The organism is Salinifilum ghardaiensis (assembly GCF_054491345.1).
In genome coordinates this window covers 3,372,684-3,428,712 of sequence record NZ_CM137101.1, presented here as the reverse complement: position 1 = coordinate 3,428,712, position 56,029 = coordinate 3,372,684, and the positions used below count along the sequence as shown (strand labels likewise).

Annotated in this window: 55 protein-coding genes and 1 pseudogene (2 of these 56 only partly in view); 30 read left to right on the top strand and 26 right to left on the bottom strand. The window is 72.7% G+C overall.

The genetic code is table 11. The features are described from left to right. Positions 1-530 carry the 3' portion of an FAD-binding and (Fe-S)-binding domain-containing protein gene (locus ACVGV0_RS15575; RefSeq protein WP_459156415.1) on the top strand. It extends 2,431 nt beyond the left edge of the window, so only the last 530 of its 2,961 coding nucleotides appear in the window; its start codon lies off the left edge, out of view; its stop codon occupies positions 528-530. A gap of 105 nt (positions 531-635) precedes the next feature. On the opposite strand, the gene ACVGV0_RS15570 is transcribed toward ACVGV0_RS15575, so the two are convergent. Together ACVGV0_RS15570 and ACVGV0_RS15565 are read right to left on the bottom strand one after the other, a co-directional pair. After that, positions 636-1,760 carry an acetate kinase gene (locus ACVGV0_RS15570; protein WP_459156414.1) on the bottom strand — a complete coding sequence of 375 codons (1,125 nt, stop codon included), beginning with the start codon at positions 1,758-1,760 and terminating at the stop codon, positions 636-638. 85 nt (positions 1,761-1,845) lie between these two features. After that, positions 1,846-4,212 (bottom strand): phosphoketolase family protein, encoded by a 2,367-nt coding sequence (locus ACVGV0_RS15565; RefSeq protein WP_459156413.1) that lies wholly within the window; start codon positions 4,210-4,212, stop codon positions 1,846-1,848. A 403-nt stretch (positions 4,213-4,615) separates the two neighbouring features. On the opposite strand from ACVGV0_RS15565, the gene ACVGV0_RS15560 reads away from it, so the two are divergent. Continuing rightward, entirely contained in the window at positions 4,616-5,620 is a 1,005-nt protein-coding gene (locus tag ACVGV0_RS15560; protein WP_459156412.1) for a DUF3500 domain-containing protein, read from the top strand. Between the two features lie 14 nt (positions 5,621-5,634). Here the strand turns inward: ACVGV0_RS15560 and ACVGV0_RS15555 are convergent, their stop codons facing one another. The 3 genes from ACVGV0_RS15555 to ACVGV0_RS15545 all read right to left on the bottom strand — a co-directional run bounded on the left by ACVGV0_RS15555 (position 5,635) and on the right by ACVGV0_RS15545 (position 8,675). After that, complete coding sequence (locus ACVGV0_RS15555) at positions 5,635-7,032, bottom strand: hypothetical protein (RefSeq protein WP_459156411.1); 1,398 nt, start codon at positions 7,030-7,032, stop codon at positions 5,635-5,637. Continuing rightward, a complete protein-coding gene (locus tag ACVGV0_RS15550) occupies positions 7,029-7,757 on the bottom strand; it encodes an alpha/beta fold hydrolase (protein WP_459156410.1) in 729 nt (242 codons plus the stop codon). Before ACVGV0_RS15550 ends, ACVGV0_RS15555 begins: the two co-directional genes overlap by 4 nt. Before the next feature lie 390 nt (positions 7,758-8,147). Then, on the bottom strand, positions 8,148-8,675 hold the full coding sequence (locus tag ACVGV0_RS15545) for an NUDIX hydrolase (RefSeq protein WP_459156409.1): 528 nt from the start codon (positions 8,673-8,675) through the stop codon (positions 8,148-8,150). 78 nt (positions 8,676-8,753) lie between these two features. Here ACVGV0_RS15545 and dop point away from each other — a divergent pair, with 78 nt between their 5' ends. The 6 genes from dop to ACVGV0_RS15515 all read left to right on the top strand — a co-directional run bounded on the left by dop (position 8,754) and on the right by ACVGV0_RS15515 (position 14,516). Then, positions 8,754-10,253: a depupylase/deamidase Dop gene (dop, locus tag ACVGV0_RS15540; RefSeq protein ID WP_459156408.1), complete on the top strand. Its 1,500-nt coding sequence runs from the start codon at positions 8,754-8,756 to the stop codon at positions 10,251-10,253. Between the two features lie 135 nt (positions 10,254-10,388). Further along, positions 10,389-10,580 (top strand): ubiquitin-like protein Pup, encoded by a 192-nt coding sequence (locus ACVGV0_RS15535; protein ID WP_459156407.1) that lies wholly within the window; start codon positions 10,389-10,391, stop codon positions 10,578-10,580. Positions 10,581-10,727: 147 nt separating this feature from the next. Further along, the gene (prcB, locus tag ACVGV0_RS15530; RefSeq protein ID WP_459156406.1) at positions 10,728-11,582 is read left to right on the top strand and encodes a proteasome subunit beta; all 855 of its coding nucleotides are present in this window, start codon (positions 10,728-10,730) and stop codon (positions 11,580-11,582) included. A 77-nt stretch (positions 11,583-11,659) separates the two neighbouring features. Further along, positions 11,660-12,454, top strand: coding sequence for a proteasome subunit alpha (gene prcA / locus ACVGV0_RS15525; protein WP_459156405.1), 795 nt, complete (start codon positions 11,660-11,662; stop codon positions 12,452-12,454). Between the two features lie 299 nt (positions 12,455-12,753). Beyond that, positions 12,754-14,112 carry a Pup--protein ligase gene (gene pafA / locus ACVGV0_RS15520; protein WP_459156404.1) on the top strand — a complete coding sequence of 453 codons (1,359 nt, stop codon included), beginning with the start codon at positions 12,754-12,756 and terminating at the stop codon, positions 14,110-14,112. A gap of 17 nt (positions 14,113-14,129) precedes the next feature. Further along, positions 14,130-14,516, top strand: coding sequence for a DUF6247 family protein (locus tag ACVGV0_RS15515; RefSeq protein WP_459156403.1), 387 nt, complete (start codon positions 14,130-14,132; stop codon positions 14,514-14,516). Between the two features lie 240 nt (positions 14,517-14,756). Here the strand turns inward: ACVGV0_RS15515 and ACVGV0_RS15510 are convergent, their stop codons facing one another. Next, positions 14,757-14,909: a hypothetical protein gene (locus tag ACVGV0_RS15510; RefSeq protein WP_459156402.1), complete on the bottom strand. Its 153-nt coding sequence runs from the start codon at positions 14,907-14,909 to the stop codon at positions 14,757-14,759. Between the two features lie 213 nt (positions 14,910-15,122). On the opposite strand from ACVGV0_RS15510, the gene ACVGV0_RS15505 reads away from it, so the two are divergent. The 3 genes from ACVGV0_RS15505 to ACVGV0_RS15495 all read left to right on the top strand — a co-directional run bounded on the left by ACVGV0_RS15505 (position 15,123) and on the right by ACVGV0_RS15495 (position 17,417). Continuing rightward, positions 15,123-15,770, top strand: coding sequence for a helix-turn-helix domain-containing protein (locus ACVGV0_RS15505; protein ID WP_459156401.1), 648 nt, complete (start codon positions 15,123-15,125; stop codon positions 15,768-15,770). A gap of 36 nt (positions 15,771-15,806) precedes the next feature. After that, positions 15,807-16,481: an enoyl-CoA hydratase/isomerase family protein gene (locus ACVGV0_RS15500; protein WP_459156400.1), complete on the top strand. Its 675-nt coding sequence runs from the start codon at positions 15,807-15,809 to the stop codon at positions 16,479-16,481. Positions 16,482-16,667: 186 nt separating this feature from the next. Then, positions 16,668-17,417: a GNAT family N-acetyltransferase gene (locus ACVGV0_RS15495; protein WP_459156399.1), complete on the top strand. Its 750-nt coding sequence runs from the start codon at positions 16,668-16,670 to the stop codon at positions 17,415-17,417. Positions 17,418-17,731: 314 nt separating this feature from the next. Here the strand turns inward: ACVGV0_RS15495 and ACVGV0_RS15490 are convergent, their stop codons facing one another. The 5 genes from ACVGV0_RS15490 to ACVGV0_RS15470 all read right to left on the bottom strand — a co-directional run bounded on the left by ACVGV0_RS15490 (position 17,732) and on the right by ACVGV0_RS15470 (position 20,616). Next, a complete protein-coding gene (locus ACVGV0_RS15490; RefSeq protein ID WP_459156398.1) occupies positions 17,732-18,028 on the bottom strand; it encodes a hypothetical protein in 297 nt (98 codons plus the stop codon). 78 nt (positions 18,029-18,106) lie between these two features. Next, positions 18,107-19,036: a hypothetical protein gene (locus tag ACVGV0_RS15485; RefSeq protein WP_459156397.1), complete on the bottom strand. Its 930-nt coding sequence runs from the start codon at positions 19,034-19,036 to the stop codon at positions 18,107-18,109. Positions 19,037-19,050: 14 nt separating this feature from the next. Beyond that, entirely contained in the window at positions 19,051-19,329 is a 279-nt protein-coding gene (locus ACVGV0_RS15480) for a hypothetical protein (RefSeq protein ID WP_459156396.1), read from the bottom strand. Between the two features lie 56 nt (positions 19,330-19,385). Beyond that, a complete protein-coding gene (locus ACVGV0_RS15475) occupies positions 19,386-19,613 on the bottom strand; it encodes a hypothetical protein (RefSeq protein ID WP_459156395.1) in 228 nt (75 codons plus the stop codon). A gap of 301 nt (positions 19,614-19,914) precedes the next feature. Further along, positions 19,915-20,616, bottom strand: coding sequence for an SDR family oxidoreductase (locus ACVGV0_RS15470; RefSeq protein WP_459156394.1), 702 nt, complete (start codon positions 20,614-20,616; stop codon positions 19,915-19,917). A gap of 393 nt (positions 20,617-21,009) precedes the next feature. Between ACVGV0_RS15470 and ACVGV0_RS15465 the strand changes: the two genes are divergently transcribed. Further along, entirely contained in the window at positions 21,010-21,597 is a 588-nt protein-coding gene (locus ACVGV0_RS15465; RefSeq protein ID WP_459156393.1) for a GrpB family protein, read from the top strand. 43 nt (positions 21,598-21,640) lie between these two features. On the opposite strand, the gene ACVGV0_RS15460 is transcribed toward ACVGV0_RS15465, so the two are convergent. Further along, positions 21,641-22,234, bottom strand: coding sequence for a TetR/AcrR family transcriptional regulator (locus tag ACVGV0_RS15460; protein ID WP_459156392.1), 594 nt, complete (start codon positions 22,232-22,234; stop codon positions 21,641-21,643). After that, complete coding sequence (locus ACVGV0_RS15455) at positions 22,231-23,685, bottom strand: FAD-dependent monooxygenase (RefSeq protein WP_459156391.1); 1,455 nt, start codon at positions 23,683-23,685, stop codon at positions 22,231-22,233. The genes ACVGV0_RS15460 and ACVGV0_RS15455 overlap by 4 nt, the downstream gene beginning before the upstream one ends. A 239-nt stretch (positions 23,686-23,924) precedes the next feature. Between ACVGV0_RS15455 and ACVGV0_RS15450 the strand changes: the two genes are divergently transcribed. The 9 genes from ACVGV0_RS15450 (at position 23,925) to ACVGV0_RS15410 (ending at position 33,045) form a co-directional block, all read left to right on the top strand. Next, complete coding sequence (locus ACVGV0_RS15450) at positions 23,925-24,905, top strand: helix-turn-helix transcriptional regulator (protein ID WP_459156390.1); 981 nt, start codon at positions 23,925-23,927, stop codon at positions 24,903-24,905. Then, entirely contained in the window at positions 24,902-25,873 is a 972-nt protein-coding gene (locus tag ACVGV0_RS15445; protein WP_459156389.1) for a helix-turn-helix transcriptional regulator, read from the top strand. Before ACVGV0_RS15450 ends, ACVGV0_RS15445 begins: the two co-directional genes overlap by 4 nt. Before the next feature lie 18 nt (positions 25,874-25,891). Then, entirely contained in the window at positions 25,892-26,092 is a 201-nt protein-coding gene (locus ACVGV0_RS15440) for a bacteriophage holin (protein ID WP_459156388.1), read from the top strand. A gap of 74 nt (positions 26,093-26,166) precedes the next feature. Continuing rightward, the gene (gene tatA, locus ACVGV0_RS15435; protein WP_459156387.1) at positions 26,167-26,448 is read left to right on the top strand and encodes a Sec-independent protein translocase subunit TatA; all 282 of its coding nucleotides are present in this window, start codon (positions 26,167-26,169) and stop codon (positions 26,446-26,448) included. Between the two features lie 102 nt (positions 26,449-26,550). Then, positions 26,551-27,411, top strand: a complete 861-nt coding sequence (gene tatC, locus ACVGV0_RS15430; protein ID WP_459156386.1) for a twin-arginine translocase subunit TatC — start codon at positions 26,551-26,553, stop codon at positions 27,409-27,411. Between the two features lie 131 nt (positions 27,412-27,542). Continuing rightward, on the top strand, positions 27,543-30,311 hold the full coding sequence (locus tag ACVGV0_RS15425) for a DEAD/DEAH box helicase (protein ID WP_459156385.1): 2,769 nt from the start codon (positions 27,543-27,545) through the stop codon (positions 30,309-30,311). A gap of 163 nt (positions 30,312-30,474) precedes the next feature. Continuing rightward, the gene (locus tag ACVGV0_RS15420) at positions 30,475-30,864 is read left to right on the top strand and encodes a PPOX class F420-dependent oxidoreductase (protein WP_459156384.1); all 390 of its coding nucleotides are present in this window, start codon (positions 30,475-30,477) and stop codon (positions 30,862-30,864) included. Positions 30,865-31,016: 152 nt separating this feature from the next. After that, on the top strand, positions 31,017-31,787 hold the full coding sequence (locus ACVGV0_RS15415; protein WP_459156383.1) for a DUF4333 domain-containing protein: 771 nt from the start codon (positions 31,017-31,019) through the stop codon (positions 31,785-31,787). Positions 31,788-31,839: 52 nt separating this feature from the next. Next, positions 31,840-33,045, top strand: coding sequence for a GNAT family N-acetyltransferase (locus ACVGV0_RS15410; RefSeq protein ID WP_459156382.1), 1,206 nt, complete (start codon positions 31,840-31,842; stop codon positions 33,043-33,045). A gap of 151 nt (positions 33,046-33,196) precedes the next feature. Here ACVGV0_RS15410 and ACVGV0_RS15405 read toward each other — a convergent pair whose 3' ends face one another. Together ACVGV0_RS15405 and ACVGV0_RS15400 are read right to left on the bottom strand one after the other, a co-directional pair. After that, positions 33,197-34,018, bottom strand: a complete 822-nt coding sequence (locus ACVGV0_RS15405; protein WP_459156381.1) for a hypothetical protein — start codon at positions 34,016-34,018, stop codon at positions 33,197-33,199. Positions 34,019-34,207: 189 nt separating this feature from the next. Then, positions 34,208-35,149 carry a 5'-3' exonuclease gene (locus ACVGV0_RS15400; RefSeq protein WP_459160022.1) on the bottom strand — a complete coding sequence of 314 codons (942 nt, stop codon included), beginning with the start codon at positions 35,147-35,149 and terminating at the stop codon, positions 34,208-34,210. Between the two features lie 99 nt (positions 35,150-35,248). Between ACVGV0_RS15400 and ACVGV0_RS15395 the strand changes: the two genes are divergently transcribed. Both ACVGV0_RS15395 and ACVGV0_RS15390 read left to right on the top strand, forming a co-directional pair. Then, a complete protein-coding gene (locus ACVGV0_RS15395) occupies positions 35,249-36,406 on the top strand; it encodes a M24 family metallopeptidase (protein ID WP_459156380.1) in 1,158 nt (385 codons plus the stop codon). Then, on the top strand, positions 36,403-36,876 hold the full coding sequence (locus ACVGV0_RS15390) for an Lrp/AsnC family transcriptional regulator (protein ID WP_459156379.1): 474 nt from the start codon (positions 36,403-36,405) through the stop codon (positions 36,874-36,876). Before ACVGV0_RS15395 ends, ACVGV0_RS15390 begins: the two co-directional genes overlap by 4 nt. A 96-nt stretch (positions 36,877-36,972) precedes the next feature. On the opposite strand, the gene ACVGV0_RS15385 is transcribed toward ACVGV0_RS15390, so the two are convergent. From ACVGV0_RS15385 to ACVGV0_RS15370, 4 genes are read right to left on the bottom strand one after another with little or no spacing between them, the layout of a single operon-like run. After that, entirely contained in the window at positions 36,973-37,971 is a 999-nt protein-coding gene (locus tag ACVGV0_RS15385) for an MBL fold metallo-hydrolase (protein WP_459156378.1), read from the bottom strand. Between the two features lie 19 nt (positions 37,972-37,990). Then, positions 37,991-38,467: a MaoC family dehydratase gene (locus ACVGV0_RS15380; protein WP_459156377.1), complete on the bottom strand. Its 477-nt coding sequence runs from the start codon at positions 38,465-38,467 to the stop codon at positions 37,991-37,993. A gap of 45 nt (positions 38,468-38,512) precedes the next feature. After that, positions 38,513-39,400, bottom strand: coding sequence for an amidohydrolase family protein (locus ACVGV0_RS15375; protein WP_459156376.1), 888 nt, complete (start codon positions 39,398-39,400; stop codon positions 38,513-38,515). Further along, positions 39,397-40,308, bottom strand: a complete 912-nt coding sequence (locus ACVGV0_RS15370; RefSeq protein ID WP_459156375.1) for an SDR family NAD(P)-dependent oxidoreductase — start codon at positions 40,306-40,308, stop codon at positions 39,397-39,399. Before ACVGV0_RS15370 ends, ACVGV0_RS15375 begins: the two co-directional genes overlap by 4 nt. A gap of 115 nt (positions 40,309-40,423) precedes the next feature. Between ACVGV0_RS15370 and ACVGV0_RS15365 the strand changes: the two genes are divergently transcribed. After that, positions 40,424-40,900: a MarR family winged helix-turn-helix transcriptional regulator gene (locus ACVGV0_RS15365; RefSeq protein ID WP_459156374.1), complete on the top strand. Its 477-nt coding sequence runs from the start codon at positions 40,424-40,426 to the stop codon at positions 40,898-40,900. Positions 40,901-40,980: 80 nt separating this feature from the next. On the opposite strand, the gene ACVGV0_RS15360 is transcribed toward ACVGV0_RS15365, so the two are convergent. The 4 genes from ACVGV0_RS15360 to ACVGV0_RS15345 form a co-directional block, all read right to left on the bottom strand. After that, on the bottom strand, positions 40,981-42,300 hold the full coding sequence (locus ACVGV0_RS15360) for an MFS transporter (protein WP_459156373.1): 1,320 nt from the start codon (positions 42,298-42,300) through the stop codon (positions 40,981-40,983). Positions 42,301-42,412: 112 nt separating this feature from the next. Next, a complete protein-coding gene (locus ACVGV0_RS15355; protein ID WP_459156372.1) occupies positions 42,413-43,936 on the bottom strand; it encodes an acyl-CoA synthetase in 1,524 nt (507 codons plus the stop codon). A 603-nt stretch (positions 43,937-44,539) separates the two neighbouring features. Next, a complete protein-coding gene (locus ACVGV0_RS15350) occupies positions 44,540-45,439 on the bottom strand; it encodes an NADP-dependent oxidoreductase (protein WP_459156371.1) in 900 nt (299 codons plus the stop codon). A gap of 283 nt (positions 45,440-45,722) precedes the next feature. After that, positions 45,723-46,772 (bottom strand): GDSL-type esterase/lipase family protein, encoded by a 1,050-nt coding sequence (locus ACVGV0_RS15345; protein WP_459160021.1) that lies wholly within the window; start codon positions 46,770-46,772, stop codon positions 45,723-45,725. 186 nt (positions 46,773-46,958) lie between these two features. Between ACVGV0_RS15345 and ACVGV0_RS15340 the strand changes: the two genes are divergently transcribed. From ACVGV0_RS15340 to ACVGV0_RS15325, 4 genes are all read left to right on the top strand, one after another. Beyond that, positions 46,959-47,561 carry an FxsA family protein gene (locus tag ACVGV0_RS15340; RefSeq protein WP_459156370.1) on the top strand — a complete coding sequence of 201 codons (603 nt, stop codon included), beginning with the start codon at positions 46,959-46,961 and terminating at the stop codon, positions 47,559-47,561. Positions 47,562-47,773: 212 nt separating this feature from the next. Next, the gene (locus ACVGV0_RS15335; RefSeq protein WP_459156369.1) at positions 47,774-49,399 is read left to right on the top strand and encodes an amidohydrolase; all 1,626 of its coding nucleotides are present in this window, start codon (positions 47,774-47,776) and stop codon (positions 49,397-49,399) included. Positions 49,400-49,567: 168 nt separating this feature from the next. Further along, positions 49,568-51,160 carry an apolipoprotein N-acyltransferase gene (gene lnt, locus ACVGV0_RS15330; RefSeq protein WP_459156368.1) on the top strand — a complete coding sequence of 531 codons (1,593 nt, stop codon included), beginning with the start codon at positions 49,568-49,570 and terminating at the stop codon, positions 51,158-51,160. A 106-nt stretch (positions 51,161-51,266) separates the two neighbouring features. Then, positions 51,267-52,073: a polyprenol monophosphomannose synthase gene (locus ACVGV0_RS15325; protein ID WP_459156367.1), complete on the top strand. Its 807-nt coding sequence runs from the start codon at positions 51,267-51,269 to the stop codon at positions 52,071-52,073. 244 nt (positions 52,074-52,317) lie between these two features. On the opposite strand, the gene ACVGV0_RS15320 is transcribed toward ACVGV0_RS15325, so the two are convergent. The 3 genes and pseudogenes from ACVGV0_RS15320 to ACVGV0_RS15310 form a co-directional block, all read right to left on the bottom strand. Next, positions 52,318-52,662 (bottom strand): RNA polymerase-binding protein RbpA, encoded by a 345-nt coding sequence (locus tag ACVGV0_RS15320; protein WP_459156366.1) that lies wholly within the window; start codon positions 52,660-52,662, stop codon positions 52,318-52,320. A gap of 465 nt (positions 52,663-53,127) precedes the next feature. Then, positions 53,128-53,868, bottom strand: a complete 741-nt coding sequence (locus tag ACVGV0_RS15315) for an MFS transporter (RefSeq protein WP_459156365.1) — start codon at positions 53,866-53,868, stop codon at positions 53,128-53,130. Positions 53,869-53,977: 109 nt separating this feature from the next. Next, positions 53,978-54,436, bottom strand: a pseudogene (locus tag ACVGV0_RS15310) (MFS transporter); the annotation flags it as partial. Positions 54,437-54,585: 149 nt separating this feature from the next. On the opposite strand from ACVGV0_RS15310, the gene ACVGV0_RS15305 reads away from it, so the two are divergent. Both ACVGV0_RS15305 and ACVGV0_RS15300 read left to right on the top strand, forming a co-directional pair. Further along, a complete protein-coding gene (locus ACVGV0_RS15305) occupies positions 54,586-54,945 on the top strand; it encodes a hypothetical protein (protein ID WP_459156364.1) in 360 nt (119 codons plus the stop codon). 105 nt (positions 54,946-55,050) lie between these two features. Further along, on the top strand, positions 55,051-56,029 hold the 5' portion of the coding sequence (locus ACVGV0_RS15300) for a tryptophan dimethylallyltransferase family protein (RefSeq protein ID WP_459156363.1). 176 nt of this gene lie beyond the right edge of the window; only the first 979 of its 1,155 coding nucleotides appear in the window; it begins with the start codon at positions 55,051-55,053; its stop codon lies beyond the right edge, outside the window.

The following is a 56,029-nucleotide window of genomic DNA, read 5'->3' as shown; positions in this document are numbered from 1 at the left end:
TGCTGCGCCCGTGGATCGAGGCGGGCACCCCGATCGTCGGAACGGAGCCGTCGTGCCTGGCGGTGTTCCGCTCGGACCTGCGCGAACTGCTCCCCCACGACGAAGACGCCGCACGGCTGCGCGGCCAAGTCCTCACCCTGGCCGAGGCGTTGACCCGCTACGCCCCCGACGACTGGCACCCGCCGCGGCGCGACGTCGATGCCGTCGTGCAGGCGCACTGCCACCAGCACGCGGTGCTGGGCTTCCGAGCGGACGAGGAGGTGCTGTCCGGGGCGGGAGTCGATGCGGACGTCCTCGATTCGGGGTGCTGCGGACTGGCCGGGAACTTCGGGTTCGAACGCGGGCACTACGACGTCTCGATGGCCTGCGCCGAACACGCGTTGCTCCCGGCCGTGCGGCGGGCGGCACCGAGCACGCTGGTGCTCGCCGACGGCTTCAGCTGCCGCACCCAGATCGCCCACGGCAGCGACCGCGCGGCCGCGCACCTCGCGGAGGTGCTGGTGGGTTCGGCACCCCAGTGGCCTCGGTGAGATCGCAGGGGACCGGTGGGACGGAGCTCGGTGAGGTGCGGGCAACTGCCTGATCCCTCCGCGGGGAGCGTCCAGCATCGCGCCCGCCGCTGGTGTCGTCGGGCGCTACTGCGCTCGGGGTCGCAGCGCTGCCGCGGCCTCGAGGGCGAGCTGGAGTTCTTCGCGAGGCTCGACGACGAGGACGGCGGGGTGCTGTTCCGGCGCGCTCACGGGCCCGTCGTCGGCGCGGTTGCCGGAGAGCTCGCCGGGAAGGCCCAGCAAGGACAGGCGCCGGCAAATGTCGCGGCGCACTTCGGGCTGGTTCCATCCGATCTCGCCGGTGAACACCAGCGCGTCGATGGTGTCGAGATTGGTGGCCATGGACGCGATGCCGGCGGCTGCGCGTTTTGCGAACACGCGCAGTGCCAGGCGGGCGTCGTCGTCGCCGTCGTCGGCGGCGGCCACGAGGTCGCGGGTGTCCCCGGAGCGACCGCCGGACAGCCCGAGCAGCCCGGCCTCGCCGTGCAGCGCCCGCTCGACGGTGTCGGTGTCCTCATCGGAGTGTCGCAGCAGCCAGAACAACAGCCCGGGATCGAGATCGCCGCTGCGCCGCGACATGGCCATCCCGCCGAGCGGGGTGAGTCCCATGGTGGTGTCGACGCTTCGACCGCTGTGGACGGCGCAGGCCGAGCAGCCGCCGCCGAGGTGCGCCAGCAGCACCTGGATCTGTTCCGGGCCCCGGCCGAGGATCTCGGTGGTGCGGCGCAGCGCCCAGGCGTAGGACAGGCCGTGGAAGCCGTAGCGGCGGACGTGGCCCTGCCACCGGGCGGGCAGCGGTTCGGTGCGGACTTCCGGGGGCAGTGCGCGGTGGAAACCGGTGTCCGGGCACAGGACCTGGGTCAGGCCGGGGTGCGCGTTCCCGGAGCGCCGGATCAGCTGCACGGTGGCGGGCACGTGCAGGGGTGCCAGCGTTTCGAGCTCGCCCAGGGCGGTCAGGGTCGATTCGTCGACGCGACGGGGACGCGTGACGTGATCACCGCCGTGAACGAGGCGGTGAGCCAGGCAGGTGGCGTGCTCGGCGTGGGCGCGGAGGAACCGGTCGAACTCGGCGAGGGACTCGTCGGAGGTCGGTGACGTGGCTGTGCTGGTGGAGTCGAGCACCTCGCATGTGCCGTTCTCGTCGACGACCGCGGTCTCCAGGCGCAGGCTGTTGGAGCCGGGGTTGACGGTGATGACTGCCGTGGTACCCACCTGTTCCTCCTGGCAGCTCGTGGGTTTGTCGGCTCCGGCGCGCCGGCAGTCCCAGCGTGGCCTTGGTGCGTGCGTGGTCGGGGCATCACGGCACGGGCCAGTGCCAGGCGCGCACTTCGGGCAGGTCGGTGCCGTGCTCGCGGGTGTGCCGGTCGTGCTCGGCGCGTTCGTCGTGCATGGCCTGCCGCAGGTCGGCGCAGGCGCGGTCGTGCCGGCCGGCGTGGTGGAGCACGTCGAGCACGAGGTCGAACCGGTCGATGCGGTTGCGCACGGCCATGTCGAACGGCGTGGTCGTGGTGCCCTCCTCGCGGTAGCCGCGAACGTGCAGGTCGCGGTTGGTGCGTCCGTGGGTGAGGCGGTGGATCAGCCAGGGGTAGCCGTGGTAGGCGAACACGATCGGGCGGTCGGTGGTGAACAGCGCGTCGAAATCGCGGTCGGTGAGCCCGTGCGGGTGCGCCTCGGCCGGTTGCAGGCGCATGAGATCGACGACGTTGACCACGCGCACCGACAGGTGGGGAGCGGAGTTGCTCAGGACGTCGACGGCGGCGAGGGTCTCGCGGGTGGGCACGTCGCCGGCGCAGGCCAGCACGACGTCGGGCGCGTCGCCGCCGGTGCAGGCCCACTCCCACACGCCGGCTCCGCGGGCGCAGTGCTCGGCGGCCGCGGCGGGGTCGAGCCAGGTCGGCTGGGGTTGTTTGCCCGTCACGATGACGTTGATCAGGTCTCGGCTGCGCAGGCAGTGTTCGACCGTCCACAGCAGTGTGTTCGCGTCCGGCGGCAGGTAGACGCGCACCACGTCGGGTTTCTTGTGGGTGACGTGGTCGAGGAACCCCGGGTCCTGGTGGGAGAAGCCGTTGTGGTCCTGCTGCCACACGTGCGAGGTCAGCAGGTAGGTCAGCGCCGGCACGGGTGGGCGCCAGGAGAGCTCCCCGCTGACCTTGAGCCACTTGGCGAACTGGTTGACCATCGAGTCGACGATGTGGATGAAGGCCTCGTAGCTGGCGAACAGGCCGTGCCGGCCGGTGAGCAGGTACCCCTCCAACCAGCCCTGCAGCGTGTGCTCGCTGAGCACTTCCATCACGCGTCCGTGCTGGCTCAGGTGCGCGTCGACGGGTGCCTGCGCGGCGTTCCAGGCGCGGTCGGTCGCCTCGTAGACGGCGGAGAGCTTGTTGGAATCGAGCTCGTCGGGGGAGAACACCCGGAAGTCTCGGCTGCGGTGGCTGGCTTGCAGCAGGTCGCGGAGGTAGCGGCCGAGCACCTGCGTCGGCGACTGCGGTTCCCGGCCGCTCCGGTCGCGCTCGAGCATGTAGGGACGAGAACGGGGCGGGTCCAGCTCGGTGCGCGCACCCCCGTTGGTGTGCGGGCTGGCGCTCATCCTCCGCTCCGGGCGGGGAACGGCCTCGGTGACCGCGGATCGGGGTTCGCCGTCCTCGTCGAACAGCTCTCCAGGCCGGTAGTCGAGCAGCCACGACTGCAACCGCTCGCGCTGGTCGGCGTCCCCGGCCGGATCGGGCAGCGGGAGCTGGTGGGAACGCCACGTGCCTTCCACGAGCTTCCCGTCGAACTCGTGCGGGCCCGTCCAACCCTTCGGGGTCCGCAGCACGATCACCGGCCACGGAGGCCGGGTGTTCTTTCCGCGCTCGCGGGCTTCGGCCTGGATGCGGTGGATTTCGTCGACCGCGCGGTCCAGCGTGCTCGCGAGCGCGGCGTGCACGTGCTCGGGATCGTCCCCGTCGACGAGGTAGGGGACGTGTCCGCAGCCTTCGAGCAGGTGGGTGAGCTCGGCGTCGGAGATCCCGGACAGCACCGTCGGGTTGGCGATCTTGTAGCTGTTGAGGTGCAGGACGGGCAGCACCGCTCCGTCGTGGACGGGGTCGAGGAACTTGTTGCCGTGCCACGCCGCGGCCAACGGGCCCGTCTCGGCCTCCCCGTCGGCCACCACGCACGCGGCGATCAGGTCGGGGTTGTCGAACACCGCTCCGTAGGCGTGCGCAAGCGAGTAGCCGAGCTCGCCGCCCTCGTTGATCGATCCCGGCACCTCGGGGCCCACGTGGCTGGGCATGCCACCGGGGAACGAGAACTGCTTGCACAGGCGGGCCATCCCGGCGGCGTCGCGGGTCACCTCCGGGTAGGTCTCGGTGAAGGTGCCCTCCAGCCAGCTCGCGGCCTGCAGGCCGGCGCCGCCGTGCCCCGGGCCGGTCACGTAGATCACGTCGAGGTCGCGGTGGCGGATCAGCCGGTTGAGGTGGGTGTAGACCAGGGTCAGCCCCGGGACAGTGCCCCAGTGCCCCAGCAGGCGGGGTTTGATGTGCTCGCTGCGCAGCGGTTCCGTCAGCAACGGGTTGCTGTGCAGGTAGAGCTGACCGACGGCGAGGTAGTTGGTGGCCCGCCAGAGCGCGTCGAGGCGGACGTGCTCGTCGGCGTCGAGCTTCGCCGGTGTCAACGTGCGCATACCCCGGTGCTCCCGAGTTGGTGTGCTGGCGGAAGACGGCAGGGGGATTCCCGCGTCGGCGGACGGCCGAAACCGCACGGCGCGGTCGGCGCTTCAACGGCGGGTGCGGTGCGCGGCCCCCGCAAGCGCTCGCGCACGCACGCCGGTGCTTTCGCCGGTGACGTCCGCCGGTCCGTGTCCCAGCGCAGGCCGACTGAACCAGTTCGAGCGTTCGCGGGTTCCCGCGGTTGCGAAGAGTTCGTTGCGGTTCGGGAGTGTGCGGGTATCCCGAAGTCGTCGATGCGCCGCGGGGACGGCGGCGGAGCGCCGCGGGGGCGCTCCGGTCCGCCGGGACTCGCGGGCACCGAGCCGTGCCGGGCTCGACCACGCCGCCCGTACCCGCCGACTACCGCGAGGTCCTGGTATGACGAGCGGATGCGCCGCCGCTGAAGCCATGCGCGCTGCGATGCTGAACGTGCTCGGAGCGCTCGACGACGCGCAGCGCGCCCGGGTGCGCTACTCCTTCGCCGACGACAGGCGTCTGCGGTGGAGCTACGTGCCGGAGTCCCGCCCCGGTGTCCGTCTCGCCGACCTGGGGCGCGATGCGGCCAAAGCCGCGCACCAGTTGTTGGCCACCGCGCTGAGCCCGCGTGCGTTCGCGCAGGCCACCACCATCATGGGGTTGGAAGAAGTGCTGGACCGCGGTGAGGGCGGGGAGCACGGGCGCCACCGCGGTCACTACTGGATCGCGGTGTTCGGTTCTCCGGACGAGGACGCGTGGTCGTGGCGGTTCGAGGGGCACCACCTGTCGGTGACGGCGACCGTCACGGGGTCCGAAGTGAGCCCCACGCCGTTGTTCCTCGGTGCTCATCCGGCCGCGATCAGTTATGCGGAGCGGCCGGGCCTTCGACCGCTCTGCTGGGAGGAGGACCTCGCTCGGGCGGTGCTCGAGGAACTCTCCCCGCAGCACCGGCGCAGGGCCGTCGTCAGCGATCGTCCGCCGAACGACATCCGCACCGCGACCGCGGCGCAGGCGCCGGACCACGTCGACCCCCTCGGCGTCCCGCGGCGGGAGCTCGGCCCGAGCGCGGCGGCCTGCCTCGACCAGCTCCTGTCGCTGTACCTGGGGCGGTTCAACGCGGGCCTGGTCGGCGACGAAGCGGCGGCGCTGGAGCGGGCCGCGGACGACGTGCACTTCGCCTGGGAAGGTCCGCGGCAGCGCGGCAGCGGGCACTACTACCGGGTGCAGGCGCCCGGAGTGCTCGTGGAGTACGACAACACGCAGAACGAGGCGAACCACGCGCACTCGGTCGTGCGGCGCCCCGGCGACGACTTCGGCGCCCAGCTCCTCGGAGCGCACTACGCCACGAGCCACGGCTTCGCCTCCTCGGCGACGTCCGCGGAAGACCCCAGCCGTCGCGGCGAGTAACGAAGGGCGCTCGCTCAGGTGGTGGGTTCGGTGAGTTCCACCCCGCGGTGGTGCGCCAGTACCGGCGCGGCGCTCGTGAGCGCGAGCGGGGCGGGTGCGGGATGCAGGTGGCGCACCCGACTCAGCTCGTGGTGGGCGCGAACCAGGGAGGCGAAGTCCCGCGGGTAGGCCTCGAGGTCGCCCCCGGCGAGCGTGCCGATCTTGCGGGCCCGCTCGACGAGACGCCGCCACTGCTCGGCGCCGGCCAGGCCGATGGACTCGGTTCCGTGCGAGAAGAGCATGAGGCGGATCTCGTCGTAGTCGCCCGCGGTGTCGAGGTAGGAGTTCAACGCGTGGTGGGAGCTTTCGGTGTTGAACGCCATCCAGAAGGGCGCAGAACCCGTGCGCAGGGCCCACCACGGCTCCATGAGCAGGAACGATTCCGCCAGCAGGCGACTGTCGGGCACGCCGCGCTCGCGGTACCACCAGCGGTGCAGCTCGGCGACCGCAGGGCTGAGCTGCTCGGGCTCGCCGAAACGCAGGCGCCGGAACGCGCACCCGTGCGTGCGGGCGAGGTCGCCCAGGTCGTCGAGCAGGGCCGGGTCGAAGCCCCACTCGGCTTCCGGGGCGCGCTCGTCGGGCGGCGGCGGGGTCCAGCCGCGCCGCGCGGAGCCGTACCGGTGCAGCAGGTCGGCCACCCGGGGCCCGCCCTCGTGGTATTCGGATTCGGAAGCGCCGCCCAGCGCTCCGAACTGGAAGCAGTGGCGCGGGCCGACGCGGGTCACCGGCCACGACAGTTCGCATTCGACGCTGATGACGGTGCCGCCCGGTTCCAGGCTGTCTCGCAGGAAGCGACGGTAGGCCGCCGGCAGGGACTGCCACTTGACCCGGAAGTAGGACATCCCGGCGATCATGAGGCGGTCTTGGTTGGGATCGTGCATGTGGTGCAGGCCCAGCCGGGGGTTGGCTTGAAGCAGGTCGTGGGCGGGCTGGTGGCCCGCGTCGAGTTCCGCCCGCGGGTCGTCGCGGTCGACCCCGCGGCGGCGCACGGGCACGAGCAGCGTCTGCGGCAGCCACGGCGCGTCGAGCGCGGCGGCGAGGTGGATCAGCGCTCCGTTCGAGGAGCCGACGAACACGACCGGGTAGCGGCGCCGCGGGTAGTGGCTCACGACCCACTCGGCGAGGTCCTCGGCGTTGATCCGCCCGAGCGAGGTGCGCGGGACGGCTCCGGCGATGCCGCTGGCGGCGTAGACGCGTTCGGCGATGCTCGTGGGAAGCCGGTTGACAGCGCCCAGCGCGGAGGAGAGCAGCGGGACGGCCGAGCGCGGGGCCTGCCCGAGGGCGGGAACGTCCTGACCGGCGAGGAAGCGGGACAGCGCGCGCAGCATCCCGGTGGCGGAATCGAAGGAGGCGACGGCGTGCTGGGGCTTCAACGCGGCACCTCGTCGAGGTGCCCGGCGACGTGGTCGGCGACACCGCCGGGATCGCTGAACGGGACCATGTGACCGCTCCCGGGCCAGCGGGTCAGGTGTCCGCGCGGGAGGAGCCGGGTGGCCTCCTCGGCCCACGATCGCGGCACGATCGCGTCGTGCTCCCCGCGGAGCACGAGGGTCGGGACGGTGATGCGGGGCAGCTTGTCCTCGATCCGATCGGTGAGCGCGCTGCGGAAGGCGGCCGCGATCCGGCGCGGGCCCGCGTCGATGTAGTCCCGCAGCACCAGGGCGGACAGCGCGGGCGGCTCGTGCCGGCCGTTGCGGGCCCAGCGCCCGAGCTGGCGGACGAAGCCGCGGGCCACCGGGTCGACCGTCGGGGCGATCAGGACGCAGCTGTGGACGAGTTCGGGGTGGCGCACGGCGAGGTCGGCGGTGATCTGGCAGCCGAACGAACAACCGAGGAGATGCACCGGTGCCAGGCCCGCCGCGGTGAGGAAGTCGCGAACGTGCTCGCTGAACTCGGCGACCGAGCGGGGCGGCTCGGCGCGGGCGCTGGCTCCGTGCCCGGGCAGATCGACGGCCCACGTCTGGCGGTGCGCGCTGAGCGCCGCGACCAGGGGAAGCAGCTCGCGGCTGGAGACCCCCGCACCGTGCAGGCACACGGCGGCCGGGACGCGATGCCCGGAGTGCCAACTCACCACCTGGCCGGCGGGCAGCTCGTGCACCTGACGGTGCAGCTCTCGCGTACCACTGGCTGTGATCGGTTCCTCCTTCGGACTCTTCGGCCACGTCCAGGATGAGGGGGGTCGGAGTCGCGAGCCAGCTGGGCGCGGCGCCGCGGCACGGCAGCGCTGGTGCGGACAGCCCGCGCGAGACGGCCCGCGAGGCAGCCGGCCGGCCGCGCAGATCCGCGTCGCCCGCGCTGCACCGGCTGCTCCGGTTTCCGCGGCGTTGTTCTTCGCGCGCTGGTCAGTACTGGGACGGTTGATTCCGGGGGAGCAGTGGTCCGGGAACGAAGGCTCCGGACCCGGGCTGCGCGGTCCCGCTGCGGAACCTCTCGCACGGCTCTCGCTCCGGGGCGCCCGGCACCGGGTAGCCGCTGCCCCGCGGCCGCCTCAGCGGGTCTGGGCGGGGCGCTGGCCGTGCCGCCGGAACCACTCCCCGAGGAACTGCCTGCCGTCCGGCACCATCGGCCAGTCGCCGGCCTCCAGCCGGCCGCGCAGCTCCTCCAGCGGCATCCACCAGCCCTCCGCGACCTCCTCGGGCTGGTGGCGCACCGGCCCGTCCCAGCGGGCCTCGTAGCAGAAGCCGTGGAGCCGCACGGTGCCGTTCACGTGCACCGAGCGGAAGGCGAACTCCGGCTGCGCGTCGATGCCGAGCTCCTCCGCGAGCTCGCGCCGCGCGGCCTGGTCCGGGGACTCCCCGGCGGCGACGACACCGCCCGCCCAGCAGTCGTGCAGGCCGGGGTAGACGTCCTTGTCCGCGGTGCGCCGGTGCACGTACACGGCCCGCCCGGTGCGCGAGCGCACGAGCACGAACGCGGCCGCGTGCCAGAGCCCCTCCCGCCGCATCCGCTCCCGCGGCGCGGCCCCGACCGCACACCCGGACGGGTCATACACGGCGACCTGCTCCCCGCTGCCCACGGGCACATCCTCGCACTCCGGACACGGCGGGAAAGCTCACACTCTGCCTACTCGGCGGAAACCCGTACGCTGCGGTATATGCGGCGGATCATGGGAACCGAGGTGGAGTACGGCATCGCTGTGCCGGGCGATTCGAGCGCCAACCCGGTGCTGAGCTCGACGCACGTCGTGCTCGCGTACGCGGCGGCGGCCGACATCCCGCGGGCGCGCCGGGCGCGGTGGGACTACGAGGTCGAGTCGCCCCTGCGGGACGCCCGCGGGTTCGACCTGACGGCCACGGCCCAGCAGAACAACGGCAACGAGGGCGACGACCTCGGGGCCGCCAACGTCATCCTGACCAACGGGGCGCGCCTGTACGTCGACCACGCCCACCCCGAGTACTCCGCGCCCGAGGTCACCAACCCGCGGGACGCGGTGATCTGGGACAAGGCCGGCGAGCGCGTGATGGAGGACGCCGCCGTCCACGCCACGAGCGTGCCCGGCACGGCACCGATCCAGCTGTACAAGAACAACGTGGACGGCAAGGGCGCCAGCTACGGCACGCACGAGAACTACCTGATGTCGCGCTCGACGGCGTTCACCACGGTCATCACGGGCCTGACGCCGTTCTTCGCCTCGCGCCAGGTGATGTGCGGCTCCGGCCGCGTGGGCATCGGCCAGGCCGGGGAGAAGGCCGGCTTCCAGCTGTCCCAGCGGGCCGACTACATCGAGGTCGAGGTCGGGCTGGAGACCACCCTCAAGCGCGGCATCATCAACACCCGCGACGAGCCGCACGCCGACGCGGACAAGTACCGGCGCCTGCACGTCATCCTCGGCGACGCCAACCTCGCCGAGACCGCCACCTACCTCAAGCTCGGCACGACCGCGCTCGTGCTGGACATGATCGAGGCGGGGGAGCGGTTCGAGGACCTGCGCCTGGCCGACCCGGTGCAGGCGGTCCACACGATCAGCCACGACCCCTCGCTGAAGCGGACGGTCGAGCTCGCCGACGGGCGGCAGTTCACCGGTCTGGACCTGCAGCGGGCGTACTTCGACCGGGCGATGCGCTTCTACGAGAAGCACGGCGGCGAGCCGGCCGACCGGGACGTGCTCAACACCTGGGGCGAGGTCCTGGACGTGCTGGCGGGCGACCCGATGGACTGCGCCGACCGGCTGGACTGGCCGGCCAAGCTGCTGCTGCTGGAGAACTACCGCACGCGCGACAACCTCGGCTGGGCCTCGCCCCGGCTGCACATGATCGACCTGCAGTACTCGGACGTGCGCCTGGACAAGGGCCTGTACAACCGCCTGGTGGCGCGCGGTTCGATGCGGCGGCTCGTCGACGAGGAGGAGGTCCGCGCGGCGGTGACCGACCCGCCGGAGGACACGCGCGCCTACTTCCGGGGGCGGTGCCTGGAGCGCTACCCGGGCGACGTCGCGGCCGCGTCGTGGGACTCGGTCATCTTCGACCTGGGCCGGGAATCGCTCGTGCGGATTCCCACGTTGGAGCCGCTGCGTGGTACCAAGGCCCATGTCGGCGACCTGCTGGAGTCCGCGCAGAGCGCCGAGGAGCTGGTCGACTCGCTCACGCGGGGATGATGCGGGAGCGTGAAGATCGAGATAATGCCCGCGAGATTCTGGGCGAACGATTGGTCGGATGGGTAATCTGCGCACGGGAGGACCACGTTCCGCCGGAGCGGTGACCTCCGCGCAATCGACCACCGGGAGGGCGACATGGCCCAGGAGAAGACGCAACGCCACGGCGACGGGGACGACGAGGAGCAGCAGGGCCCCGACGCCTCCGGTCAGGAGCAGCGGGAGAAGGTCGGCGAGGACGTCGACGCGATCCTCGACGAGATCGACGACGTCCTGGAGGAGAACGCCGAGGACTTCGTCCGCGCCTACGTGCAGAAGGGCGGGCAGTAGCCGCCCGAGTCCGGCGGGCGCCCACCGCCGGGCGTGATCGACAATTGCAGTGCGCTCCGACGACCGCCGCGACCTCCGGCCCGCGGGCCGGAGGTGCGGGGGACGTGCGCGAGCACCAGCGAGTTCGAGCAGGAGACGATGTCGCCGATGGATTCCAGTGCGACCCGAGGTTCGGGTCCGGCCTTGCCCGACGCCTACCTGGCCCCGGGGAACTCGTTCACCGATTTCCTCCGGTCCGCGGCTCCCGAACTTCTCCCGGGGAGCCAGGCGAAACCCGACGTGCGGGGGGACGGCTCCGTGGACGCCCCGCACGGGACGACGATCGTGGCGCTGACCTTCCGCGGCGGCGTGCTGCTGGCCGGGGACCGCCGGGCGACGATGGGCAACCTCATCGCGCAGCGGGACATGGACAAGCTGTTCGTCACCGATTCCTACTCCACCGTCGGCATCGCCGGCACCGCCGGGATCGCGCAGGAGCTCGTGCGGCTGTTCGCGGTCGAACTGGAGCACTACGAGAAGCTCGAGGGCGTGCCGCTGTCGCTGGACGGCAAGTCGAACAAGCTGGCCACGATGCTGCGCAGCAACCTGGCCGGGGCGTTGCAGGGGCTGGCGGTCGTCCCGCTGTTCGCGGGTTTCGACGCCGAGGCCGCCGACCCCGAGTGGGCCGGGCGCATCGTCTCCTACGACATCACCGGCGGCAGGTACAACGAGATCGGCGGGTACCACGCCGTCGGCTCCGGTTCGACGTTCGCCAAGTCGGCGCTGAAGAAGCGCTACGACCCGGAAGTGGGCGTGGACCAGGCCGTGCGGACCGCGATCGAGTCGCTCTACGACGCCGCCGATGACGACACGGCCACCGGCGGGCCGGACCTGACGCGCCGGATCTACCCCTCCGTGGTCACGGTGACAGCGGCGGAGGGGGCGGTCCGCCTGCCCGAGGAACGCGCGGCCGAGATCGTGTCCGAGGTCGTCGCGGGCCGGCAGGAGAACCCCGGCGGCTGAGTCGCCGCTGCCCGTCCGTTCGCCCCGCCGCTCGCGTCCGCACGAGGCGAGCCGATCCGACCCAGGAGTGCACAGCCGTGACGATGCCGTTCTACACCTCCCCCGAGCAGCTCATGCGCGAGCGCTCCGAGCTGGCCCGCAAGGGCATCGCTCGGGGCCGCAGCGTGGTCGTGCTCAAGTACGCCGGGGGAGTGCTCTTCGTCGCCGAGAACCCGTCCCCGACGCTGCACAAGGTTTCCGAGATCTACGACCGCATCGGCTTCGCCGCGGTCGGCCGCTACAGCGAGTTCGAGGCGCTGCGCGTGGCCGGCGTGCGCATCGCCGATGTGCGCGGCTATTCCTACGACCGCCGGGACGTGACCGGCCGGTCGCTGGCGAACACCTACGCCCAGCACCTCGGGGCGATCTTCACCGAGCAGATCAAACCGTTCGAAGTGGAGATCTGCGTGGCCGAAGTCGGCCGCACCGCCGAGGGGGACCAGCTGTACCGCCTCACCTACGACGGCTCCATCGTGGATGAGCCGCAGTACGTGGTGATGGGCGGTCAGGTGGACACGATCACCAGCAAGCTCAAGGAGACCTTCGCCGACGGCATGGACCTGGAGGCCGCCATCGGGGTGGCGATCCGGGCGATCTCGGCCGGCGGCGAGGGCAACCGCGAGGTCGGCGTCGAGCAGCTCGAGGTCGCCGTGCTCGACCGGGAACGTCCACACCGGACCTTCCGCCGCATCCGCGGCGCCGCGCTGCGCGGGCTGCTGCCGGGCGGCACCGCCGGGCAGTCCGAGTCGGACGAGGAGAAGCCCGACGGCGGCAGCGACGGCGACAGCAGCGGTGGCGGCGGTGACGGCGCGGACGGTTCGTCCAGCTCGTGACCGGGTAGCCCCGCCGCCCCGCCGTCCGGCCGGACGACGGGGCGGCGGGGCGCACCGCCGTGGCGGGGAGCGGCCGATCCGCCACCACGGGGAGAGTGAGCTAGCTCACCGGACGCGGTGCGTGTCCGCCTCCGGGGTGCCCCTTCGCCCGAATCGGTTCAGGTGCGCCGTTCACCTGTGCGCACCGCGTGTTCGCACCCCCGGCGACGGGCGGAAATCCCGCTGAGCGGTGGGGAAAACGCCGATCAGGCCCGAACGGCGGACCGTCGTAACTCGCGATTTGCGCCTAGTGTGGAGGCATGCAGCGGCGGATCTTCGGCATCGAAACCGAGTTCGGGGTCACCTGCACCTTCCACGGTCAGCGCAGGCTCTCCCCGGACGAGGTGGCCAGGTATCTCTTCCGACGGGTGGTGTCCTGGGGACGCTCCTCCAACGTCTTCCTCCGCAACGGTGCCCGCCTGTACCTCGACGTGGGCTCGCACCCCGAGTTCGCCACGGCCGAGTGCGATGACATCACCCAGCTGATCACGCACGACAAGGCCGGTGAGCGCATCCTCGAGGACCTGCTCGCCGATGCCGAGCGGCGGTTGGCCGACGAGGGCATCGGGGGTGACATCTTCCTGTTCAAGAACAACACCGATTCGGCGGGCAACTCCTACGGCTGCCACGAGAACTACCTGGTGGGCCGTTCCGGCGAGTTCTCCCGGATCGCCGACGTGCTGCTGCCGTTCCTCGTCACGCGCCAGCTCATCTGCGGGGCGGGCAAGGTGCTGCAGACCCCGCGCGGTGCGGTGTACTGCCTGTCCCAGCGGGCCGAGCACATCTGGGAGGGCGTCTCCAGCGCCACCACGCGCTCGCGCCCCATCATCAACACCCGCGACGAGCCGCACGCCGACGCCGAGCGCTACCGGCGGCTGCACGTCATCGTGGGCGACTCGAACATGTCCGAGGTCACCACGCTGCTCAAGGTGGGCACGGCCAACCTCGTGCTGGAGATGGTCGAGAACGGCATGCAGTTCCGCGACTTCACCCTGGACAACCCGATCCGGGCGATCCGCGAGATCAGCCACGACCTGACCGGTCGGCGCGGGGTGCGCCTCGCGGGCGGGCGGGAGGCCTCCGCCCTGGACATCCAGCGCGAGTACTACTCCCGGGCCTGCGACTACGTCGCCCGGCGCGGTTCCGACCCGATGACCGACCGGATCATGGACCTGTGGGGGCGTGCGCTGGACGCGGTCGAGTACCAGGACTACTCGGGCATCGACCGGGAGATCGACTGGGCCATCAAGCTGCGGCTGCTGGACCGCTACCGCAGCAAGCACGGGCTGGAGCTGTCGAGCCCGCGCATCGCCCAGCTGGACCTGTCGTACCACGACCTGCGCCGCGGGCGCGGGCTGTTCGACATGCTGCAGCGCAAGGACCTGGTCGACCGGGTGACCGAGGACGGCGAGATCGAGGCGGCCAAGGACACCCCGCCGCAGAGCACCCGGGCCAAGCTGCGCGGCGACTTCATCGCGGCGGCCCAGTCGGCCGGACGGGACTTCACCGTCGACTGGGTGCACCTCAAGCTCAACGACCAGGCCCAGCGCACCGTGCTGTGCAAGGACCCGTTCCGGGCGGTCGACGAACGCGTCGAGCGGCTCATCAGCTCGCTGTAACCGCTCAGGATGTGCTGTTGCACCGGCGCGGTGACGAGGACCTGGTGCTGACCACGGCCCTGCGGGCGCAGCAGGACAGCGAGGTCGTCTCGGCGAGCGCCCGCGTGTTCGCTGCGATGATGCAGCGCGATCCGGACGGGGCCCGATCGCTGATGCTCGACGTGCTGCCGCAGGCGTTCCCGTGGGTGCGGCTGCTGCCCGCGGACGACCGCACCGCGTTCGTCGACGAGTTCGTCGACGCCCTGCGCGCGGTGGAGGACCTCGACAACCCGGCGGCGGTGGTGCACGTGATCACCACTTGGCGGCACACCGCCGAGGTCTGCGCCGACCCGGAGCTGCACGAGGTGCTGGCCACCGACGGTGCTGACCACGGTCCGGCCTCGGCCCCGCCGGTGGACGCATGAGCCCGAAGCGCAACGACCGAGTCGCCCCGCCGGCATCCGGGCAACACTGGGAGGTTCGGTACGCCACGAGCGAAGCCGTCAGGGGCTGTGCTGCGGTGGGGCTTTGTGGGCGGCGTTGAGCTCGACCAGCACGTTGTCCCGGTTGCCGTGCAGCAGCGATGACTGCGGGGAGCGGCAACACCAGCAGCAGCCGTCACGACAGCGCTGGGCGACGCAGCAGGAACTGCGCCGAACGCTTCCTCATGCGGGTTTGTACTGGATCAGGACCCACGCCGTGAACACGTTGCTGGAAAGCTGGACGTCGACGACCTCGATGGCGGGATCGTCCAGGAACTCGTTGACCCTCCGGTCCAACTTCTCCGGGTTGCTCGAGTAGAACGTCTTGATCTTCATGGGGCGGAACGTAGCAGGAACGACGTGCCCCGCGTGCCGGTTCCGCGAAGGGTTCTCCCACGGCTCCCCACGGGGTCACGGCACGCCGTGCCCGCCACCGCCGTCCCCGCTAGCCTCACGCGCGACGCCGGGCCACACCTGACTTCTGGCGGCCTGCGAGCGGGCGTCAGCAGCACCCTTGTTGTGGAGCATCTGCTCCATTACGCTGCGGTCGTGCCTCGACCGCGTGTACACGACCTCGATCAGGTGCTGGACGTCGCCGAACGGCTCGTCGTCGACGTGGGACCGGAGCGGCTCACCGTGCGCAGGCTCTCGACGGAGAGCGGTGTGCCCAACGGTGCGATCTACCACGCCTTCGGTTCGTTGGCGGTGCTGCGCGGGCGGATGTGGCTGCGGGCCGCGCTCGAGTTCTTGGACCTGCAGCGGGAGCTCGTCGATGAAGCGCTGGGTGCGGCACCGGCTCCCGGGGACGCGGTGAACGCCGTGGTCGCCGCCGCCGATGCGCCGGCGGTGCTCGCGCAGCGACGTCCGGCGGCGGCTGGGATGTTGATGACGGTGCGCCGGGAGCAGCTGCTCGGACCTGACCTCCCCGAGGAGCTCGCCGACTCGCTGCTCGAATTGGACCGGAAGTTGGTCTCCGAGGTGCTGTGCCGCTTGGCGTCCGCGCTGTGGGATCGGCGGGACGGTCCGAGCATCGAGGTGATCACCACCTGCGTGGTGGATCTGCCGACCGCCCTGCTGCGCCGGGCCCTCAGCCAGGTCACCGCGGACGGCGCGGTACTGATCACCGCCGACGTGCGAGCGCGTCTGGCGGCGGCCGTGCGCGCGGTCCTCGATCGCGAACCACCGAGGCGCAGGTAAGCCGACCACGACCACTTTTCCGAGGAAGGAACTGCGATGCCCGCGTTGCACGAGCAGGACGGCGTCTTCGTGCTGGATCTCGGCGAGGACGAGAACCGGTTCTCACCGGAGTGGCTCAAGGAGGTGAACGCAGCGCTGGACGCCGTCGTCGACCACTCTGCTGCCGGCGCGCTCGTGACCACGGGGCGGGGCAAGTTCTACTCCAACGGCCTCGACCTGGAGTGGATCATGGAAAACGCCGATCAGCTGGCCGCGTACCGCGCCGATGTGCAGGAGCTGTTGGCCCGCGTGCTGACGCTGCCGGTGCCTACGGTCGCGGCGGTGCACGGCCACGCGTTCGGCGCCGGGGCGATGCTGGCCCTGGCGCACGACTACCGGGTCATGCGCGCCGACCGGGGTTTCTTCTGCTTTCCCGAAGTCGACATCGACGTCCCGTTCACACCGGGGATGGCCGCGTTGATCCAGGGCAAGCTCACGCCCGCGGCTGCCGTCGAGGCGATGACGACGGGGCGACGCTTCGGCGGGGTGCAGGCCCGCGACCGCGGTCTGGTCGACCAGGTCGCCGACGAAGGCGCTGTGCTGCGCACGGCGGTCGAGCTCGTGCGCCCGCTGTCCGGCAAGAACCGCGACACGCTGGGGACGATCAAGTCGACCATGTTCGCCTCGGTGGTCACCGCGCTCCGCGCGCACGAACCCGCCGCGCGGCCCTGACCACCGCGGCGACGAAGCAGGAGCACGAACGCGAACCACACCGATGCCGCCCCGAGCGGCTCGCGCGGATCTGGAAGACGGAGATGACCACCACCGACTCGATGCCCCGCACTGCCGCCCGAACTGCTCCGCGGAGCGAAGAAGCTCTCCGTCGGACCCGGGCTGACCGGATTGCTCTGGACCGAGGTGAGAACGCAGCTCCCCGGCCCGGCCCGCCAGTACCTGCGCGGCACGTTCCCGCCCGTCGCGGTGCAAGCGTTCACCGCGACCACCGAGCAGTACTGGCAGAACTGGCTCGCCGACGACAACCTGGACCGGCTGGCCGGTCTCGTCGTCGTGTTCGACGCCACCGGTATGCCGGTGGCGTGGGTGGCCAGCAACGATCGCCGATTCGGCGGACGCAGGTGCTTCTACGCCAACTCCGCCGGCGTGCACCCGGAACACCAGGGTACCGGGATCTCCAGCACGATCTGGCGCGCCTTGCTGCGCGCGGCGGTCGCCAAAGCCGCACCACGCAGCCTGCACGGGGTGATGCGCACGGGAAATCCGCTGGTCTACGGTGCGTGGTCGGCCGCCGCGGGCAGGACTGGTGCCACGTGGCCGGCCCCGGATGGCGCGGTTCCGGAGCACGTCCGGCGCATCGCGGCGGACGCCGCCGCCGATCTCGGCCAGGCCGATCGGTTGGACCACGACACCTTGGTCATCACCGACGCCTACGATGACACCGAAGCCGGGCTGTGGACGCAGCGCCCCACGTCCGATCGCGCGGACATCGACGACTGGTTCGCGAGGATCCTCGGCCCGCGCGACGCCATCGTGCTCGTCGTGTCGTTCAACCCGGTGCGCATCATGCTCGACGAGGTCCGGCGCGCGGTACGCCGCACCCTGGGAATGCGCGGCAGCCCTTCCAGCCGCAGCTCGCGAGCGCGCAACTGACCGCACGGCCCGTGCTCGGACGAGCGCAGGTGTGCGCCCGGACCTCCCACACGGCGATGAGCTCGTCGGCCATGTCGAGCATGCGCTCGCTCGCGTCCATGCGGGACTGCTCGGTGGACTCGATGTGGTCCAGGCGGACCACGTCGGCGGCTTGTTCGAACGATGCGTCGTAGGTGGTGTGGTGTTCCGCCGGGAGCCCGTCGCGGTACTCCGCCGCGGGCACGATCGCGACCAGGCTGCCGCCGCGGTCCAACACGGCTCGCGCGAACTGCGGGTCGGCACCGTCGGCCAGGCAGCTCACCCCGAAAACGGCGTCAGCCGAGCCAGCCGGCTTGATCGGCAGCGATCACGGCGGGCAGCGGCAACGCCACCAGCAGCCACCACGACAGCACACGACGACGCAGGACGAGTCGCGCGCCGACGATCCCCAGCAACCCGGCGATGACGGAGGCGACCAGCAGGTCCCAGTTCTCGACGACTCGCTGTGGGCGTTGCACACCCGTGTCGAACCCCATCAGGAAAGCTAGGAACGCCGACCAGTACAAGAAGAACGCGAGCACAACGACCGCGGCGAGCCACCGCAGCACCACGTGGAGAGTGCTGTTGACCATTGCGTCCCCTGGATCGTTGGCCCTGGCGGGGTGCGGCAGCACGGCTGCCGCACCCCGCATGCTGTCACGCCGAGCGGATCAGCGTACGTACTGGTACTGGCGCGAACCGCAAACGGGCGAGAACAAGCACCTCGGGTCTTCGAATTCGTGATTGAAGATCAATTCGATGTCCCGCGTGCCATCCGCGTGGTAGTCGGTCCGGTAGAGCTGGTGGTTGGGCATCTTGTCGTGTGATCCGTAGATCCAGTGCCCACCGTTGCGGTACAGGTCCTGCTGGCTGGCGTAGGTGATTCCGGCCAGCGACGTGCAATAGGGATTGCCGACTTCGTGCTCGATGACGTTGCGGGCGTAGTTTCCGTCATTCGAGATCACGCGGGGGTGGAAATCCTCATCGCTCGCCAACCGGGTGGAGTCGTAGACGTAGCGCCCGTCGTCGGTCCTCTCGTACCGGCTGGTAGGGCTGACGCTCTTGAACGGGTTGGTGTTCTGCTGTTGCCAGTTGACCATGTAGTTGCCCCGGGTGCGGTACTGCTCGGAGTTGTACACCGGCCCGCGCCGCTGGTCACCGCTGTAGTGCCAGTCGGGCCCTCCCCACGATCCTTCGCACGGAAAGTCGGTGAAGCTCTCCGGGGCATCGACGTAGTCGCGCGGGATGTAGGTTTGGTAGTCGGTCGATGTGCGCGTAGTGGCTTGTGCGGGCTGGGAAGACTGCGTCAGTACCTCACCGACCTGGGCATCGGCCGGAACGGCGCCCGCGTTCGTCGACGGCGGCACGATTTCCACGCCGTAGCGTTTGGTCACGTCTTGCTGCGCCTTCTCAGGAGGTTCCACGGGGTCGCCTGTGATGGTGAAGCGCCCGGCGCCGCCCAAGCTTGTCGGCAGCTGGGTGCGCGTGACGGGCGAGTTGCCGAGCGGTTTCATCCCATCCGGTTGGCCCTGCTCCACTTCGTAGAAGGGCACGTTCGGAATCGCTCCCCATGCCGCTGTGGTTCCGTTCTCGGTCGTCACCGTGACCAGGGGCGTCACCCTGGATGCGGCCGTGGCTGGGTCGCCAGAACTTCTGCGACGATGCTGGTGCCAGCAGCGGTGGCGGCCACCAGGAGAACGTCGGTCGAGGTCGGTGCCTTCAGCGGCAGTTCGGCGCTGGTGTCTTCGCCGCGCCACAACACCTTCTGGCTGCGATCGTCAACGAGCAGATAGTGGGTCGCGCCCTGCTGCGGTGACCAGTCCAGGTGTAGTGCCGAATCGGTAATACGCGAGTTCACCGACTCCGACGAGCCCTCTGGGGCCTTCGCCGTCACCGCAGGGGGTGGTGCGTCTTCTTCGGCGCTCGCCGTCGACAGAGTAGCCGCCGTTGTCATTGCAGCCGTGGTCGCGCCGATGGCTCATCGCCACGTGCGACGGTGAATTCGTCGCGCCATACAAAGTCATTCCCTCCAGTAGTAGCGATCGGCGGCCCCGCCGAACGGGCGGTGATCCAGTCGGGGGCGGCGAGGGCTCCGCTGCTGTCGATGATCGCCGCCCACACGACGGGGACGGTGGTGCGCAGCCACGATCGGGTGCGGTGGGTCAGGTCGTGCGGCATGGCTGGAACCTTCCGTGCGGTTACCGTTGCGCGCCGCCGCTGGTGGTGTGCTTCGCGTGCTGTGTTGCGAACTTCGCCGTCTGGGCTTCGGTCTTGGCCTGCTCGCCTTCCGCTCGGGCGGCCGCGCTCATCGAGCTGTAGGTCCTGGTGCCGGCGGCAGCTGCCCTACCCGGGTGGCGTCCCCGGCCGTCCAGGCCTCGGCGGGCGGGGCTTCCGACGCGTCCCGCTCGTGCAGCGGGAACGTCGTGGCGTGCTGCCGCGGCTTGCGCCGCGCTGCCGGACCAGCTGCGCCCGACCGCCCTCAGCGCTCGGGGTCCTGCCCGGTGGGGCGGATGGTGATCTCGTTGACGTCGACGCTGTCGGGTTGGCCCAGCGCGTACAGCGCAGCGCCGGCGACGTCCGCGGCGCGCAGCTTCGGCACGCCCTGCCGCGCGGCGGTCATGTCGGTTTCGACCATGCCGGGCTGCAGCAGGGTGACGCGCACGCCGGTGCCGACGCACTCGGCGCGGATGTTCTGCGCCATGCCGGTCACGGCCCACTTGGTCGCGGAGTACAGGCTTCCCGGGCGGGTGCCGCGGCCCGCGTTGGAGCCGGTGAGCAGCAGGTGCCCGCGCGCCCGCGTGAGCGCCGGCAGCGCGGCCCGGGCGGTCAGCGCGGCGCCGAGCACGTTGGTGAGCACGAGCTCGCGCCACTGCTGCGGCTCGAGGCCCTCCTCGTCGAGGAAGGAGGTCGGCGCGTTCGTGCCGGCGTTGCCGAACACGGCGTCGAGCCGGCCGAAGCGGGACTCCGCCTCGGCGATCGCGGTGGTCAGGCTCGCCCAGTCGGTCACGTCGCAGGGCCAGGCCGCCGCGCGGTCGGACCCCAGCTCGTCGACGAGCGCGCTCAGCGCTTCCACCGAGCGGGACAGCAGCGCCACCCGGTAGCCGGAGGAGGCCGCCAGGCGCGCTGCGGCCTCGCCGATGCCGCGGGAAGCTCCGGTGATGAGCAGCACGGGTTCGGACATGCCGCCAGCCTAGACGCCCGTGGATCTCCGCGGGGACTCCCCGCGGAGGCGCGCCGTCCGGTTGGCGGAGTCCCCGCTCGGGCGGACAGCCGTGGAACTCCCGGTCTTCACCGCTTCGAGGAAGGCGTCCCACTGCTCCGGGTGGTGAGGCAGCCGGCGCCGCGTCCGTGCCGCGGCAGCGCCCCCACCGGGCTCGGGTGCGCCCCGAGCGCCCGGCCCAGTGGGCACCTCCGTCCCGCTCCTGCGAGGGGGTGAGTGATGTCGGTACCGGGTGTTGCGCGCGCGGAGTGCGTTGGCGCCGAGCGGAAGGGCTTCCGCCGAGCCGGAGGTCCCCGCCGCGGGGTAGGCTGAAAGGCCCCGCACAGGGGCGGTTCTCGGGGAGAGGTGGTGCTCGTGTCGAACGTGGACGGACCCGGTGGCGCGGGTCGCAGCGACGAGGAGGTCCAGCAGGTCACCGCGGGCGAGGTGGTGCCGCACGCGGGCACGATCGCCCTCGTGGACCACGACCCGGAGTGGTCGCGGCTCTTCCGGCGCGAAGCCGAGCGGATCAGGGGCGCGCTGGGGCGGACCGCGGTGCGGGTCGAGCACGTCGGTTCGACCGCCGTCGCCGGGCTGCCGGCCAAACCGGTCATCGACGTCCTGCTGGAAGTGCTGGATCCGGCCGACGAGCCCTCGTACGCGCCCGCCCTCGAAGCCGCCGGCTACGTGCTGCGCATCCGCGAGCCCGACTGGTTCGAGCACCGCTTGTTCAAGGGTCCGGACACGGACGTCAACCTGCACGTGTTCAGCGCCGGTGCGGCCGAGGCCGAACGGATGGTGCGCTTCCGCGACCGGCTCAGGGCGGACGAGGCCGACCGGGAGGCCTACGCGCGCGTCAAGCGCGAGTTGGCCGGGCACGTGTGGCGGCACGTGCAGCACTACGCCGACGCCAAGGCCGCGGTGGTGCAGGAGATCCTGGACCGGGCCAACTGCGGCCGGTAGCCGAGTCCCGCGCCGCGACGTCGGTTCCGGAACCGGCGCGGATTCAGCGCAGCAGTCCGGCCCGGCGGTACACCGAGGCCAGGTACTCGTGCGCTTCGCCCGCACCGAGCGGCTCGGGCTGGAGCAGTCGGAAGAGCACCGCACCGACCATCATGTCGATGAGCACGTCCGGGTCCTCGACGGTGTCGAGCGTTCCGTCCGCCTGGGCCTTGTCCAGCAGTGCGCGCACGGCCCGCCGGCGAGGTGCGACGTAGTGGTCCCAGTACACCGCCACGAGCTCGGGATGGCTGGTGGCGGCGCCGAAGACGCGGGCGACCATCGCGCGCACGCGGGGTTCGGCCAGCGCCGCGGCCAGCACCGGAAGCATCCCCTCGACCAGCTCGGGCAGCGGGACGTCGACGTTCTCCGGTGCGAGGTCCGGGATCACGTCGCGGGCGTGCTCGATCGCCGCAGCCAACAGGCCCTCTTTGGACGACCACCGCCGGTAGATCGTCAGCTTGCCGACGCCGGCGCGCCTGGCGACGCCCTCGATGCTGGTCCCCTCGACGCCGCCCTCGAGGAAGAGGTCGAGCGCGGCCTGCAGGATCGCCTCGTCCGCCCCGGGATCCCTGGGGCGCCCGCGGGGGGTTTCGCTCATGGCGCCCGTCCCGTGCGCAGCGCGGTGGACAGCCAACGGTCGGGTCCGGTGGGGTCGGTGCCGCGCCAGGCCAGGTGCGCGTCCGGGCGGACCAGCCAGGTCTCCCGCGCGGGGCGTTCCGGGACCAAGCTGACGGCGGAGCCTCCGAGCGGATCGGCCGCTGCGCGGCCGGTGGGGGACAGCAGTGCCCAGCGACCGCGGAGTTCGGCGTGCAACCGGGTGGGGCGGCCTTCGGCGTCCCGGCACGGCAGGTCCGGGACCCGGTCGCCCGGCCTCGGGCGCCGACCGCGGGGAGAACCGAGCGGTCCCTTCCGGTAGTTGATGGACAGCTGCGAGGCCTGCCAGGTCATCTGCCGCTGCACGAACGGGATCGCCGAGAGCCGCAGCACCGCGTTGCGCAGCAGCCGGGCCGCCGGGTTGTCGGCGAGGAGGAGCTTGGTGTTGGCGGTGGTCGCACGCAGCACGTACTCCGCCAGCGGGCGGCGTTCGGCCCGGTAGGTGTCCAGCAGCGCGACGTCCGCCCGGCCGCGGACCACCAGGGCCAGTTTGAAGGCGAGGTTCTCCGCGTCGCCGATGCCGGTGTTCATGCCCTGACCGCCGAACGGGCTGTGGATGTGCGCGGCGTCCCCGGACAGCAGCACGCGTCCGGAGCGGTAGTCCGCGGCGAGCCGGCGGTTGATGCGGAACTCCGAGGTCCACAGCGCGGTGCGCAGCCGCGCCTCGGCGTGGCCGGTGCGTTGCGGCAGCAGCCGGGCCAGGCGGGCGCAGACCTCCTCGCCGCCGTCGTCCTGCACGTCGGCCATCAGACGCCACTTGTCATCGTGCTCGCTGGGCATCGGCATCGCGAAGAACCGCCCGTCGGTGTGGAACCAGCCGGCGGAGGAGGTGCGGTCCAGGTCCCAATCGGCGAGCACGTCGGCCAGCAACCAGCGGTCCTCCATCCCGGTTCCGGGGAACCCGATGCCGGCGAGCTCGCGGACGGCGCTGTGCGCGCCGTCGCAGCCGACCACGTAGTCCGCGCGCACTTCCTCGTCGCCGACGGTGGCCGTCACGCCCTGCGCGTGCTGGTGCAACTCCACCAGTTCGCGCCCCCACTCGACGCGGCCGCCGAGCTCCGCCAACCGCTGGCGGAGGGCGTCCTCGACCTCGGCCTGGGAGATCAGCAGGGCGGAGATCCGGCGGCCCTCGATCTCGCCGAAGGCGATCGTCGCCAGCGGTTTGTCCCGGGCGTGCAGGGTGATCCTGAGCGCTCGCTGCGCGCGCTGCGGAAGGTCCCGCAGCGCGCCCAGCCGATCGAGCACTTCCACTCCGCGCGCGTGCAGGATGTTCGCCCGCGACGTCGTGGCCGGGCGGGCGGCCCGGTCCACCACCCGGGTGTCGACCCCGTGGGAGAGGAGCCCGCAGGCGAGCGCCAGGCCGGCAGGGCCTGCGCCCACCACCAGGACGGTCATCACGCCTCCGGAAATTAACGGTACGGGTTCGTAAACGAATGCTGGCACGTAGGACCCGCGGCGGCAACGCCTCCGCGGACGCCGGCGACGAAGGTGCTGCGACGCAGGCCGCCGAGCGGCTCCGCCGACCCCGGCGGACCTGTGGTCACGCCGGGCCCCGCGACGCGCGCACCCACCTGTTGCCCCGCGGCGGAGGCGTGCCGTCCGCCCGCCGGTGCCGGGCGCGCTATCGTCGCGGCGTGGCCACCGCGCGCGTCGAACGTCTGGTGAACCTGGTGCTGTGCCTGCTGTCCACGCGGCAGTACCTGACGGCCGAGCGGATCCGCGCCACGGTGCCCGGCTACGGCGGCGCCGCCAGCGACGAGGCGTTCTACCGCATGTTCGAGCGGGACAAGGCGGAGCTGCGCGACCTGGGGGTTCCGCTGGAGACGGGGCGCAACTCGATCGTCGAGCAGGTCGACGGCTACCGCATCGCCCGCCGGGACTACGAGCTCGGCGAGATCGACCTCTCACCGGAGGAGACCGCGGCCGTGGGCGTGGCGGTGCGGCTGTGGGACGCCCCGGAGTTCACCGCCGCGGCCCGCAGCGGTCTGCGCAAGCTGCGCGCGGCCGGGGTCGACGTGGACGAGGACGCCCCGGCGGTGGTGGAACCCCGCGTGCGCGGCGAACCGGCCGTGTCCCCCCTGGTCGCGGCCGTGCGGCAGGCCAGGCCGGTGACCTTCGACTACCGGCGGCCCGGCGACCAACGCGCGGCGGCGCGGCACCTCGAACCGTGGGGAGTGGTCTCCTGGCGGGGGCGCTGGTACGTCGTCGGCCACGACCGCGACCGGCGGGCCGCGCGGTGCTTCCGGCTCTCGCGCATCACCGGCGACGTGCGGTTGACCGGCCGCGCCGGGCAGGTGGGCCAACCCGCCGACGTGGACCTGCTGCGGATCGTCGCCGGCAGCGACCGGGAGTCCGCCGGCGGCGTGCAGGCCGCCGTGTGGGTCGCCGCCGGGCGGGCGCACGGGCTGCGGCGGCACGGCGCGGTGGTGCAGCAGCGGACGATCGACGGGGAAGCGGGGGACGTGCTGCACCTGGACGTGGACTCGCCGGAGGCGGCGGCGCCGTGGCTGGCCGGCTACGGCCCCGACGCGCTCGTGCTCGCCCCGGAACCGCTGTGCAAGGCGGTCGACGAGCTGCACCGCGCCGCGGTGCGGTCCGCGGAGGAGCACGCATGACGGCCGGCGCGACCGAACGGGTGCCGCGGCTGCTCACGCTCGTGCCGTACCTGCTCAACCACCCGGGCGTCCGCATCGCCGAGGCGGCCGCCGACTTCGGCGTGACCGAGCAGCAGCTGCGCCGCGACCTCGAGCTGCTGTGGATGTGCGGTCTGCCCGGTTACGGCCCCGGCGACCTCATCGACCTGTCCTTCGACAGCGACACGGTCACGGTGACCTTCGACGCCGGGATGCGCCGCCCGCTGCGGCTGACCACCTGGGAAGCCACCGCGCTGCTGGTGGCGCTGCGCGCGCTGGCCGACACGCCCGGGGCGGCCGATGCGGCCGCCGTGCGCGGGGCCGCCGCGAAGATCGAGGAGGCCGTCGGGCAGGCCCGCCCCAGCGGGGTCGCGCTCGGGCTGGACACGCCCGACCGGGTCGCCGGCGACGTGCGCGAGGCGGTGCGCTGGGCCACCGAGCAGCAGCGGGCGCTGTGGCTGCGCTACTACACGGCCTCCCGCGACGCGATCAGCGAGCGCACCGTCGACCCGATGCGGATGCTGCTGCTCGACGGGCACCACTACCTCGAGGCGTGGTGCCGCCGGGCCGGCGGGGTGCGCCTGTTCCGCCTGGACCGCATCGACTGGGTGCGGCGGTTGGACGAGCCTGCCGCGCCGCCCGCGCGGGCCGAGTTCACCGACGTCTCCGCCGGGTCGTTCCCGGCGGTGACCGAGCAGCCGGGCGCCGTGCTCGACCTGGACGTGGACGCTCGCTGGGTCGCCGAGTACTACCCGGTGGAGGTGCTCGCCGACCGCGAGGGCGGCGGGTTGCGGGTGCGCATGCGCTACGCGGACCGCTCGTGGATCGTGCGCCTGCTGCTCGGGCTCGGCGGTGCGGTGCGCGTGGTGGAACCGGCCGAGCTGGCCGAGGAGGTGCGTCACCGGGCCGTGGCCGCGCTGGCACGGGCGCGTCACCGGCCGGACACCTGAGGCCGCTACGCTGGGCGCGTGCCGTATGTGTGGAGTCTCGTGCTGGTGGTCGCCGGTCTGGTGCTGCTCGCCTGGGCCGCGCTGCGCACCGCGCGCCGGCTGAGCCGGTTCCGCACCGGGCAGCGCGCGGTCGCCGCCGGTGCGCGCGAGCGCATCGGGCTGTTGCAGGCCCGCACCGCGGCGCTGCGGGTCGCGGTGTCCGAGCGGTGGAAGAGCTGAGCCGAAGCCCTATGGGGCAGACCTCTCCCCGCGTAGCATGTCGGCGGAGAGGCAGTCACGGAAGGTTGCAGAACATGGGTTTGCCCGGCGGCTGGGAACTCGTCGTCATCGTGCTGGTCCTGGTGGCGCTGTTCGGCGCCTCCAAGTTGCCGAAGATGGCGCGTTCGCTCGGTCAGTCCGCCCGCGCCTTCAAGGCCGAGGCGCGCGGACTGCGGGAGGACGACGAGAAGGCGAAGCGGGAGTCCGCGGAGCGGACGGACCGCCCGGACGCGGAGCTCACCTCCGGTGACGGTTCCGCCCCACCGGTCACGCCGAACGAGCAGCAGCAGCGCGACAACACGACCAACAACCAGTGACGCGAACGGGGACGCACGGTGGCCGCTAGTCCACTTCCGCGCCTGAACCCGTTCCGCAAGGACCGCCGTCGCTGGGGTCGCAGGCACAATCCCGACGGGACGATGACGCTCGTGGAGCACCTCTACGAGCTGCGGTACCGCCTGGGCGTTGCGCTGGCCGCGATCGCCGTCGGCGCGGTGTTCGGGTTCTGGTGGTTCACCCATCCGATCTTCGCCGTCCCGTCGCTGAACGACCTGCTGCTGGGGCCGTACTGCGCGCTGCCGTCCGACTGGCGGCTGAGCCCGAACGGGCAGTGCCAGCTGCTGCAGACCCGCCCGTTCGAAGTGTTCTTCCTGCGGATGAAGGTCGGCATCGCGGTGGGCGCGCTGGTGCTCAGCCCGGTGTGGTTGTACCAGCTGTGGTCGTTCATCACACCGGGGCTGTACGCGCGGGAGCGGCGCTTCGCGCAGGTGTTCGTCGGCTGCGCCAGCGCGCTGTTCATCGCGGGCGGTGTGCTCGCCTACTACGTCGTGCCGGTCGGCCTGCAGTTCATGGTCGGGCTCGGCGGCGACGGCTTCTTCACCGCCCTCACCGGCGGCGACTACATCAACTTCGTGCTGCTGCTGCTGCTCGTCTTCGGGGTGAGCTTCGAGCTGCCACTGGTGGTGGTGATGCTCAACTTCGCGGGCGTGCTCAGCTACGAGCAGCTCAAGAACTGGTGGCGCGGGGTGCTCCTCGGCCTGTTCGCCTTCGCCGCGGTCGTCACGCCGCAGGACCCGTTCTCGATGCTCGCGCTGGGCGGGGCGCTGTCGCTGCTGTTCCTCGCGGCGCTGCTCATCTGCCGCGTGCACGACGCGCGCAAGCACCGGCGCGACGAGTTCGCCGGGCTCGCCCCGGACGAGCCGTCGAAGGTCGACCACCGCCCCTCGCGGATGGAGCCCGAGGACGGCGACCCGACGAACGGCCGCTCCGGGAACACCTGACCGCCCGCCGCGCTCGGCAGGCCGGTGCCGCCGGCCTGCCCGGGCACGGCCCCGCCGCCCGACACGCGGTGAGCGTGCTGCGCAGCTCAGGCAGGTGCGACGTGCTCGAGCAGATATGAAAGCCTGGGGACGTGGCAAGCCGCCGTACTGTTACCGATGAGACCTCCCCGGCCGAGGCGTACGCGGCGCACCGCACGCGCCGGAGCCACCCGCGGCTCGCCGAGTTCGCCGGGGCGATGTCCTTCCCGCTCGACCCCTTCCAGCGCACCGCCTGCCAGGGACTGGAGGACGGGCAGGGCGTGCTGGTGTGCGCGCCCACCGGCGCGGGCAAGACCGTGGTCGGCGAGTTCGCCGTGCACCTGGCCCTGGCCGAGGGGCGCAAGTGCTTCTACACCACGCCGATCAAGGCGCTGTCGAACCAGAAGTACACCGACCTGTGCGAGCGCTACGGCGAGGACGCGGTCGGGCTGCTCACCGGCGACACCTCCATCAACGGCGAGGCCCAGGTGGTCGTGATGACCACCGAGGTCCTGCGCAACATGCTCTACGCCGGGGCGCGCAGCCTGGACCTGCTGGGCTACGTGGTCATGGACGAGGTGCACTACCTCGCCGACCGGTTCCGCGGGGCCGTGTGGGAGGAGGTCATCCTGCACCTGCCCGACTACGTGCGGGTGGCGAGCCTGTCGGCCACGGTCAGCAACGCCGAGGAGTTCGGCGAGTGGTTGCAGGAGGTGCGCGGGGAGACCACCGTCGTCGTCGAGGAGCACCGCCCGGTTCCGCTGTGGCAGCACGTGCTCGTCGGCGGGCGGATGTTCGACCTCTTCGCCGGGGAGACGGACGACCACGAGCTGCGGGTCAACCCGAAGCTGCTGCGGCACGCCCAGGAGCTCACCCGCACGCACACGCCACCGCGCGGCCGGGGCGGGCCGAAGGACAAGTACCGCAAGCCCCGGCCCCGCCGGTTCCAGCCGCCGTCGCGGGTGGACGTGCTGCGGCGGTTGTACGACCGGGAGCTGCTGCCCGCGATCGTGTTCATCTTCAGCCGCGCCGGCTGCGACGCGGCCGTGTCGCAGTGCGCGCGCTCCGGGCTGCGGCTGACCACGCCGGAGGAGGTCGACGAGATCCGCGAGGTCGTCGACGAGTACACCTCCTCGCTGCCGGACGCGGACCTGGAAGTCCTCGGCTACTGGGAGTGGCGCGAGGCGCTCGAGCGCGGCGTGGCCGCCCACCACGCCGGGCTGCTGCCCGCGTTCAAGGAGACGGTCGAGGAGCTGTTCGTCCGCGGCCTGGTCAAGGCGGTCTTCGCCACCGAAACCCTGGCGCTGGGCATCAACATGCCGGCCAAGACCGTCGTGCTGGAGCGCCTGGTCAAGTTCAACGGCGAGGCGCACGTGGACCTCAGCCCGGGCGAGTACACCCAGCTGACCGGCCGGGCCGGGCGGCGCGGCATCGACGTGGAGGGCCACGCGGTCGTGCTGTGGCAGCCCGGGGTCGACCCGAAGCACGTCGCCGGGCTGGCCTCGACGCGGACCTACCCGCTGCGCTCGTCGTTCCGCCCCGGCTACAACATGGCCGTCAACCTGGTCGGCCGGGTGGGCCGCCGGGCGGCGCGGGACCTGCTCGAGCAGTCCTTCGCCCAGTTCCAGGCGGACCGCTCGGTCGTGGGCCAGTCGCGCAAGGTCGAGCGCAACACCGAGGCGCTCAACGGCTACGCCGAGGCCATGCACTGCGACGAAGGTGACTTCAGCGAGTACTTCCAGCTGCGCAAGCGCATCAGCGAGCGCGAGAAGCAGCTGGCCAGGGACAAGCGGTCCGACGACCGCGCGGAGACGGCGAAGTCGCTGGAGAAGCTGCGCAAGGGCGATGTCATCGCGGTGCGCTCCGGCCGCCGCTCCGGTCTGGCCGTGGTCCTCGACCCGGGGGTGGACCGCATGCACGAGCCGCGCCCGCTCGTGGTCACCGAGGACCGCTGGGCGGGGCGACTCAACGTCGCGGACTTCCCCGCCCCGGTGGAGGCGCTCGGCCGGATCACGGTGCCGAAGTTCGTCGACACCCGCTCGCCGAAGGCCAAGCGCAGCGTGGCGGGCGCGCTGCGCGAGTCGGGCATCGTCGCGCCGACCAAGCGCAACCGGCGGCGCCGGGCGGAGGCGGCCGACGACGAGGAGCTGCAGGACCTGCGGCGCCGGATGCGGGAGCACCCGTGCCACTCCTGCCCCGAGCGGGAGACGCACGCCCGGTGGGCGGAGCGCCACGACCGGCTGAACCAGGACACCGAGCAGCTGCGCCGGAAGGTCGCGGCCACGACGCACTCGCTGGCGCGCTCGTTCGACCGGATCCTCGGATTGCTGTCCGAGCGGGACTACCTGCGCCCGGACGAGACGGCGGAGCCGGTCACGCCGCACGGGAAGCGGCTCGCGCGGCTGTACAGCGAATCGGACCTGCTCGCCGCCGAGTGCCTGCGCGAGGGCGTGTGGAACGGGTTGGAGCCGGCCGAGCTGGCCTCCGTGGTCTCCGCGCTCGTCTACGAGTCGCGGCGGGAGGCGGTGAGCACCCCGCGGCCGCCGAACGACGCGGTGCACGACGCGCTGCTGGCGACCCACCGGGTGTGGGCGCAGCTGTCGGAGGACGAGCAGCGGCACAAGATCGAGCGCACGCGCGAGCCCGACGCGGGTTTCGCCACCGCCGTCCACGCCTGGGCCAGCGGGGCCGAGCTGGAGACGGTGCTCGTCGACGAGGCGGGGGAGCTCTCCGCCGGTGACTTCGTGCGGTGGTGCCGGCAGGTCGTGGACCTGCTGGACCAGATCCGCGTGGTCTGCGGCACCGAGGACCCGGTGGGGGAGGCGGCGCGGTACGCGGTCAACGCGGTGCGCCGCGGCGTGGTGGCCGCCGGTTCGGCGTGACCCGGGGTTCCGGTCGGGGACGTGCCACCGCCCGCCGTCGTGCTGGTGGCTCGAGCGGGTGTCTTCCGCGCGGCCGGCGTGTCCAGGGCCGTGACCGGCTCGCAGGCGTGGTTCACTCCTCCGCGGAGGGCCAATCGGAGCACCGACAGCGAGGAAATCCCAGATGAGCATTCCCAGCAGTCACGCCGACCTGCTCGACAAGCCGGGATTCGTCCACGTGGCCACGCTCGGCCCCGGCGGCGAACCGCAGTCCACCCCGGTCTGGTACGACACCGACGGCGAGTTCATCAAGATCAGCCAGACCACGGGGCGGCAGAAGTACCGCAACCTGCAACGCGACCCCCGCGTGGCGCTCTCGGTCACGGACCCCGACAACCCGTACCGCTACCTGGAAATCCGCGGTCGCGTGGAGCGCTTCGAGGACGATTCGGACAACGCCTTCATCAACAGCTTGGCCCGGAAGTACCTCGGGCAGGAGGAGTACCCCTACCACCAGCCCGGCGACGAGCGCGTCACGCTCTACATCCTGCCCCAGCACACCACCCGGATGTAGCGGCCTCGAGCGCGCACCCCGCCCCGGTGGCCGGTGGCCGCGGGCGCCGGCCGGCCGGTGTGGTTTGATCACCCCTGTCGCGTCACCGCGCGCCCGGGACCCGCGCGCGTGACGTGCTCGGGTGAGTGCCAGCGAGCATCCGGAGGTGCAGCATGTCCAGCCCGTACGGCCCGCCTCCCGGGCAGCCGGTCTGGCAGGGCGGACCGACCTCCTGGCCGCCGCAGCAGCCCCAGCCGCAGCAGGCGCCGCCGTTCCCGCAGCCGGCGGGCCAGTCGCAGCAGGCGCCGCCGGGGACTGCCCCGCAGAACGAGAGCGCACCGCGGGCACAGCCCCAGCAGCACCCGCAGCAGCACCCCGCGTCCGGGCAGCAGCCCGTGCAGCAGCCCGGGTCCGGACCGCAGCCCGCGCAGCAGCAACCACCGCAGCCGGCCCCACAGCCGCCGCCGGGCCAGCACCCGCAGCAGCCGCAGTGGGGGGCGCAGTGGCAGCCGCCGCAGCACCGCCCCGTGCCGGCCGCCCCGCCCGGGGAGGACCCGGGTCCCGGGGCCTCCGCGGGCCCGGGAGGCGCCCCCGCGGGACCGGGGCCGGAAGGCCCGCGGCGCGGGCGCGCGCGGTTGCCGTGGCTGCTGAGCGGGGGCGCCGCCGCGGTGGTGCTGGCCGTCGTGGCGGTGCTCGGGTTCGTCGCCCCGGGCTGGTTCGTCCGCCCCGTGTTCGACGCGGCAGGCGTGCAGAAGGGGATCGCGCAGACGCTGCGCGACTCGTACCGGATCGGCGACGTCGAGCAGGTGCGCTGCCCGTCCGGGCAGCGCGTCGCAGCGGGCCACCAGTTCGACTGCCGGGTGCGCATCGGCGGGGAGACGCAGGTGGTGACGATCTCGGTCAAGAACGACCGCGGTGTCTACGAGGTCGGGCACCCGAAGTGAGCCTTGCGACCCGTCGTGGACACCGATCGCCGCCGCGGGCAGGATCGTCGGCGTGACGGACGCCGATGTGCAGGTGCTGGAGGAGCGGCGCTTCCGCGAGGCCAACGGGCTGTTCATGCGGACGCTCCACGTGGCGGCGCCGAGCGACGCGCAGTGGGAGCGGGTGCGACCGCTGCACGAGCCGGGCCGCGTGCTGGGCGGGTTCCTCGACGGGGAGCTGGCCGGGACGGCGCGGTCGACCCGGGCGGAGCTGACCGTTCCCGGCGGGAGCCTCGCCGCCGCGGCGGTCACCGGGGTCGGTGTGCGCCCGGACCGCACGCGGCGCGGCGTGCTGCGCGCGCTGATGCGGCGGCAGCTGGACGACGCCCGCCGGACCGGGGAACCGGTGGCGGTGCTGCACGCCTCGGAAACGGGGATCTACGAGCGCTTCGGCTACGGACTGGCCACGCGGAGCCGCCGCGTGCAGGTGGACGCGCGCACCGCGCGCACGGCCGCCACCGCCCCGAGCGGCGGACGCGTGGACCTGGTGCCGCCGGAGGAGGTGGCGGAGGTCTTGCCCGAGGCCTACCGCCGGATCGGGGGCGAACGCCCCGGCATGATCGAGCGGCCCGCCGCCTGGTGGACCCACGCGCTCGGCCACCGGAGCGCGGCCGCGGCCACCGCGGTGCACCGCGACGAGTCGGGCGCCGCGGACGGTTTCGCGTCCTACGAGCCGGTCTCGGTCGACCACCGCTTCGACAGCGGGGAGACCACGCTGCGCGTGCTCGACTTCCAGGCACCGGACGCCCGCGCCGCGGCCGGGCTGTGGGAGTTCCTGCTCGGCGTGGACCTGTCCGACGTCGTGGTCGCGGCGGCGCGCCCGCTCGACGAGCCGCTGGAGTGGTGGCTGACCGACCACCGCGAGTGCCGCACCACGCGCCTCGACGACGACCTGTGGCTGCGGCTGGTGGACGTGGAGGCCGCGCTGCGCGCCCGGTCGTACGCGGCCGGCGAGCCGGTGCTCCTCGCGGTCGACGACCCGTTCCTGCCGGAGAACGGCGGCTGCTACCGGATCGGCCCGGACGGCGCCTGGCGGTGCGCCGAGGCGCCGCAGCTGCGGTGCGACGTGTCCACTCTGGGCGCGCTCTACCTGGGCGAGGAGTCGATGACGCGGATGGTCGACGCGGGACGCGTCACCGTCGACGACCCCGACGCGGTGTCCACTGCGGACGCGTTGTTCCGCACCGCCCGACCCCCCTGGTGCGGCACGAGCTTCTGACCGCGGGCGCCGGGAGCCCGCACGTGGTCCCGAGGACCGGCGAAGGCGCGGGTGGGTGCCGCGCGGGCTGCGGAAGGCCGGTGCGAGCGGTTCTCCGCGGAACGCGTCCGCCGAGGGGGTAGCCAACCCCGCGATGACGGGCCGGAGCGCCTCACGCCGGGGCCGGGCGCACGCAGTCCGGGCATTCGCGCTGGATGCGCGTCAGCAGGTCGGTCAGGCTCTCCAAACCCGGAGGTCCGAACGACGCCGTCATCGCGATCTCCGCGCTCAACCGGTAGGACCGCTCGTTGCGGACATCGGTGAACCACCACAGCACCGGTGCCAACGTTCCCAGCGCTTCGGGCAGTTCGTCCTCGTTCTGCATCGCCCAGCGGTACAGGTCGGTGAACCTCTTGAACCGCTCTTCGGCGCTGGTAGGCCGGATCTGGTAGTCGGAACGGGCGACGTGGTCCCCGTGGTCCAGCGACACCTGTTCGGCGCGGCTCCAGGCCTCGTCGTGCACCGGTCGGGCGGTCAGCCGCCCGTTGGCCAGGTCGACCAGATAGTTCTCCCACCGCCGGATGCCGGGATTGTCCGCGGTTCCGGGGCGGGGCCCGGTGTCCTCGCCGTCGCGGGCGGCGGCGACCGCGCGCTCCACGGCTTCCAGCAAGCCCGAGTTGGCCACCGACATCCACGTCCCGTGCTCGCCGAGCCCGCGGTCGCGCGCGGCGGACATGACGCCCGCGATCGCAGCCCACCGTTCGAAGCCCGGTTCGAACTGCCCCCCGTGTTCGCGCTGCAGCAGTCGCACGAACAGCACCCGCTGGGACATCGGCATCCGGTCGAACTCGGCCAAACTGCACCGAAGGGTCCTGACGCACTCCTGCGCGGTCGGCACGGACGCGGACGCGGCCTGGGCGGGCAGCGACGGACCGCCGACCGCGAGGACGGCACCGATCGCGACCAAGCAACGAGCCAGTCGTCGAGAACGCACTTCGCCTCCCCAGCGGGGTCGTACCGCAGCGGTGATGCAACCAGAGTTCTCCCCCGGCGGTCGATCACCGGTTCGGACCAATTCGATCCACCGTCCGATGTGGATCCGGCTCCGCGCGTCCTCGGGCGCCCGCGGTCGCGTCTCCGTGCCTGCCGACGCCCGCAGCAGGGTCTCCGGGGCCGTTGCGGCTCAGGCGCAGGCGCGCAGCGCCTCGCGCAGCCGGTCGATGCTGCCGCCGAGCCCCCACCGCCGCTTGAGCTCGTCGAGGCGCTCGTCGTCCGCGGCGGTGGGGCTCAGCGCGTCGTCGCGGTCGACGACCGCGTCGGCATCGCGCACCACCCGCACCACCGAGGGCGCGGCGGCCAGGTACTCGGCGGCTTCGGCGAGCTTCGCCCGCAGCCGGGGGGTGAGCGCGCTCCTGCCGGTGCGCGCCGGTGCGGGCCCACCGGCCGCGGCCAGCAGCGCCTCCAGCGAGCCGAACTCGGTGATCAGCCGCGCCGCGGTCTTCTCCCCGACCCCGGCCACGCCCGGCAGCCCGTCGGACGGGTCGCCGCGCAGCACCGCCACGTCCGCGTAGTCCGCCCCGGCCCGCGCGGTGGTCAGCCCGTAGCGCTCGGCGAGCTCCGCCGGGCCGTAGTCCTGGGCCCTGGGCAGCCCCGCGCCGACGTAGCGCACCCGCACCGGCGAGGGTTCGGCGCGCACCAGCTGGAACAGGTCGCGGTCGCCGGTGACCACGTCGACCGGTGCGCTGCGCTCCCGCTCGGCGAGCGTGCCGATCACGTCGTCGGCCTCGTAGCCCCGGGCCTCGGCGGTGGCGATGCCCGCCGCGGCGAGCACCTCGAGGATCACCGGGATCTGCGGCCCGAGCACGTCCGGGACCTCCTCGGCCGCGGCGTCCTCCTCGGCGACGCGGTGGGCCTTGTACGAGGGCAGTGCGGCCACGCGGAAGGCGGGACGCCAGTCCTCGTCCAAGCAGGCCACCACGCGCGCGGGCCGCTGCTCGGTCAGCAGCCTGCCGAGCATGTCGCAGAAACCGCGCACCGCGTTCACCGGCGTGCCGTCCGGTGCCGTCAGCGAATCCGGCAGCGCGTAGTACGAGCGGAACCACAGTCCCGCCGAGTCGACGAGCATGAGCGCACCTGTCACGGGTGTTCAGCCTGCCACGGCGCGCACGCGGCCGCCGAGGCACCCGTGCCCGGAAGATGCGTCCCTGCGGCTACGCTGGCGACCATGGCCAGCATGCACGACAGCCCGAACTCCACGAGCGCGCTGGCGGCGCGCCTGAACCGGGCGGCCGAGGCCGCCGCGCGCGCCGACCTGGACGCGCTGCTGATCACCCCCGGCTCGGACCTGCGCTACCTGGTCGGCGCGGCCGGCGAGTCGTTCGAGCGCCTCAGCTGCCTGGTGGTGCCGGCCGCGGGGGTCGAGGCCGCGCCCGCGCTGGTGCTGCCCAAGCTGGAGGAGCTCGGCTACGCCGACGTGCCCGCCCAGCAGCTCGGCGTGGAGATGGTGACCTGGGTGGACGGGCAGGACCCGCACGGCATCGTCACCGATCTGCTGCACCGCGGCGGGAACGCCCCGCGGCGGGTCGCGGTGGCCGACGCCATGCCCGCGCTGCACGCCCTGCCGCTGCGTTCGGCGCTGCCGGGGGCCGAGCAGGTGCTGGCCGGGCCGGTGCTGCGCCACCTGCGCATGCGCAAGGATCCCGCGGAGCTGGAGGCCCTGCGCACCGCCGGTGCCGCCATCGACAGGGTGCACGCGCGCATGGGCGAGTTCCTGCGCCCGGGGCGCACCGAGGCGCAGGCCGGTGCGGACATCACCGCGGCGATCGAAGCGGAGGGCCACCGCGAGGCCGACTTCGTCATCGTCGGTTCCGGGCCGAACGGGGCCAGCCCGCACCACGCGCTGTCCGAGCGGGTGCTCGAGCGCGGCGACGTGGTCGTCGTCGACATCGGCGGGCCCACGCCCGAGGGGTACAACTCGGACTGCACGCGCACCTACGCGATCGGCGAGCCCGCCCAGGAGGACGTGCGCGGGACCTACGCGGTGCTCGAAGCCGCGCAACGGGCCGCGGTGCAGGCGGTGCGCCCCGGCGCGAGCGCCGAGGACGTCGACGAGGCCGCCCGCCGACCGATCGCCGAGGCCGGTTTCGGCGAGCACTTCGTGCACCGCACCGGGCACGGCATCGGGCTGGACGTGCACGAGGAGCCCTACATCGTCGGCGGCAACGACCTCTCCTTGGAGCCCGGCATGGCCTTCAGCATCGAACCGGGCATCTACCAGCAGGGCCGCTGGGGCGCCCGCATCGAGGACATCGTGCTGGTCACCGCCGACGGCGTGGAGAGCGTGAACAACCAGCCGCACGAGTTGGTGGTGCTCGACGCGTGAGCGACAAGACGCCGAACGCGTCCGGGGAGCTGGAACCGACCGACCGGGCGATCCTGCGGGAACTGGCCCACGACGGGCGGTGCAGCTTCACGGACCTCGCCGAGCGGGTCGGGCTCAGCGTCTCCGCGGTGCACCAGCGCGTCCGGCGGCTGGAGCAGCGCGGGGCGCTGCGCGGGTACGCGGCCGAAGTGGACGGTGAGCAGATCGGCCTGCCGCTGACGGCGTTCATCTCGCTCACCCCGACCGACCCGGCCGCCCCGGACGACTACCCGGACCGGCTGCGGCACCTGCCGGAGATCGAGTCGTGCTACTCGGTCGCCGGTGACGAGTCCTACATCCTGCGGGTGCGCGTGGCCTCGCCGCAGGGGTTGGAGGAGCTGCTGCGCCAGATCCGGGAAGCGGCGAAGGTCTCCACCCGCACGACCGTGGTGCTGTCGACCCCGTTCGAGAACCGCCCGCCCGACATCTGAGCCCGCCCGGCAGCTGGGGTCCCTGCGACCGGTGCCGGGCCGCGGGCCCGTCCGCGGGAACCGCCGCGCGGCTCAGGTGGGCGGAGGGTGCGGTGCTCATCCCCGGAGCGGGATCCGGTCGAGGTCCTCCCCGACGACGAGGGTGCCGGAGAACTCCTCGGCGGCGGCGTGCCAGCGCGGGTGCTCCAGCTCGCCGGGGACGAAGTGGTTGAGCGCGAGCGTCCGCACCCCGGCTTCCTCCGCCGCGCGCCCGGCACCGGGGACGGGGGTGTGGGCGGTGAGGTGGTGCTCGATCATGGAACGCTGCTGCTCGGTGCGTCCGTGCTCGTAGCGCTGGTGCACCCACTGCTCGTCGATGACCTCGTGCACGAGCACGTCGGAGTCGGCGGCGAGCTCGAGCAGGTTGTCGCAGACGCCGGTGTCGCCGGAGAAGGTGATCGAACCCTCCTCGGTGTCGAACCGGAAGGCGAAGGCGGGGGCGATGGGAGCGTGCTGGACGAGGGTGGCGCGCACCCGGACGCGGTCGTCCTCGTAGATCTCGAACGGGCGCGCGGGCGGGCACGGGGCGGTGTCGGGGTGGAAACCCACCGCGGCCGGCAGCGCGATGTCGCGGGCGGTGAGCAGCTCGCCCGGAGGGCGTCGGAGGTTGTCGCGGATGCGGTCGTTGACGTCGGTGGCGAAGGCCTGCAGGAGGTGCTCGGTCATCTCGGCCAAGCCCGGTGTGGGGTTGCTCGGGCAGACCGCCGGTGGTGTCTGCGCCGCGTGCGGTGAGGCGGGCGGCACCCCGCCGCGGTTGCCCGGTCCGAGAGCGGTGACGGGCCGGGCGACGCCTTCGAGGTTCTCGTACCAGCCGTAGAGCAGCAGGCTGATGAAGTCGACCGTGTGGTCGGAGTGCAGGTGGGTGATGAAGACCCCGCGCAGCCGGCCCAGGTCGAGGCCGGCCCGGACCGCCTGGCGGCCGACGCCGTAGCCGCAGTCGACGAGGTAGACCGCGTCGCCCGCGATGACGGCCGAGGCGATTCCGGCGCGGTCGCGCCGCCACCGCGGGCCGCCGGAGGTGCCGAGCAGGACCGCTTCGGGTGGTGCCGACATCATCGTTCCCTTCCCGCCCCGCTCACTCGAACATGCGGTAGACGGCTTCGGCGGTGCAGGCGGGCCGCTCACCGCCCTCGAGCTCGATGGCGGCGTCGACGGTGACCTGTGCGCCACCGGCGGGCAGGTCCTCGTACTGCTCGAGGGCGGCGGTGAGCCGCACTCGCGCGTCGGCGGGCACGGGGCTGACGAAGCGGAGCTTGTTGAGCCCGTAGTTGACCTTCGTGGTCACGCTGCGCACGGTGAGCACTTCCTCCCACATGGGGATGATCAGCGACAGCGTGAGGTACCCGTGGGCGACGGGGCCGCCGAAGGGGCTCTCGGCCTTGGCCCGTTCGGGGTCGGTGTGGATCCACTGGTGGTCGTCGGTGGCATCGGCGAAGGTGTTGATGCGCTGCTGGCTGACGGAGAACCACGAGCTGCTCCCGAGCGAGCGGCCCTCGAGCTCCGCGAGCTCGGCGAGGGTGTCCAGTGTGGTCGTCGTGGCGGTGGCGGACACGCTTCCTCCTGCGGTGTTCGGTGCGATGGGGTGGTCCGGAACCGCTCAGCGCAGGCCCAGCACGCGCAGCGCGTTCTCCTTGAAGATCAGCGGCCGGACCTCGTCCTTGATCTCCAGCTCCTCGAAGTCGCGCATCCAGCGGTCGGGCTGGATGACGGGGAAGTCCGAGCCGAACAGGACCTTGTGCCGCAGGAACGAGTTGGCGGCCCGGACCAGTTGCGGCGGGAAGTACTTCGGGGACCAGCCGGACAGGTCGATGTGCACGTTGGGTTTGTGCGAGGCGCTGGAGATGGCGGCGTCCTGCCAGGGCACCGACGGGTGGGCCATGATGATGGTGAGCTCGGGGAAGTCGGCGGCGACGTCGTCGAGCAGCATCGGGTCGGAGTAGCGCAGCTTGATGCCGTGCCCGCCGGGCAGGCCGGCACCGATGCCGGTCTGCCCGGTGTGGAACAGGGCCGGCACCCCGCATTCGGCCAGCGTTTCGTACAGCGGGTAGAAGTCGCGGTCGTTCGGTTCGAATCCCTGCAGGCTGGGGTGGAACTTGAACCCGCGGACCCCGTGGTCGTCGACCAGGGAGCGCGCTCGCTTGGCGGCGGCCCTGCCCCGCCAGGGGTCCACGGAGCCGAAGGGGATGAGCACGTCGTTGTGCTCGGCCGCTCGTTCGACGATCTCCTCGACGGAGTTGACCGGGTGTCCGGTGGCGGATCCGGCGTCGACGGTGAACACGATCGCGGCCATGTCGCGCTCGCGGTAGTGCTCGGCCACGGCCTCGATGCCGGGGGTGCGTTCCTGGCCGGACTTGAAGTACTTCGCGGAGGCGGCGATCAGGTCGTCGTCGAGGGACTTGTGGCCGCAGCTGTCGATTTCGACGTGCGCGTGCACGTCCAGCGCGGTGATCGCGTCGACGTCGACGCCGCAGGTGTAGGTGCTCATCGCGCGGCGTCCTCCTCGGGCAGCTTCTCGCCGACCGGTTCCACGTGCGCGGCGAAGGTGTCCGGCCACTCGCGGGCGATCGCGTCGGCGTCCCACCCGCCGTCGCGGTAGGCGGTGGTGGTCATGTCCGGGTGCGACCACAGCGCCAGGCGGTCCCCGCCGACGCCGACGGCCTGGCCGGTGATCCCGGCGGCTTCGTCCCCGGCGAGGAAGGCCACGACGCCCGCGGCGTCTTCCGGGCTGCCGAAGCCGAGCTCGCGGCGCGCGAAGGCGGGCAGCTGCTCGCCGTTGTGCAGCGCGTCGACGTAGTCCTTGAGGAAGGGCACCGTCCCGGTCATCGCGGTGGCCGCGACGGGGACGACCGCGTTGGCGGTGATGCCGGCGCGCTGCAGCTCCAGGGCCCAGGTGCGGACCATGCCGAGGATGCCGGCCTTGGCGCCGGAGTAGTTGGTCTGGCCGAAGTTGCCGCGTTGGCCCGCCGGCGAGCCGACGCAGATGATGCGCCCGCCCTCGCCCTGCTCGCGCATCCTGATCACCGCGGCGCGCACGCAGGTGAACGTGCCGCGCACGTGCACGTCGAGGACCTGGTCGAAGTCCTCGTCGGTCATCTTCCACACGACCTTGTCGCGCAGCACACCGGCGTTGGTGACCAGGACGTCCAACCGTCCGAAGTGCTCGACGGCTTCGCGCACCAGTGCCTCCGCGGCTTCCGTGCTCCCCACGGCGCCGACGGCGGCGTGCGCCCTGCCGCCGTCAGCCGTGATCGCGGCGGCGGCGTCGTTGGCGGCCTCGGCGTCGACGTCGTTGACCACGACCGCGGCGCCGCGGCGGGAGAGTTCGCGCGCGTAGGCGAGGCCGAGCCCCTGGCCGCTGCCCGTGACGATCGCGACCTTGCCGGTGAGATCCATGGCGACTCCTGGTGAGCGGTGTTGATGCCTAATTTAAATGCAAACTTCTATGGTTGAAAATATCAATGGTTAAGGAAATGGTACGTTGTGCGCAGTACGAACGGGAGGACATCCGATGAGCGCGAACAGTTCGTTGGCCGAGGACCTCGGCTTCCTGCTCTCCCGGGCCAGTGGCGTGGTGGCCAGATCGGCCAGCGACGCGCTGGCCCCCCTGGGGCTGCGGGTGCGGTCCTACTCGGTGCTGGCCCTGGCCGGCGAGGAGGAGGGAGGAGTGACCCAGCGGCGCCTGGCCGCCCTGATGGGGCTGGACCCCAGCCAGGTCGTGGCCCTGGTCGACGAGTTGGAGGGCCGCGGCCTCGTCACGCGGGCGCCCGATCCGGTCGACCGCCGCAACAAGCTCATCGTGGCCACGGAGGAGGGCCACCGGGTTCGCGGCGAAGCCCAGCAGCGCGTGGACGGGGCCCAGGAGGACCACTTCGCCCGGATCCCGCAGCAGCACCTCGAACAGCTCCGGGGCGTGCTGCAGCAGATCGTCTTCCCCGGCGAAGCGGCCACCGAGCAGGAGACCGCCTCGTCCGCGGCCGGGGAGTGACGGGTGCGCTGCGCGGGTGTCCCGGCGGTGCCGCTCCTGCGAGTGAGGCCGCTCCACCGCGGTGCCGCCGCGCTGCTTCGTCACGACTCCTGCCGGGCGAGCTCGTTGTCCTTGCTCTCGCGGGTGAGCAGGATGGCCACCACGCTGATCAGGCTCACCGCGGCCAGGAACCACACCACCGACATGACGTCGCGGCCGCTGGAGGCGTACAGCGAGGTGAGGATCATCGGGGTCAGTCCGGCGCCGAGCAACGTCGCGAGCTGGTACCCCAGCGAAGCCCCCGTGTAGCGGGCGGTGGTGCCGAACTGCTCGGAGATGAAGGCCGCCATCGGGCCGTACACCAGCCCCAGGGTGGTCTTGCCGAGGAAGAAGGCCAGGAGGACCAGCAGCGCGCTGCCCGAGGCCCACCACTGCAGCATCGGGTGCAGCAGCGCCACGAACAGCACGATTCCGCTGATCATGACCGGGCGCCGGCCCGCGATGTCCGACAGCCGGCCGCAGGCCACGACCGTGAAGATCTGGGTGAAGGAGGTCAGGGCGAAGCAGAACAGCACCACCTGCTGCTCGGCCCCCCGGTCCACGGCATAGGTCATCGCGAAGGTCGCCAGCATGACCTGCAGGGCGAACATGGCGCTGCTGCCGAAGGCGGTCAGCAGCAGGTTCTTCGGCCTGCGCAGCACCTGCAGGATCGGCACGGACGGCTTCTTCGCGGCGGGCTGCTCCATCGCGGCCTGGAACAGCGGGCTTTCCGACACCCGCGAGCGCACGAACAGGCCGACGGCCAGCAGCACCGCGGAGAACAGGAACGGGACGCGCCAGCCCCAGGCGAGGAACTGCTCGCGGGGGAGCGAGGAGAAGAGGCCCATCATCACGGTTCCCAGCACCGCCCCGGACGGGGCTCCGGCGTTGGTGAACGAGGCGGCGAACCCGCGTCGCTTCTTCTCCGAGTGCTCCAGGGACATCAGCGCGGCACCGCCCCATTCGCCGCCGACGGCGATGCCCTGGCCGATCCGCAGCAGCACCAGGATCACCGCTGCCCAGGAACCGATGACCGCGGCCGGCGGGATGAGGCCGATGAGGAAGGAGACCGCGCCCATGACGGACATCGCCAGGACCAGCATCCGCTTGCGGCCGAGGCGGTCCCCGAAGTGGCCGAGGACCACGCCGCCGAGAGGGCGGGCGAGGTAACCGGCGGCGAAGGTGCCGAAGGAGGCCACCGTGGCCGCCAGCGGCGCGAGATCGGTGAAGAACACCGGTCCGAACACCAGCGAGGCGGCGGTGGAGTAGAGCAGGAAGTCGTAGAATTCGATCGTGCTGCCGAGGTAGCTGGAAAGCACGACTCGTCGGATTTCTCCTCGTCGCTGCGCGGACGGAGCAGCGGCGACGTCGTTGGCCGTCATGGGGTCTCCGGTGGCTGGGGGAGGACTGCGGGCAGCAGGTCTGGGCGGCGGCTGCGCGGCGCCGGACGAGCGGTGCGGACGGACCGCCCGTGGCGCCGGTTCCGCGCGGGTGTCAGCCGGAGTGGTGCTCGCGGAGCTCGTGCTTGCGGATCTTGCCGCTGGCGTTGCGCGGGATCTCGTCGAGGAAGAGGAACGACTTGGGGACCTTGTACTTGGCGAGGCGCTCGGCGAGGTGGCCGACCAGGTCCTGTTCGGACAGTTCGCAGCCCTCCTCGAGGGTGAGGGCAGCGCGTCCGACCTCGCCCCACGTCTTGTCGGGAACGCCGAACACCGCGCACTCCGCGACGCCGGGAAGTTCCAGCAGGACGGCCTCCACCTCGGCGGGGTAGATGTTCTCCCCGCCGGAGATGATCATGCCCTTCATCCGGTCGACGACGGTGACGAAGCCGTCCTCGTCGGCGACACCGACGTCCCCGGAGCGGAACCAGCCCTGCTCGGCGAAGGCCTCGGTGGTGGCGTCCGGGCGGTTCCAGTAGCGCTGCGTGACGTTGGGGCCGCAGACCTGGATCTCGCCGCGCCACCCGGAGGGGATCGGCTCGCTGGACGGGTCGGCCAGCCGGACGTCGGTGAAGAAGTGGGGGACCCCGGCGGTACCCAGCTTGGGTTCGACGTTCTCGGGAGTGAGGATGAGCGCGCCCGGGCCGGTTTCGGTGAGGCCGTAGGCCTGGCACAGCGTGATCCCGCGGTCGGCGTAGGTGCGCAGCGTCCGCGGGGGGACCGGCGCGGCGGCGACGATCATCCGGCGGATCGACGAGAGGTCCGTCGCCTCCCAGTCCGGGTGGCTGCTGAGGGCGTCGCACATCGTCGGTGCGCCGAACATGTAGGTGACGCCCGCTCGTTCGATGGCGCGCAGGACCCGCTCGGCGTCGAAGCCCTCCTCGATGCACGCGGTACCGCCCTTGAGCAGGGTGGGCAGTGCGACGAAGTCCAGCGCCGCGGTGTGGAACAGCGGTGCGCAGACCAGCGAGACCTCGTCGCTGAGCAGGTCCAGGTCGACGACCGCGTTCATCGCGGAGAACACGATGTTGCCGTGGGTGAGCACCACGCCCTTGGGACGTCCGGTGGTGCCGGAGGTGTACATGATGCAGCACGGGTCGCCGTGGCAGACCGGTTCGTCGAGCCGCGCCGCGCCGGCACCGGCGATGACGTCCTCGTAACCCACCGCGCCGGTATCGGGTGCGCCGTCCACGACGACCCGCTGCGGGGTCGCGGCCCGCTCGGCGGCCGCGGTGCCGACGTCGGAGAGCTCGGCGGAGTGGATCAGCACCGACACGCCCGCGTCCTCGAGGGAGAAGGCGATCTCGGGCGTGGTCAGGCGCGCGTTGAGCGGGACGAAGATCGCCCCCAGCAGGCCCGAGGCGAACAGCGCCTCGAGGTAGGAGGGGTGGTTCCTGCTCAGCAGGGCCACGCGATCCCCGCGGGCGACGCCGAGTCCGCGCAAGGCGCGGGCCAGGCGCGTCACCCGGTCGTCGAGCTGGGCGTAGCTCCAGCGCGCCCCGCGGAAGGTGATCGCCGTCTTGTCGGGGGTCAGCCGGGTCCGCCGGTAGGGCCAGGAGCCCACACCTTCGTTGCGCATGCTTGCCCCTCCATGAGGTGGGTGCGAACTGCCGCTCGGCGAGCGTGCGGCCGATGGGCTTCCTTCGCGATGTCGGTGGTGCCCGCGTGCGCGTGCCGCCGCGGCGTTCCGGTGCGCGACGCCGCCCCGGCGAACTCCGCGGGGCGTGCTGCATCTCACAGGTAAACAGCAACGATTGAAACTGTCAATAAAGAGAGAACTCAATGGTTGCGCGGGAGCTGCGCCGCTCCACGAGTTCCGCGCTCACGCCGAGCGGACTTCGGCGTGACCGGCACGCTCGGTTCCGGAGCGCGCCGGACTGCGGCGTGGAGTGCGCGTCACGCCTTCCCGGCTGCGGCGTGCCAGGGGGTCGACGCGTCCGCGCGCCCGGACCTGTCGGCTCTGACGGCGCAGGCGTCTCCAGGAAGGCGTGAAGCCCACGGAGCGCGACAGCAGCCTTCGGCCAGTTCCGCGGCGACGGCGCAGTGCGCGTGCGCGGCGACCACAGCGGTCAGCGGAGCAGGCCCAGCCGCGAGGTACGCGGCGCACCCCCGAGCCCGGCGCTCGCCGGGCTCGGGAGGTCGGGGCGAACGGTCCGCGCGAGGAAGGGCCCGCGCTGGTCCCTCAACTGACCCGCAGCGTCACCTTGCCGCCGCTGTGCCCGGTGGCGACTTCCCGCTGGGCCCGCGCGGCCTCGGCGAGGGGGTGGCTGCTGGCGTGCCGGAGCGGCAGGCTCCCGTTGCGCGCGCTGTTGGCCAGCTCGGAGAGCACGTCGGCGTTCTTGTCCCCGGCCTTGCCGCTGGAGAACGTGATGCCCAGGTCGAACGCCGCGGGGTCGGCGATGGTCACGATCCGCTCGGTGGTTCCTCCGCGGAGGGTGACCGAGTCGGGCAAGGCCCCGGCACCGGCCGCGTCGAACACGGCGTCCACCCGGGAGCTGACCGCCCGCACGCGGTCCACGAGTCCCTGGCCGTAGTGGACGGGCGTCGCACCGAGGGAGGCGACGTACTCCGCGTTCGCCTCGCCGCAGGTGCCGAGCACGGTCGCGCCGCGCTGCACCGCGAAGCTCGTCGCGATCGCCCCGACGACCCCGCTCGCCCCGTGCACGAGCAGCACCTCGCCGGGCTGCGGGTGCAGCAGGCGCAGGCCGCGCAGTGCTGCTTCCCCGGCCACGGGCAACGCCGCCGCGTCGCGCCAGTCCAGGTCGCCGGGCTTCGACACCAGCACGCCGCCCAGCGCGCAGTCGGCGTAGGAGCCGCCCTGCGCCCAGCCGAACACCTCGTCACCCGCGGAGAACGCGGCATCCGGGGCGGCCGCGTCCACGACTCCGGACATCTCCAGCCCGGGTCGGTGCGGCAGTGCGGGCTCCCCCATCTCGCCGGCGCGGATCTTGCAGTCGGCCGGGTTGACGCCCGCCACGCGCACGGCCACGCGCACCTGCCCGGAAGCTGGTTCCGGCCGCTCGACCTCGTCGAGGCGCAGCACCTCAGGCCCGCCGAACTCGCCGAACTGGATGGCACGCATGGCCTTCCCTCCTCGCGCTGCTGCAGGGGCGAACCGCCGTCACCGCGGCCCCACCATCGCAACACCGCGTGCAACCACGCGCCCGCGACCCGCCCGCAGCGGCGCTCGTGCACCGATGGGGCGAAGAGCGGCCAGCGCGCTCCCGCGCGAGCCGGCGGTCCCGTGAGCCGGGGCTTCCCGTCCCGGACAGCCGAGTCGTCGTCCTGCTTCGACGCGTGCACCCCTCGACGAGCCGATGCGGGATTCACCAGCCGGCAGCCACCGACCTCCTGACCGGGCCGGTTCACGGCCGGTGCCGGCCCGCGGCCTCGTCCGCGGGCACCGCCCGCAGGTCCCCGCGCTCGTTCGGCAGGCACTCGGCCTGCTGCTCCCGCGTCGCCAGGAACTGGCCGAGGCAGCGGGCGATCTGCGCGTGGCCGGCGGCGTTGGTGTGGAAGGACTCCTGCATCGCGTGGCCGGCGCGCCGCTCGTCCTCCAGGCCGTGCCAGTCGATCGTCAGGCGCGTGAACCACTCGCCGTCGCCCGTGCGCGGGTCACCGGTGCAGGCCTCGTGGCCCACGCCGGCGCGGGAGAGGTCGAGGAACCGGGCGTCGGCCCGCTCGGCGACCTCCCGCAGCGCCTCGTTGAGCTGGGGCACGGCGCGGTCGCGGATCCACCGCAGGTCCGGGGTCAGGAACGGGCAGCCGGACAGGTCCTGCAGCGAGTCGGGCACGCCCGGTCCCACGGGGGAGGGGTAGGACTGCACCACGAGCGAGTACCCGCTCCGCGTGTAGCCGGCCTCGATCATGGCCGCGCGCACGTCGCGCAGCGCGGAGGTGACCTTCGGCCGCATCCGCTCCACCCGCTGCGGCCAGAGCTCGCGCAGCTCGCCCGAGCAGCCGGCGGGGTCGCGCCGGCCCCACGCCTCGACGCACCGGTTGACGGTCTCCACGAAGCTCGGGTCGTCGTTGGCCCCGACCTGCACGACCACGTCGGTGATGCGGTAGCGCCGGGCGATCTCGGCCAGCTGCTCCGACTGGGATTCCTCGGGGTACTCGGCCCGCGGGGAGTCGCCGACGGCGCCGGCCCGCGCCCCGGAGCAGGCCAGGTTGATCGTGGTCACGCCCCGCGGCACGGGCAGCTGGTGCACGGTGGCGGCGGGCGAGCGGTGGCACCAGTTGCCGTCGGCGCCGTCGGTGCCGGGGACGTAGTTGCCGGTGCCCTCGCCGGAGACCATGCTGTCGCCGAGGGTCACCACGGCCGGGGGCAACCGCTCGGGTTGCTCCGGAACCGTCGGCAGGTAGCGGTCGCTGGTGAGTACGGTGACCGCCAGCACACCGCACAGTGCCAACACGAGAAGCGTGGTCGTCCTGGTCGCCCGCACGCCACGCAGTCTAGGGGGCTGCGGGAGCGGGCGGCGGCCCGCCCGCGTGAGCGATGACACCCGGAATCGGTGGATTTCGCCCACAGGCAGGATCACACGGGCGTCCTGTGTCGTTGTCCCGGTGACTGCCCTGCAAACCCGGAGGTTCCCGACGCCGTGCCCATCTTCCCCGTGCTCCTGATCGGCGCCGCCGCCGAGATCGCGGTGCTCGTGCTCGTAGCCCAGGCCATCGGTGCGCTGCCCACCCTGGGGCTGCTGCTCGCCGGTGCCCTGCTGGGCACGTGGCTGGTCAAGCGCGAGGGGCGCCGCATGCTCGCCCAGTTCCGCGAGGCGGCCACGGCCCGCCGTCCCGCCGACCGCGAGGTCTCCGACGGGGTGCTCATCGCCGGCGGCGGGCTGCTGTTCCTCGTGCCGGGTTTCCTCAGCGACCTCGCGGGCCTGGTGTGCGTGCTCCCGCCGACGCGCTCGCTGCTGCGCAGGCGCATGCAGCGCTCCGCCGAGCGGCGCGCGCAGGCCATGCGCGAGCAGGTGCACCGGGGCTTCCCGGGCGGTTCCTTCGGTGCCGTCCCGTTCGGCACCGCCCCCTCCGGCGGCGGCCCCTCGGGCCCCGCGGGGCGGCGCGACGCGACCGGCGACGTGATCGACGGGGAAGTGGTGTCGGTCTCCGAGGACGACGAGGAGCAGCCGCGGCAGCGGCCGGATTCCGACGACGGCGGTCCCGACGCGCTGCCGCCGCGCCGCGGACCCAGCACGGCCTGACCGGGACGGGAACACCGGTGCACGGGCCTCGCGGCCCGGCCACCGCCGCCGGCGGGTGCACGGGCCGGGGCCGTTGCAGGCGCTAAGGTCTCCGTCTCGTCGGTCGCTGAATCGACCCCGGTAAGCTCGCATGAGCGATCGCGGCCGGGGCCGCCTCCCGGCCGCTACCGACCCGTGCAGTGGAGACCCGGAACACGGAAACAGCGAAGGACATGTCCGACACCACGTTGTTGCTCGGCGGCCGAATTCACTCGCCCGCCGACGCCGATGCCACCGCGATGGCCGTGACGAACGGCGTCATCTCGTGGATCGGCGGCGACGAGGTCGGCAGGGCGTTGCATCCCGGTGCCGAAATCGTCGACCTCCAGGGCGCGTTCGTGGCGCCCGCCTTCGTCGACGCGCACGTGCACGCGACGTCCGCGGGGTTACTGCTCAACGGGCTGGATCTCACCGGTTGCGCGTCGTTGACCGAGTTCCTCCACGCGCTGCGGGACCACGTCGCGGAATACCCGGGCACGCTCGTCTGGGGGCACGGCTGGGACGAGACCTGGTGGCCCGAGCGGCGCCCGCCCTCCCGCGTCGAGATCGACGAGGCGTGCGGCGGGGCGCCGGTGTACCTGTCGCGGATCGACGTGCACTCGGCGCTGGTGTCGAGCGCGCTCGTCCGGCAGACGCCGCTGGCGCGGGGCGCCGAGGGGTGGAGCGACACCGGGCCGCTGACCCGCGTGGCGCACCACCACGTGCGCCGCGCCGCCCGCGAATCGCTCGGTCCGGTGCAGCGCCGCGAGGCGCAGCGCGCGTTCCTGCGGCACGCGGCGGCGCAGGGCATCGCCTGCGTGCACGAGTGCGCCGGCCCCGACATCTCCGGTGAGGACGACCTGCGCGACCTGCTGGAGATCTCCCGGCAGGGCGGGGTGCCGGAAGTGATCGGCTACTGGGGCGAGCTCGGCGCGGTCGACCGCGCGCGGGAGCTCGGCGCCCGCGGGCTGGCCGGGGACCTGTTCGTCGACGGCGCGGTCGGCTCGCGCACCGCTGCGCTGCGCGACCCCTACGTCGACGATCCGAGCACGTCCGGGGTGCTCTACCTCGACGCGGAGGCGATCGCCGAACACCTCGTGGACTGCACGCGCAACGGGATGCAGGCCGGGTTCCACGTGATCGGCGACGCCGGCGTCGCCGAGGTCTGCGCCGGGTTCCGCAAGGCCGCCGAGACCGTCGGCGCACCGGCGCTGGCGAGCATGCGCCACCGCCTCGAGCACCTGGAGATGGTGGGCGAGGACCAAGCGGCGGAACTCGCGGGCTACGGCGTGGTCGCCTCGGTGCAGCCCGCCTTCGACGCGGCCTGGGGCGGTTCCGCGGCGATGTACGCGCGGCGCCTCGGGGTGCAGCGCGGCACGCGGATGAACCCCTTCTCCCGGCTCGCCGCCGACGGGGTGCTGCTGGCCTTCGGCTCCGACGCCCCGGTCACGCCGTGCGCCCCGTGGGATGCGGTCGCCGCGGCGGTGAACCACCGCACCGGGGGGTACGGCGTGTCGCCGCGCGCGGCGTTCATGGCGCACACCCGCGGCGGCTGGCGGGCGGCCGGTGTCGAGGACGGGCGCACCGGCACGCTGGTGCCGGGGGCTCCGGCGACTTACGCGGTGTGGAACGCGGGGGAGCTGGTCACCACCGCGCCGGACTCGCGAGTGCAGCGGTGGTCGACGGATCCGCGGGCCGGGGTTCCCGGCCTGCCGGACCTGGGCCCGCACGCCCCGCGGCCGCGGTGCCTGCGCACCGTGCTGCGCGGGGAGACGGTCTACGAGCGCGACGCCGAGGACGACGACCTGTACACCGTGTGACCCCGCCCCGCCGGGACGGAGCGGCTCGCCCCGGCGGGGTCGGCGGCGCGTACATTGACCGGGGCGCCACGTGTGGTCGCGACCGCGTGCTGCGCCCGCGATGTCCCAGGGCTCCGCGATGTCCCGGGCTCGTGCATCCCGGCAGCATCGGAGAAAGGTTGAACGGTGGTGGCCACCACGAGTCCGCAGCAGGGCGAGCGCACGCGCGGTGCGGCCGCCGGGCGGCGACGTCCGGGGGCGTGGTGGCTGCGGTTGCCGGCGGTCGCAGCCGGCGGGTTCGCGCTGTACCTCGCCTCGCCGCCGAGCGGCCGCTGGTGGCTGGCTCCGCTGGCCGTGGCGGTGCTGCTGCTCGTGGTCTGGCGGCAGCGGATGCGCGCCGGGTTCGCGTTCGGCCTCGTCTTCGGCGCGAGCTACCTGCTGCCGCTGCTGGGCTGGCTGCAGGACTTCCTCTCGGCGCAGTTCGGACCCTGGCCGTGGCTGGGCGTGGCGCTGCTGCAGGCGGTGTTCTTCGGCCTGGGCGGGCTGGCGGCCGCGCGGGTGAGCGCGCTGCCCGGCAGCGTGGTGTGGGCCCCGGCCGTGCTCGCCGCTGCCGAGGAGCTGCGCGGGCACGTCCCCTTCGGCGGCTTCCCGTGGGGCAAGTTGGCGTTCACCCAGACCGGTGGGCCCTACATGGTGCTGGCCTCGGTCGGCGGCAGCGTGCTCGTCGGCTTCGCGGTGGCGGTGACCGCGGCGGGGCTGGCGCGGGTGGTGCTGCTGCTCCGGCAGCGGTGGTCGCGGCGCAGGTGGCCCGGTCCGGGTGCGTGGGCCGCCCCGGTGGGTGCCGCGCTCGTGCCCGTGGTGGCGGGGCTGGCGGTGTGGCCCGCGGTGGGCACCGCGGCCGAGGAGGGCACCGCGCGGGTGGCCGCGGTGCAGGGCAACGCGCCCGACTTGGGGCTCGGGCTGCTCCACGCCGACGACGTGCTGCACGACAACCACGTGCGGCAGGCCCGGCGCTTGGCCGACCGGGTCGAGGCGGGGCAGGTGCCGCGTCCGGATGCCGTGGTGCTGCCCGAGCAGGTGGGCAGTTGGGGCCCGGGCCACGTCGATCCCGAGCTCGACCTGCTCACCGACCGGCTCGGCGTTCCGGTGTTCGTCGGCGGGCTCGCCGACGGCGCCGACGGGAAGCTGCGCAACCAGGTGGTGCGCTGGGACCCGGGCAGCGGCCCGGGGGAGGCCTACACCAAGCAGCACCTCGTGCCGTTCTCCGAGACGATCCCGATGCGCTCGGTGGCCCGGGCGGTCACGCCGTTCGTGGACCGCTTCCAGCAGGACATGACGCCGGGCGAGGAGCCGGGCGTGCTGCCGGCGGGGCCGGTGCGGCTGGGGGTCGGCATCTGCTACGACGTCGCCTACGACGACGTGTTCACCGGAGCCGCCCGGCAGGGGGCGAACCTGCTGGCCGTGCCGACGAACAACGCCTGGTTCGGGCACTCGGAGATGAGCTACCAGCAGCTGGCGATGTCGCAGCTGCGCGCGGTGCAGCACGGCCGCGCCGTGGTCGTCGCGGCCACCAGCGGCGTCAGCGCCATCGTCGAACCGGACGGAACCGTGGCGCAGCGCACGGGCCAGTTCACCGCGGACGCGCTCGTCGGCGAGGTGCCGCTGCGCTCCTCCGACACGCTGGCCACGCGGCTCGGCGCGGCACCCGCGTGGATCATCGCGGCGGTGGGGGCCGCCGCGTTCGCCCTGGCGCTGCGGTGGAACCGCCGCAGCGCCGGATGACCGCGGAACGGCGCCGCCCGGGCGGCGCCGGAAGCAGGAGGCGGCCCGCGCAGCGGGGCCGCGCAAGTCGGGGACCGGGGTGCGCCCCGGAGAGGAAAGGACGTGCATGGCCCAGGGGCGGGAGCCCGCGGACTCCACCGGCGCGCTCGCATCGCTCGTGGTGGTGATCCCCACCTACAACGAACGGGACACGCTGCGGCCGATCGTGCATCGGCTGTTCGACGCCGCGCCCGCCGCGCACGTCCTCGTGGTCGACGACGCCAGCCCGGACGGCACCGGGCAGGTCGCCGAGGACGTCGCGGCCGCCGACGAGCGGGTGTCGGTGCTGCACCGCACCGGCAAGGCCGGGTTGGGCGCGGCCTACGTGGCCGGGTTCCGGTGGGCGCTGGACCGCGGATACCGGGCGGTCGTGGAGATGGACGCGGACGGTTCGCACCCGCCGGAGGACCTGCCGCGGCTGGCGCGGCTGCTCGGCGAACCGGGCGCGCCCGCGGCGGACGTGGTCGTCGGCTCGCGGTACGTGCCCGGCGGCAGGGTGGTGAACTGGCCGTGGCACCGGCAGCTGCTCTCCCGCGGGGCGAACGTCTACTCGCGGTTGGCGCTCGGCGTGGGGGTGCACGACATCACCGCCGGTTACCGCGTCTACCGCGCGGAGGTGCTGCGGGCGCTGGCGCTGGACACGGTGACCTCGCAGGGCTACTGCTTCCAGGTCGACCTGACGCGGCGCGCGGTGGACGCGGGGTTCACCGTGGTGGAAGCGCCGATCACGTTCGTCGAGCGCGCCGTGGGCACGTCGAAGATGAGCGGGTCGATCGTGCGCGAGGCGCTGGTGCGGGTCACGTTCTGGGGTGCGCGGCGGCGGATGCGGCAGGTGGCCGGTGCGCTGCGCGCGATCGGCGGAACCCGGCGGTGACCGCCCGCCCGTTGCGGGGCGGTGTCTCGCTGGTGCGCCGCTGCCGGCGCTGCCCCCGCTGCGGACGCTCCGCTGGCGGGGCCGAGCCCGCAGCGGGAGCGGGTCAGCTGCGGGGCTGGACCAGCTGCGGGAGTGGGGTCGTTTGACCGGGACCGTTTGCGGGGCCGGGAACCGGTGCGGCGAGTCCCGGGACGCGAACGGGGGCGGCCCGGCCGGGCCGCCCCCGTTCGCTGGTCCGGAGCACTCAGTCCGTTTCCCCGCGGCGGTTGCGCAGGACCTGCAGTCGCTCGTTGAGGAGTTCCTCGAGTTCGGGAATGGTGCGCCGCTCCAGCAGCATGTCCCAGTGGGTGCGCGGCGGCTTGGCCTTCTTCTGTTCCGGCTGGCTGCCGTCGATGATCTTCGACTCGGTGCCGTGCAGCCGGCACTCCCAGGTCGAAGGCACCTCCGCGTCGTCGGAGAACGGCACCTCGAACTCGTGGCCCTTGGAGCAGGCGTAGCGCACCGTCCGGCGCGGAGCGAGGTCGTGGTTGCGGTCGGTCTCGTAGCTGACTGCTCCGAGCCGGCTGCCACGCAGAACGCGATCGGCCATGACGGTTCCTTTCACGTCGGCCCGGAGAGGCCCTCCGGGCGATTGTGCTCACCGAGTGCAACGACACGTCGTTGCTGTCTGTTCCCGGTTCGGGGGTTCTGGTTGCCCTCGGTGACGTTGTTCACTCGTCAACGAGGTTTCTCCCTGGAGATGCAGTCGGTCCGTGTTCGTGACGCGTTATCCCGCTGTCGATCTCAGTTCCACTCGAATGGGTGATACTGCCAGAGGTGGTCGCACCCCCGCCAAACAGGAGTCTGAACCGTTCGTGAAGTGCGAGGGAGATCACCGGCGACCCTTCCGGGCAGCGTTCGGCGGGCGTGATCACGGATCGTGGCGATGCTTGTCCTTTCCCCTACGACGGTACGTGTTGGCATATTCCGCGGGGGAGGGCCTCCCGTCGGAACAGCCGTCCCCCGAACGGAGTCCGCGCTGCGGCAGCCGGTCCGCGGGCTCTCCGCGGGCCGCTCACAACAGCCGCGGCGGCCGGTTGCCCGCCCGCCGCACCGCGCGCCGCACCGGCAGCAGCGCCACCAGCAGCATCCCCACCGCGAAGAACGCGATCAGCGAGATGATCGCCAACCGGAACGACCCCGTGGTCTGGCCGATCGCGGCGAAGGCCAGCGGCCCCAGCCACGAGGTGGAGCGCTCGCCGATCTCGTGCAGCGAGAAGTGCTCCGCCTCCTTGCCGGGCGGGATGAGCTGGCTGAACAGCGACCGCGACAGCGCGTTCGTCCCGCCGAGCACCAGCCCGATCCCGGCGGCGAGCGCGTAGAACTGCCCGTAGCGGCCCTCCTGCGCGAAGTGCGCCGCCGACAGCACGGCGATCCACACCGCCAGGCTCAGCAGGATCGTCCGCTTCGCCCCGATGCCCCGCGCGGTCCACCCGTGCGCCAGCCCGCCGACGGAGGCGATGAACTGCACGATCAGCAGCGTGACGAACAGCGACTCCCGCGCCAGCCGCAGTCCGCGCAGGGTGCCCGACAACTGCCGGAACCCGCTCGTCAGCACCGCCGGAGCCGAACCGCCGGCGGAATCCGCCGGCTCCGGCGCGCGGCTGGGCACCCCGCGCAGCGCCAACACCGGGACCGCGGTGAACCCGGCCCGCCACAGCCCGGCGCTGGCGAAGACCAGCCGCACCGCCGTCGACGCGTCCATCCCCAGGGCGTCGCGGCCCAGGTGCAGCCCCAGGTGCAGCGCCAGGGCCACCCCCGCCGCCGAGGTAGCCGATCGCCGAGCCCCGCGCCGAGACGCGGTCGCGCTGCTCGGCCTCGGCGATCTGCGGCAGGAACGAGTAGTAGACCACCACCGAGGCGCCGAAGCACACGTTGGCCACGATGAACAGCCCGACGCCGAGCTGCCAGTTCGTGCCCGCCACCAGCGCCAGCGGCCCCGTGGACGCGGCACCGCAGGCGGCGGAACCGGCCAGCATCGCGCGCTTGTTCCGCACCCGGTCGGCCACCGCCCCCGTGATCGGCAGCACGATCACCTGCACCACCGCCGCCACCGACAGCAGGTACCCCCACAGCGATCCGGCCGGGAACTCCAGCCCGAACAGCGCGATGTCGCACCGGCGCAGCGCGTCCGGGCGCGCCCGCACCCCGTTGCGGGCGACGTCCGCGCTGGCCGCCGCGGTGGCCACCGAGGTCAGGTAGATCGACAGGAAGACCGTGATGACCGAGGTCGGGAACACCGAGTTGGCCCAGTCGTACCAGCCCCACCCGCGCTGCTGGCGGCGCCGGGAGATCGCGGTGCGGGAGCTGTCGGGAGTGCGCATGCCCCTCGGCCTTTCGCCTCGTCGACCGGCCGTCCGCGCGCGGCGCCGGCCGGTGGTGCAGGACCCGTGCGGATGTTGCGCACCTCAATGTGCACCACGGCGTGCCGCGCGTGTGCGCACCCCGCCGCGGCGGATACGCTTCGCTGCTCGTGGACACCGATGCCGACGACACCCGACGTGAGCGCACCCGCCGCGCGCGCTACTGCTCCTGGTGCGGCCGGCGGGTCGCGTCCAGCGGCAAGCAGGGCAGGCCGAAGCAGTACTGCACGCGCTCGTGCCGGCAACGCGCCTACGAGCGGCGCACCGCGGTGCAGCGCGGCGGGCTGCCGGAGGACGCGGTCGTGCTCTCCGCGGGCGAGCTGGCCGACCTGCAGGACCGGGTGTTCCAGGTGCGCTGCGCCGCCGAGGACATCGTGACGGCGGTCGACGACGGGGCGGGCGGGGGCGAGGTGCGCAAGCTCGCCGAGCAGGTAGCCGCGCTGTCGGCCGATCTGGAACGCCTGCGCTGAGCCGCCTCCCGCCGCACCGGGGCCGCGTGCTGCTCCGGACCGCACCGGTCGTTCCGGCGAACGGGGCAACTCCGGCGGCCGTTCGCCGCGCCGTGATGGCGGCCAATGTCACCCCGCAACGGGTACCGCTCCAAGATCAACAGAATTAGGGTGTTCGCGCACGACTGGCTGCCCCCACAGAAGACGGATCGGAGCCGCATGCGCGATTTCGACGGCACACTCCGGGAATTCACGTGCAGGCAACTGCGCGGACTCTGCCGGCGCTACGACGTCCCACCGCACGAGCCGGAACGGCTGGTGACCCGATTACTCGGCCCCGTGGCCGAGCGGCCGGTGCAGCAGCCGCCCGCTTGGCCCTCCGACGTGGCCGACGACGCCACGCCGCTCGAGTTCTCCGTGGCCTTCGACGGCGACCGGCGCAAGCTCCGCGTGCTCGGCGAGACCATCGCCGAAACCCCCTCCGTCGCGGAGAACACCCGGGCCGCGGAGCACTTCGTCGACACCGCCGCCGAGCGCGACGGCGTCGCGCTCGACAAGCTGCGCGCGGTGCAGGACCTGTTCCGCCCCGAGCAGCCGCAGGGCGCCTTCAGCTGGTGGTACTCGATGATCTTCTCCCCCGAGGGGCCGCCGAAGTTCAAGGTGTACTTCAACCCCGCGGTGCGCGGCGCGGAGCGGGCACCGGAACTGGTGGGGGAAGCGCTGAAGCGCCTCGGCCTGCCGGAGGCCGACGCCACGGTGCACGAGCACGCGCTGCACCGGTTCGGCTCGGACACCGCCTCGTTCTTCGCCGTCGACCTGGACTCCGGCCCGCAGGCCCGCGTCAAGCTCTACGTCTCCCACCTGTCCGGCACCGCCGAGGACGCCGCGCGCGCCGCCGAAGCCGTCCCCGGCATCGAGCACGAGCTCGTGTACGACTTCTGCGCCGCCCTCGGCGAGGACACCGTCGTCTTCGACGGCCGCCCGCTCGTGTCCAGCTACTCCTTCGTGGACGGGGACACGAGCACGCCGAGCGGCTACAGCCTCTACGTGCCCGTGCGCGACTACGTGCCCGACGACGCCGTCGCCCGCGAGCGCGTCGTCCGCG

What these genes read in the sequence shown, in the direction of transcription:
- tatA (WP_459156387.1), top strand. Translation starts at nt 26,167, where the DNA reads ATGGGTTTGCCCGGCGGCTGGGAACTCGTCGTCATCGTGCTGGTCCTG.
- ACVGV0_RS15510 (WP_459156402.1), bottom strand. Translation starts at nt 14,909, where the DNA reads ATGAAGATCAAGACGTTCTACTCGAGCAACCCGGAGAAGTTGGACCGG.
- ACVGV0_RS15475 (WP_459156395.1), bottom strand. Translation starts at nt 19,613, where the DNA reads ATGCCGCACGACCTGACCCACCGCACCCGATCGTGGCTGCGCACCACC.
- ACVGV0_RS15445 (WP_459156389.1), top strand. Translation starts at nt 24,902, where the DNA reads ATGACGGCCGGCGCGACCGAACGGGTGCCGCGGCTGCTCACGCTCGTG.
- ACVGV0_RS15470 (WP_459156394.1), bottom strand. Translation starts at nt 20,616, where the DNA reads ATGTCCGAACCCGTGCTGCTCATCACCGGAGCTTCCCGCGGCATCGGC.
- ACVGV0_RS15385 (WP_459156378.1), bottom strand. Translation starts at nt 37,971, where the DNA reads ATGATGTCGGCACCACCCGAAGCGGTCCTGCTCGGCACCTCCGGCGGC.
- dop (WP_459156408.1), top strand. Translation starts at nt 8,754, where the DNA reads ATGCGGCGGATCATGGGAACCGAGGTGGAGTACGGCATCGCTGTGCCG.
- ACVGV0_RS15455 (WP_459156391.1), bottom strand. Translation starts at nt 23,685, where the DNA reads ATGACCGTCCTGGTGGTGGGCGCAGGCCCTGCCGGCCTGGCGCTCGCC.
- ACVGV0_RS15535 (WP_459156407.1), top strand. Translation starts at nt 10,389, where the DNA reads ATGGCCCAGGAGAAGACGCAACGCCACGGCGACGGGGACGACGAGGAG.
- ACVGV0_RS15565 (WP_459156413.1), bottom strand. Translation starts at nt 4,212, where the DNA reads ATGCGCACGTTGACACCGGCGAAGCTCGACGCCGACGAGCACGTCCGC.
- ACVGV0_RS15365 (WP_459156374.1), top strand. Translation starts at nt 40,424, where the DNA reads ATGAGCGCGAACAGTTCGTTGGCCGAGGACCTCGGCTTCCTGCTCTCC.
- ACVGV0_RS15420 (WP_459156384.1), top strand. Translation starts at nt 30,475, where the DNA reads ATGAGCATTCCCAGCAGTCACGCCGACCTGCTCGACAAGCCGGGATTC.
- pafA (WP_459156404.1), top strand. Translation starts at nt 12,754, where the DNA reads ATGCAGCGGCGGATCTTCGGCATCGAAACCGAGTTCGGGGTCACCTGC.
- ACVGV0_RS15560 (WP_459156412.1), top strand. Translation starts at nt 4,616, where the DNA reads ATGACGAGCGGATGCGCCGCCGCTGAAGCCATGCGCGCTGCGATGCTG.
- ACVGV0_RS15325 (WP_459156367.1), top strand. Translation starts at nt 51,267, where the DNA reads ATGGCCCAGGGGCGGGAGCCCGCGGACTCCACCGGCGCGCTCGCATCG.
- ACVGV0_RS15400 (WP_459160022.1), bottom strand. Translation starts at nt 35,149, where the DNA reads ATGCTCGTCGACTCGGCGGGACTGTGGTTCCGCTCGTACTACGCGCTG.
- ACVGV0_RS15500 (WP_459156400.1), top strand. Translation starts at nt 15,807, where the DNA reads ATGCCCGCGTTGCACGAGCAGGACGGCGTCTTCGTGCTGGATCTCGGC.
- ACVGV0_RS15355 (WP_459156372.1), bottom strand. Translation starts at nt 43,936, where the DNA reads ATGCGCAACGAAGGTGTGGGCTCCTGGCCCTACCGGCGGACCCGGCTG.
- ACVGV0_RS15335 (WP_459156369.1), top strand. Translation starts at nt 47,774, where the DNA reads ATGTCCGACACCACGTTGTTGCTCGGCGGCCGAATTCACTCGCCCGCC.
- ACVGV0_RS15395 (WP_459156380.1), top strand. Translation starts at nt 35,249, where the DNA reads ATGGCCAGCATGCACGACAGCCCGAACTCCACGAGCGCGCTGGCGGCG.
- ACVGV0_RS15320 (WP_459156366.1), bottom strand. Translation starts at nt 52,662, where the DNA reads ATGGCCGATCGCGTTCTGCGTGGCAGCCGGCTCGGAGCAGTCAGCTAC.
- ACVGV0_RS15460 (WP_459156392.1), bottom strand. Translation starts at nt 22,234, where the DNA reads ATGAGCGAAACCCCCCGCGGGCGCCCCAGGGATCCCGGGGCGGACGAG.
- ACVGV0_RS15375 (WP_459156376.1), bottom strand. Translation starts at nt 39,400, where the DNA reads ATGAGCACCTACACCTGCGGCGTCGACGTCGACGCGATCACCGCGCTG.
- ACVGV0_RS15350 (WP_459156371.1), bottom strand. Translation starts at nt 45,439, where the DNA reads ATGCGTGCCATCCAGTTCGGCGAGTTCGGCGGGCCTGAGGTGCTGCGC.
- prcB (WP_459156406.1), top strand. Translation starts at nt 10,728, where the DNA reads ATGGATTCCAGTGCGACCCGAGGTTCGGGTCCGGCCTTGCCCGACGCC.
- ACVGV0_RS15370 (WP_459156375.1), bottom strand. Translation starts at nt 40,308, where the DNA reads ATGGATCTCACCGGCAAGGTCGCGATCGTCACGGGCAGCGGCCAGGGG.
- tatC (WP_459156386.1), top strand. Translation starts at nt 26,551, where the DNA reads ATGACGCTCGTGGAGCACCTCTACGAGCTGCGGTACCGCCTGGGCGTT.
- ACVGV0_RS15360 (WP_459156373.1), bottom strand. Translation starts at nt 42,300, where the DNA reads ATGACGGCCAACGACGTCGCCGCTGCTCCGTCCGCGCAGCGACGAGGA.
- ACVGV0_RS15490 (WP_459156398.1), bottom strand. Translation starts at nt 18,028, where the DNA reads ATGGTCAACAGCACTCTCCACGTGGTGCTGCGGTGGCTCGCCGCGGTC.
- ACVGV0_RS15415 (WP_459156383.1), top strand. Translation starts at nt 31,017, where the DNA reads ATGTCCAGCCCGTACGGCCCGCCTCCCGGGCAGCCGGTCTGGCAGGGC.